The following is a 52,347-nucleotide window of genomic DNA, read 5'->3' as shown; positions in this document are numbered from 1 at the left end:
TCCTCGGGAATTTAAAGAGAAAACAGAAGAAAAAAGAGACTTAACTCTGGCTAATTACTCTTCTTATCTCTTAAATATTAATCGCCTTTTACTTTGGAAAAAACTTCCTGGTGGGGAAGAATACTTGAGCCGAGAAGAAATTAAGCACTTGCCTCTAGAAAAAAAAGGAGGGCTTCTTAGAGATTGGATTAAAGAAAATGGTAAAAACATCATGGCTTTAGATTTATCTAGAGTAGGCTTGACTTATTTACCCCAAGAAATATGCCAGTTATCTCAGCTGCTACAGCTTAACTTAAATCAAAACCAGCTCACCGCTCTGCCTGCAGAAATCGGGCAGCTGTCTGAGCTGCTACAGCTTAGCTTAAATCAAAACCAGCTCACCGCTCTGCCTGCAGAAATAGGTCAATTGCCTCAGCTGCTACAACTTAGCTTAAATCAAAACCAGCTCACCGCTCTGCCTACAGAAATTGGGCAACTGTCTCAGCTGCAAACGCTTGACTTAAATCAAAACCAGCTCACCAACCTGCCTGCAGAAATCGGTCAATTGTCTCAGCTGCGATGGCTTTACTTAAATCAAAACCAGCTCACCGCTCTGCCTGCAGAAATCGGGCAGCTATCTCAACTACAATGGCTTTACTTAAATCAAAACCAGCTCACCGCTCTGCCTGCAGAAATCGGGCAGCTGTCTGAGCTGCGAGAACTTGAATTAAATCAAAACCAGCTAACCAACCTTCCTAAAGAAATTGAGCAGCTGTCTAAGCTGCGAGTGCTTGAATTAGCGGAAAATCCTTTGAAAGATATCGACGAAAAAATAAGGCAGCGTTTTCAATTGTAGAATAGTAAGTACTTTTTAAATTTGGGTGGGCTAAAATGAAATAAGAAACTTTTAACCACCTTATGTTTAAAGAAATAACCCGCTTTTCTTCCGGCAACTAAGCAAGCTTAAACTGATCTACACATTTATAACGTCTAGAAGTTTCTCTTTTTTTCTGCAAAGTGTTATGGCTGGGAAAACAGAACTGACGAACTAAAATTTTGATGGCTGTGATAGTGCTACTTCATTAAATTTAAGGTGTATCAAAAAATATCCTTTTAGATGAGTTATGAATAGCTTGGCAAAAAGGGCAAATAGTAATGCAAAATAAGCTGTTAATCAATCTTCTTACTTGAGGTAGGCATGGAGGTTCTTTTATCTTTTGCCTGGTAGTCCAGTACGGTTAAGAAGCTATAAGCGATAAAACATAACATCAGATGATGATGAAGCTTTATCCATGGCTGTCCCTCAAAGTGATCTAATTCTAGCTCCTCTTTCATCTGCTAATAGCCTTGCTCAATTCTACATCTTTCATGACTCTATTCTACTATATGTATGAGAGAAGTATCTTTTGAGGCATTGGAAACCTAGCATTTATATTGATCGTTTCCTAACTTTTCCAGGATTAGCCATCTTTCAACCCCTGGTCTATAAGATGCCTCTGTGATGGTTTCTTTAACCCGTATAGTCATCACTTCACAATGTTTCTTCGATTGAAGGGTAGTTTTACCTTTTGCCACTTACCCCCTCCCTGTATCAATTTTTTTAACCACTTCTTGGCAGAAGGCGGCTTAAAGTTTTTATCCACAACTCCTAAGGTTTTTTCTTGGCCTATCTCTAATGTTTAGGGTAAAATTTAAATGAATATCTAGAGGCCAGAAGCTATGATTTTCAGAAATTCGAGCCACAAGGGTTAACTGTCTTTTATCGAACTCTCCCAATATAATCTTAAGATGTATAATCTGCATTAGTGGACTCTTTCTGTTCTTCCTAAGTGGGCTTTAAAAACATTGATCCATTCATTAAGTTGTTCACGAATGGAATTTAATTGATCTAGATCCATTGCCCTTTCCTTAATTAACAAACCTTGTCTATATTCATACTAGAAATTTACTTAACGAGGTAGTACTAGGTAGATTGGATTTTCAATGACCGTGTTGGTTCTGCTCCTATCATTATATGTGGTAAGTCTTTGATAAACTTCAAGCCCGCCTTGGTAACCTCTCAGCTATATATCTTCATACTTAACTGACCTCCACGAACGCTCTACATTATCTGTTGCCCTTCCTCTTCTATCCATGCTAAAAGCAATACTTTTTCCTCTAGAAAAAAATCTACAAACCTGGTGCTAGTAATACGAGTAAATGGGTGTTTTTTATTAGATCACACAATCAAAGAAGCGCCTAAAGCTTTATTAAGCCAATTCCACTCTATTCTTTGAGATAATTGTTTTTTATTTTCCTGTATCTATAGTGGTCGGCTAATAGCCGCCCTTTGTAATCAATAGATTTAAAAAAACAGTTTGGATATAGAACCATGCAGTAGACATGCTTGCTTATAATGAAAATGCATTGTATGTTAAAAGGAATGTTTAGAAGCTCAAAAGATAAGAAGTTTAACCTTATAAATAATTAGTGAGGAACAGTTGCTATGAGTGAATTAATATCAAAGCAAGAGGGGATTCTTCAAGAAGACTATGCCATTTGTAGAGAGCCTAATAGCCATACAAGAATTCGTGGCGTAGCAATTAATACTCTTCTGCACATTATTCATCTTTTAGCCATCGTCCAATGAGAAAAACCTCCAAACCTTTATTGATTCTTTTTGTCCTGCTTTTACTTACAATGAGTCTCCCCTTAACGACTTCTGAGTGGATGCGCGGAAGGGTTTTGGCTATTCTCTCTCCCATTTGGGAAGGCTTAAGCCATTTAAAAGGGCAAAAAAAGCAAGAATTAAAAAATCTAATGCCCACAGATTTACATGAAAATAGCATGCCTGAGATTCAAGAACCCTCTTACGAGGCAGTAGCAGCTCGTATTATCTTTCGTTCTCTAGGAACCTGGAATAGTTCTTTGTGGATTAACGTGGGAGAAGAAACGAATGAAGTCTATGAAAGTCCTTTGGTGGCTAAGAACAGTCCTGTATTGGTCGGTGATTCAGTGGTAGGCGTGATAGATTATATGGGAAAAAGGCAATCACGTGTGAGGCTGATTACAGATTCGGGACTTGTACCTTCGGTGCGCGTGGCCAGAGGGTATGAGCAGGGTAAAGCTATCGCAGAATATATTCCTGATTTACTTGCGTATATACATGCTCATGGAGAGTTGTTTGACAATGGGCGGGAAAAAATGCTAGCGGAAAATGTATTGCGCCATTTGCGTCTAAAGTTATTGGAAAAAAAGCATACCTGGTACTTAGCTAAAGGGGAAATTCGAGGACAAAGCCGTCCTATCTGGCGAACAGATGGCCATCTCCTTCGTGGGTCAGGTTTTAATTATGATTTCGAAGATGAGCAGGGGCCTGCACGCGATTTACGTTCTGGGGAGCCTATAGGTTCTTCACAAGAAAAAGCTATGCCTTTAATAAAAGTAAACGATCTTTTAGTAACTACAGGCATGGATGGAGTCTTTCCAGCTGGCCTTAAGGTGGCAATAGTGACAAAAGTAAATCTTTTAAGGGAAGGAGATTTCGCCTTCGAATTAGAGGCTAAACCCACGATAGGAAATTTAGATGACCTAACATGGGTGTATGTTATAGCCCCATCAGAATTTAATGAAAAAGATCAGCCTAATTTACGTTAATTTTTAATTTCCTTTTATCTTATCTTTTAAAATTACAATTTATACGCTTAAAAAAACTTAGTCTGCATATCCAACCCTATGAAACATGCCTTTCTACTTAACAAGAGAAATCGTATAGAGTACGGGGCTGCATAAGGATTCGCTTAAAAGTGTATCACATGTGATTAGAAGAAAAGAGGTGAGGATAAGCTTCTCTTATTTTAGATTTTTTTTAGATGGCTGATCACTTTTTTGCAGGTATTAGAATTTAAGACTTGTCCTTCTTAGCCAGCGTGGCTACATGGCTTGCTTGAATAAGTTTTCTTTATTTTTTTCATATTTTTTTTCAGTTCAATGACTTATAATTTTTCTTATCTCCTTCAATCAAAAAAATTATTTAGGTCTCTTATTTTTTATACATTATTTAATAAAATTTTTCTATACCATCTTGCTTTAGTAAATTATTAAAACACTAGGTGTATTATGCAAATAAATCTATCATCTAAAGCATGCCGATTTATTGATCATAAGGCCGATTACGTGCCTATCATAAGTACTGTGACTAATTTAGTTTGTATCTTTCAAAAAGTTTTTATCATACCCTTTAAGCAAGAAAAGAATATTTCTAAATGTCCTTACTATTCCTACCTTAACGGAAAAAGTTTTGGACGGTGTATAATTTTATTAATTCCTGTATTAGGAAATATCCTTGTAGGAATTGGGGACTTTGCTTGTAAAAGAGAGAATGATAAAGACGCTTTGCCAAAGCCGGCCAAGTACTATGGCGGCATATCTAAGTATGAGGGTCCACCTTCTAGAGACGATAAAAAAATATTTCCTCTTACTCTCAGAAAAGAGGCGGTAGAGCTGAAAAATTTTAAAGAAAAGCTTCAAATTAGTGCCCAGCAAAAAGTGAATACACTTAGGGATGCTAGTAAAGATCATCAAAACGATAGGGAAGGTGTCCTTGCGGCTATTCAGCATGATGACTTAGCAATGCAGCAGACTTGCCAAGATTTCCAGGATGCTAAAAAAGTTGTATTTGCTGCCGTTCAGCATGATGGCTTAGCCCTACAGCATGCTAGCCAAGCGCTGCAGAATAATAAAGAAATCGTTCTTGCAGCTGTTCAACATGCTGGCTTAGCCCTGCAGTATGCCAGCCAAGAGCTTCAAAATGATAAAGAAGTCGTTCTTGCAGCTGTCCAGCATGGTGGCTTAGCCCTGCAGTATGCTAACCACGCGCTGCAGAATAATAAAGAAGTCGTATTTGCAGCTGTTCAACATGCTGGCTTAGCCCTGCAATATGCCAGCCCAGAGCTTCGAAATAATAAAGAAATCGTTCTTGCAGCTGTTCAACATGCTGGCTTAGCCCTGCAGTATGCCAGCCCAGAGCTTCGAAATGATAAAGAAGTCGTTCTTGCAGCTGTTCAACATGCTGGTTTAGCCCTGCAGTATGCCAGCCAAGAGCTTCAAAATGATGAAGAAGTTGTTCTTGCAGCTGTTCAGCAAGACTGCTTGGCTCTTAGATACGCTAGCCAAGAGCTTCAAAATAATCGAGTAATCATTCTTGCCGCTGTCCAGCAAGCACCATGGGGGCTTAAGTATGTTAGCAAGGAACTCCAGAATGAGAGAGAAATCGTTCTAGCTGCCGTGCAGAAATTTGGTCTGTCGTTTAGGTATGCTAGTCAAGAGCTTCAAAATGATAGAGAAATCCTTCTTGCCGCCGTCCGGAGAAGAGGCTCTGTACTTATGTATGCTAGCAAAACTTTGAAGAACGATAGAGAAATTGTTCTTGCAGCTATCCAGCAAGATGGTTTGGCGCTTAGGTACGCTAGCGAAGAGCTGCAGAATAATCCTGAACTTGTTGACCTGAGTTTCGAGCTTTTTAGGCAGCAATCAAAAGGCTCGTTTCTTGGCTAGAAAACCTTAATGAGGGCTTTTTTGGCTGGCGGCAATAAGCTGCTACTCCTGCCAGCATATTGGCTAGAAAATTTGCTACGCTTCTTAATCTGAGTGTATAGGCAATGTAAGAAATGTTTTTTAGTTGCTCGTTTACAGTTTCGATTATAAATCTTTTTCTTAGTAAAATTTTGTCTTAAAAGGACATCAATTTTCGCTTTATATTCGATTGTATACATGTCAATAGCTCTAAAAAGCCGCGATTAATAAACTTTTGCCTTAGCTTAAAGGAAAGATAACCTTTATCGCTAGACAGCCTTCCCATCAGGTTTTTTGACAAAATGCCGACCATAAAAACATTGGAAATGTTCATAAAGTTGGGCTGAAAAAGTTAAAATCTGTCCCTTACCATTGATAATCAGGCGATGTTTAAGGCTCTGAAAGTCATCCTGAAGGGGCTTTTCCTCTTTTAGCTCCCCCTTTAAAAACCTTATTTCTTGTAATTCTTTGTTTATGACCAACGGCAATAGAGGTAGAGTCAATAAGGCAATCCTGGTGAGCTTTCTCTTTCTAGAAAAGCAATTTTTTGGAAGTTGTTATCCTTTTCTTTCTTTCCATTTAATTAAAAGCTTTCTGGGTAGGCATAATGCGATTTTGGATTAAGTTTAGTTGAGCTTCAGCTTTTCTAAAATCTTCTTGTATCATTAAATTCTTCAATTCTTCAAAACTGGCATGAATATCACATTTTAACTGATCAGATAAGTTAGGCAATAAGTCTAAATAAGTAGGAAGAGATTCATCAATAAAAGGCGTTAATTCTTTTTTCATCCAATGGTTAGAATGAAGGTTAAGGTGTTTTATAATCTCATGACAAGCAAATAAAAGATCGTGGACGTGCATGCTTGCTGTGAGCAAAATTGTTTGGTTAGAGGAAGATTCTGCAAATTTGGCTCTCCAAATATCAGGTACAAGGGCAGAATTTTTCTTCGGCTCCTTTAATATACAAGCTTGAAATGTAGCAATTCTTTTATCTAAGTAAGTAGTAAAGTCGCGTCGAACAATAGGAAATTTAGAATCTGTGCTATGGGTAATAGCTTGGCGTCGGGCATTTTCTAGCCACTTATAAACTACTGAAGATTTTAAACTCGTTTTCTTAAAATAACAATTGATTATGTCTAAATGATCGAGGTTGAACTCATCGTTTAGAGTGTTTTTCATTTTAGTTAATAAATTCAACTGGGATTGCAATGTGTTCATATTTTTTATAAGCCTTTAATTTTATTAATTAAATTAGTCGAAAAATATTTTTTTTTAGTTTGTATCAATTTTTTTACTACTTCTACTAAAATTAATATAGAGCCGAACGAAAATTGAGTTAATTCTGGAGGAAGGCTTAACATTTCTTTAGCCAAGACGCTTTCTTCCTCATTTGAAAATTTGTCTACCAATTGCTTGGCAGCATGGTAAACTCCTTGGCCTAGCCGGTTTACCATAAATTTTCTTTTTTCTTTAGTAAGAGCAGCTATATCTTCTCTAGATAAAACTTTGCGCATTTGGAAGTCATGTAATAAAACTTTAAGAGTTTTATCCATCGCTTCATTTTTGGAATTAAATAAAAATTCGAGATTGTCTTTAATCTTTCTTAAAAATACTTCCGATATAATTTGGTAATCATGATCAATTAGCATAATACATTCTTCTTCTAGCGGAAAAGTAAGCGTTGAAATGTTGTCTACTTTTCCATCATTTATTTTAAGAGACAGAAGAAGTTCAATTAGAACACATAAGATTAAAAATGAGAATGCTGTTTTCTTATCCCTTAAAGCTTTTTATCTACAACTTTGCCTCTAGCAGCTTAAAATAAATTAAGCAGGTAACGAGAGGGGAGCGTCAAGATTAGCAAGTAAAAGCTTTATGGTTAGCCTCTCACCAGATGGTAAGTTTCTAGAGCAATGATCAATAATGTGAATGCTAATAAGGCTAATAATAGAGGTTTACCACCTCTTACCTGTTCTTGGGAGGGTAGATAAAATTTATAACGACCGAGCCAGACCATGCCGATAGGAAGCAGTCCATTAAGGATTGCTTCCCCAAAGCCACCAGCAATTCCTAAAGCCTCTAAAAATATGCCTGGATAGCTGCCAGCAAAGATAGCGGGAGGGATAAAAACTATTAAGCAAAGAAGTATACGTGTCCATCCTTGGCTTTTTGCCGATATTCCATCGGCTAAAAAATCTACCATAGAAAGAGAGACTCCTAAAAAAGAGGTAATCAGAGCAAAATATCCAAAATAGGTAGCTAAAAAGCCAATCCAAGGGTGTCCTGTAATTGTATGGAGGAGTTGAGTAACGGGGATTCCTTCAGCGACCGCCTTAACTATTTGCGATTCAGGAATTGTTCCAATAATCATCCATTGCCATAAGGTGTAGATAATAAAGGGGAGGCTAGTGCCTATCACAATAGCCGTCCGTAGTTGTTGCACATTACGATGCATAAGGGTGGTTAAAGAAGGTATAATATTATGATAGCCATAAGCGCTAAAAAGGGTAGGCATTGCTAATAAAAATACATTCCAATTTCTTCGGGTAAGAAAGCTCATTTGTACTTCGGTACTTCCTAATCCTATGAGCAAAAAGTAAGAGAAAACAAGCGCTATCATAAGGATTAAATTTACCCGGTCTATTACTTGCGAGCCTAAGAAAACAATGAAACCAAAAAGACTAGCAAAGGCTAGGTAGCCTTTATAACCTGTGAGATGAAAGCCCAAGCTTTTGGCTTGGGAGATGAAAAGAGGAGTACCGCCAGCAATGTAAGAGACCTCTAAGCAATAATAAAGAAAGAGAAAAGCTGCTCCTGCTATCCACTTACCACAAGGTCCAAAAAAGCGTGCGGCCATGGATAACACGTTCGCCTCCTCTTTCATCCAGAGCGTGGCTTCCAAAAAAAGCAGGCCGGTGATTAGCATAAATATCCAACAGATAAGGTTGACTGCCATGGCTGGTAAGAATCCTGAGAAGCCAGTTACAACAGGTAGGGCAAGCATGCCTGCACCGATACAAGTGCCTGAAACAAGTAATATTCCACTAAGAGTGCTGAATTTGTTATTTATAGTAGGCATAGAAATTTAAGTACCCTAGGTTTTATATGCAGGAAAAGAGATGTTAAAAATTGCTTTAAGGCAGAAAATTATCAAAAAAATAGATAAAAACAAAATGTTTTTGCAAATTAGAGGGTTTTAAGCTTAAATTAGCATTTTTTAGGAAATAGAATGAAATTTGCTGAATTGAGGGTTAATGTGTCTTAAGCTATTTCTTTTTTTAGGTAATGATCGCCATGAAAGAGAGACAGAAGGCCAACAATTTTAACTCCTCGCACATTAAATGAATCTAAGTAAGGTAGTTCAAAGGTTATGAAATCAGTGGGCGTAGTCGTTCTAACATTAAATGCTGAGAAGCATCTGGTACGCTGTCTTAATCCTATCATGCAATCATCGTTAAGCCCAAAAATCCTTGTAGTAGATTCGTCATCGAGGGATCAAACCAGATCGCTTGCTTATTCATTAGGTGTAGAAGTTTTATCAATCCCACAAGCAACTTTCAACCATGGCAGGACCCGCGAGCTAGCAAGGAAACATCTAGGCACTGATTTGGTAGTCATGTTAACCCCTGATGCCTATGCGGTAAATCCGCAAGTTTTAGAAAAATTGGTTGAACCCATTATACAGGGCAAAGCATCGATCGCCTATGCAAGGCAAATTCCCCATGAAGGAGCCGACTTTTTTGAATCTTTTCCTCGGTATTACAATTATCCTGTTCGAAGTGAAATTCGAAGTATTGCTGATAGGCGCCGTTATGGCTCCTATACATTTTTTTGTTCAGATTCATGCGCTGCGTACTTAAACAGCGCTTTAGATGAAGTTAAAGGCTTTCGTTCTGTTCTTTTAGGAGAAGATACACTAGCGACTGCTCAACTTTTGAAAATAGGGCATAAAATTGCTTACGTAGCAGAGGCGGAAGTAAGACACTCTCATCGCTATAGTTTACGCCAAGAATTCTGTCGATATTTTGATACAGGATTGATGCGAAAAAAATATGAAAATATTTTAAATTGTGCGGAAGACGACCAATTGAGAGGGAACCACTATGCTACATGTATGCTTAAGCAGCTGTATCAAGAAAAACCTTTATTGCTCCCTTATGCTTTAATGCATATAGGTGCTAAATGGGCAGGATATCGCTTAGGGCAGGCTAGCATTAATGCTCCCTTGTGGTGGAAAAAAGCTTTAAGTAGCCAAAAGTATTACTGGAAAAAAATTACTACCTCTTAAAATGCAATAGGTTTAACATCATTACACTGCCTTGTTATTCCCTCCTAAACAGCGGATGTAGGTTCTACTATCTGCATTTAAAGCTGTAATACAATTTTAAGAGATATAAATAAGGTAGATTGAATTAAGAGAAGAAAGATCACTTTAATTCTATCAAGTTTAAAAATTCATTTTATTCAAAGAGGCTTATGACATGCCTTTAAGCGAGAAAAGAAAGAAAGTAAAAATTAATTTTTTGTTTTCGCCTTTTGTTTTACTAAATGTATCTCTCCTTATAATTTTCGCTTCTTGCTCAACTGCTAATTTTGACTATCCCATTATGGGACCTGACGAATTTGTGATAGACTCTTATCGCATACGTCAAGGAAAGCTAGCTATCTTAGAGCTAGAGGGAGTAGAGCTTGGAGAGCTAGCAGAAGAGGATATGTTAGAGTACCGTGATGTGATCGCTGAAGATGATATTTTAAACATTGCTGTTTATCATCCCACCCGTAAAGATTTAATGCAGTCTATTCAATTTATCAATGAGTCAACGGGTGGATTTAAAGTCTATCAAGGAAAAATAGATGTACCCGATTTACCTCCCCTGGCAGTCAAAGGGCTTACTTTAGAAGAAGCTCGTGAGGAATTACAAAGAGCTTTTAGGGACCAAATTCAGGATATAGAAGTTTATGTCAATTACCGTGATCGCCTACAACGTCGTGTGGAGTTAATAGGTTTAGTTTCTATTCCTACCGTACCGGTAGACGGAAAAATGCGTCTTTATGAAGTGCTTGCCAGATCTCATATTCCGCCAGGCGCTAACTTATTTAAAAGCTATGTAATGCGCGAGGGACGTCAATTGCCTATTGATTTGCATAGGTTAATCAATGAAGGGGATATGAAACAAAATATTGTAATGCGTGGAGGGGATAAAATCTTTATTGCTGCTCCCTCGGATGCTACAGTTATGGTGATGGGAGAGGTGCGGGCTCCTCGCCCCATCAATGTTCCTTACGGCTTTATTTCTCTACGTGAAGCTTTAGTGACGGCGGGGGGTATTCCTTTTACGGGTAATGGCAACTGCATCCATGTGATTCGTGGGAATATGCTTTGTCCTAAAGTCTACCTAGTCTCTTTAGATCACATCGTGCATTTGCCCAACGATAGCTTACTATTGATGCCTGGGGATACTGTATATGTAGCCGAAAAGCCTTTGACGCAATGGAATAGATTTATTGAGCAGTTGATTCCTAGCTTTACTGGCCTTCAAGCAGGATATGGAACATACCAGTTAATTAACGATTGATTGTAGTAGAGGTTTACCTTAATATGCCGCCGATAGATAAATATCCTTCAGAAAGTGTGATTACTATCACTGATCTTTTGCATATCTTAAAGATACATAAGGTCGCTATTATATCTGTTGCCTTATTTTGCTGCATCTTTGCTGCCTGCTTTGCTCTATCTCGGCCTGTTATTTACAATATCTCTGGCACTTTCAAAGACAAAGGTAAATCCAAGTCGGGTCTTTCTACATTAAGTCAGCTTCTTATTTCCGGTGCTAATGAGACTGAAGGTGAAGCTTTAGCTACCATCAAATCTCGCAAGCTTATGGAGAAGTTAATTTACCGACGCGGCTTGCAGGGCTTATTGATAAAAATGGAACCCCGCTTTGATTTACTGGGGTCCATACCGGAAAATATTTTAGTGGAATATGCTCATTTCATTTCCCTTAAAAAACCCATCTTACCCGATCATCCCCCAAGCTTATGGCTGCAAGATGTAGCTTACAATGATGAGATTTCTAAAGTTTTTACTCTTCATTTCATTAATGAAGAATTTTTTGAAGTTTATGATGAAAATAATAGAAAGATAGGTAAGCATGAATGGGGGCGAAAAGTAACAGGTAAGGATTATGCTTTTACCGTTATGAAGAAATCCTCTGAGCCTTTAGCGGGTACTCAATGGTATTTAGAGTTGATGCCCTTGCACAGAGTATCGGAAGATCTATTGGCCGCTTTATCCATCCAAGCGGATCAAAATGACCGCAATCTTCTTCATATTAAATTGCAACATAGTAATCGTCATGTAGGCACAGAAATTTTAAATTCTATGATGCTGATTTATCAGGAGCATATTCGCCAAGAGCAAAAGCGTATTTCTCAGGAGCAGATTGCTTACTTAGAAAAACGCCAGCAGGAAATGGGAGCTAAATTGCGTCAAATGATGGTTGCGCATGCAAAAAATATGTCATCGGACATTTCTACCAGTGGCTTTTTTAATTCGCTTAAAGCCATAGAGTTTTATTCTGCCAATCAAACGCATTACCAGCAGAAATTATATGATATAGAGTTAGCAATTAGGAGATTAAGTCACGCCCAGCAAGAAAACTGTGCTTTTTATGATCTACAAGGTGATCCCGGCGTTATCAATCAATCATTGGCAGAAATTAGAGCTTTAAAGCAGCAAAGCGATGCCTTAGATATTGCTTTAAAAAATGCTTATCCTTCTGGTAATCATCATTTTCATGATAGCTTTACTGAACAGTTATTAGATTTGGAACAAGCCAAGCGTCTATCTATAGAAGCTACTTGCTTGCTAAGAAGTCTAGAAAGTGGGCAAGGTCAGCCTACCATAGCTCTTTTAGTTAATGATTCAAAATTTGCTGTACAAGCTTGGCAAGATAAATTGCTAGTCGCCCAAAATGATATGGATAGCTGTTTTTCTGAAGAAGAAAGGACTGACAAGGCTTTAGCATTAAAAACAGCGAAAGAAAACTTTGTGTCTTACTTAAAAAATTTAATACATCTTTTTGATGTGCAAGAAAAAGTCATTCAAGAGCGTTTAGCCTTTCAACAAAGCCCTCAAAATGAATTTCAAGGGATTGATATTGTAACTTCTAAAGAATTGTATATCTCTTACACTCGCATGCTTAATGAAGTGCAAGGTTTGATCCGCCAACTGGATTTTATGATCGAGCAGCTGAAAAATCCTAATTTTGAAGTGACTTCAATGAGTGGAATTCAAAATGATTTTGTCACCAACGAGATGATCTCTAAAGCTTCACAAATTGTTCAGGCCATCAAAGATCAAAACAATCGCAGTGCTAAAGAAATGGAACGTTTGAAAGAACAATTAGATGTTCAAAAAGATTTCTTGCGCCAACACCTAAATCAAGCTGCTATGCTTCATAAGCTTAAAGAACAGCTGATTAAAGAAAAAATCGTTTCCCTGCAAAGTGTAACATTAGGCCTGTTACGTCAGCAAATTTCTATTTTAGATAAGCATATGCAGGAATATATGGCAATACGCTTAAATGATCTAAAGCAGGAGACTAACCTCATCGTTCAGCATCAAGAACAGCTGCGTAAAGAAATGAAGGATTTACCTAACAAATGGGTTGAAGAGCGTTTAATCGATCAGCAGCTGCTCATTAATCAAAAGATGGTGGAAGAAATTACAAGTTTAGTAGAATCAAAGAATTTGACGAGTAATTTAGAGATCTTGCAATCTTATCCTCAAGATTTTGCGGTGCCTCCTCTGCATCCAAAGTCTCCGCGTAGTTTGTTGTATGCTGCCTTCGGTGCGTTTACGGGGGCCTTTATAACTTTTACCTTCTTTATTATTAAATCCACCGTATCTGGCATTCGAGTCAGCCCCTCTAATCTTAAAGCTAACGATTTACACCTCTCTGGCCATCTAACTCCTAAAGCTTCTAATGATTCTAATGAAAATTTGATGGACCAAGATTTAGATGTTCTGCGTCGTATGATTGCTTATATGACCAATAGCTCACAGTCGCAGATAGGACAGTCCTTACTTCTCCTGAATGGAGCTGGAATTGATTATTCTTATCACTTAGCCAAGCTCTTAACCAAGCTTGGTCAAAAGGTTGTCTTAATACCTATCTGTTTTAAAGCGACTTCCCAAGGGTATGGGACAGGATTAATTCAATATCTGCAAGGAGAGATTGAAGAACCCATGATTACTTCCCAGGGCTCGTACGATTGCATTTACGAAGGAGGCGTCTCACGATTTGCAGTAGAATTAATCGGCTCCCACCGTTTCAAAAATTTATTAGAGCAGCTTGTGCAAAGATACGATTGGGTCTTAGTCGTTAGCGATGCTATGCCAGCTAGTGGACAAGCGGATCTCTTAACAAAGATATTTGATCATGTGGCTGTTAACTTGACTAATGAGTCTCTTTCAGATTTGAAAACTTATATGCCTTACAAAGAGCATTTAGCAGATAAGAAAAGAGTTACTTTTATCTTTAGCCCTGCAGAAAGTTAGAAGAGCAGTAAATGTTTTTGCTATCAGCTTCGCTGCCTCATTTTGAAAGCTAAGCTAAAGAAGTTTTTAGCCTCTCTAGGATAACAATAAGAGCAATTAAAAAGGTAGCCAGATATTAATGGCGCTGCATCAGTCCACACGAGCCACACGAGGAAAATAATCAGGAAATGTTTTTTATCCTCTCCTCTTAAAATTTTTTTCTGCTTTACGGATTTTCATCCTTGGCCTAATTATTGGCGATAATCCCGGATATTTCTCATGAAGCTTTCAAAATTTGAACGAAAGGGATTTAAATCTATGCCCCCTCGTCTGGTGTACCGGCCATAAATTGTCAGCTTATGACAGCGACAATATTTTTGCAAATCCATGAAAATACGTTCAATACAATGCTCTCCAAATTCATAGTGGCTGCGAAAGGAAATAATATATTTAAGAAGGGACTCTTTATTAATTTTAGGCCCTATATAATGAATGTAAAGACTTGCCCAATCAGGTTGTTTGGTAACAGGGCAGTTAGATTTTAAAAGATTAGAATAAAATTCTTCCTCCACAAGTTCTGCGGCATGTTCAAGAATGGAAGGATCGACCGCGTAAAGATTGGTTTCAATATCTAAATTGTCTAAGCAAAACCCAGGGAGATTTTTTAAGCAAAGGCTTGCATAATCTTTAGATTGAATAAGGTTAACTTTTACTGGCTGGCCCACACATTTTGCTAAATCTTTTTCTAAGATGGCCTGGACATCTTCTAGATTGGCAAAGGTTGTTTGATGGAAGGAGTTTAAATAAAGTTTAAAAGATTTAGATTCTACAATATAAGGGGATTGGCAAGGAAAGAAAAATTCTCCTATCGCTAGGAGAGGTTTGCCTTTTACGTTAAGCCATGACAGCTCATAAGCATTCCAAACATCATAGCCTTGAAAAGGTAAATTTACATCAGCAATCCCAATTGCTTGGCGTTGTTTATCTCTAGGTAAAGGGCATAGTAAGCTAGGATCATATACAGTATCATAAAAGGTCTGTTTTCCTAGTGGTGAATTGATAAGAGTTTCATCCTTCATAAAAGCCACTTTTCCGATAAAATAAAGTTTAATTTAAGCATCTACCATACTCTGCAAAATGATATTTTTTCAATGGTTAACTCTTAAGAGAGCTATCTTAAGCACCTCTCAAAAATAGAGCTATGCAAGGAAACAGAGCTTTTTTTGCAAAATAAAGAGAAGGCTAGCTTGTAAATCTGAGAGCAATGATGATAACAGCTAGGGTAAACTATGTCTGGAAACCTTTATTTCACCCTTTGCTTCAATAAGGGAAAATTATCAATTCCTTGATCGAATACAATTTTTTTTCGTAGTTTGGCTTATTGCCCTCAATTCTATCCCTCAACTCCCAATTAAAAAAACAGATAGCCATGCTTTCTTTTTTATCGCCCTTATAGGACTTAAGAAGCTTTAAAAAAAGCAATTATGTAAGCTAAATAGACACTTAAATCTTCTTGAGCTTCCCCTTTTAATTAAGAATAGTTTTTTTTTAAGCATATCGCTCTATAAAGAACCGCTTAAAAGCTTATAAATAAACAATTGGCTGTCTTAAGATGATTTTTTAAAGCAGGCTGCCATATAAGGATTTAAGCGGGCTTATTTGTTTAACTTACTAAGAGGGGAAGAGTATAAGCTTTTAAAGCAAAACTTTTTAAAGCTGAATGAAGTAAAATTTGGTTTAAAGCTTCTGGTAAAACATTTCGCCATTAGCGATGAGCTTCATGACGAGCTTTGATTTCTCGCCATTTTCGCACCATTTGAGCTCCTAAAGGAGCCGATTCTTTTCCCCAGGCGCCATATTTTAGGTAGACTACCACCACCAATTCAGGATTGCCCCAGCGATCTAGATACAGGAGAGCATGCGAATCGCTAGGTATTTTTTGATTAAAAGCAATGCCTCCGAACCAGACATGAGTATAAAGGTTTGTCCCATCGTAAAAGTCTAAGTCAATATTCTCCATGGATTCCGCTGTGCTGGTTTTTCCCACCATTTCGTCTTTGAGCTCGAGATAGTCGGCAATAGCTTCAGGATATTCACGGTAAAAGCGGGAAAGGCTAGTCAATCCCTCAGATAATTGTTTTAAAACTACTTTATGCATACCAATAAGCAGAATATTGCGAATAATATCAGGCATAAATAGGTTTCTTTGAACGAGGGTAGGAGCTTTTTTCACGATTTGGGAGTGATCAAGACAGGCAGCTTCAAGGGGTTGTTTACTCTGTGCTTGTGAACGGTACCCGGCTGTTAAAGAAACTATCTTGGGCTTCAAAACATGCCCTTTATTAGCTATAGCAGACAGCATAATGCTAGTCTGCAGGGGGGTAACAACTAAAGTATGTTGGCCATTAGCCATAGAATAAAGGCCGGTACGATTGGTTATAAGATCATTAGGAACTTTTCCTGCAATTTCACCAGGCAAGTCTATACCTGTGCGTGTGCCAAAAGAGAAATCTGAAGCCGCTTGAGAAAGGTCAGCCGGAGAGCTTAAATACTCTGCTGCTAGAATAGAAAAATAAGGATTACTAGAGGTTTCAATGGCACGAATCATATCAATTTTACCAATGTTTTTGGCATGGCTTTTAAGCATACGGCCTCCCTTGTAATATTGAGGAATAGGAGTGCCATCTTGGTGATAACCTACAAAAGTATCCTTACCTTTTTTAAAGATCTGGTCGACCATAATTAAAGGATTGATGCTGCTAGGAGAGAGTTTATCGTTGTTTAGATGCTGATAGCGTTGCTTTAATGCTTCATAAGAGGTAATCAACTTAAAAATAGAGCCCTGCGTTGCAGCTTGCCTATAGGCTTGGGAACGCCCATATCCGTATCCCCGTAGAGGATAAAAAGCGCGGGCAAGATCCTTTTCTATTTGCTTTCCATTAGTTTTGTTGAGGTAACGATAATATCCAAGTAAGGGTCTATCTAGATGATGAAAGCTGCGAAAAGTACGCAAGTAATCTTTAGTCATCTCTTCATCTAAGCCTTTCAAAACAAAAGATAAATTAAAAAAGGCATTTTTCCAAGGAAGTGCCGCATGAGCACCTGCTTGCAGTTCGTTATGCCAGGTTAAAAAGTGATTAAGATAAGGCCTAATTTCTGCTGATCCATGGTAGGGAAGGCGACCTGTCAAAAAGACTAAAAGTAAGTCCCATTGATGTTCATTCCAAAACAAATTAAACATCTCTTTTTCTTGCTTATCAAAATAGTCTATATAAGGCTTGGGGTATTGATGATGGGCTTTTTCTTCTGCCCGTTTTTCTTTTAAAAAAAGCTTTTCATTTTCTTGGCGCCAAGGTATGAAATGTTGTTCATGGAATAATTCTTTAGCCATTTTTTGCGCTGTTTCTTGTAAAGAAATATAGGCAGCGGAAGAATTTCTATAATCCTCAAGCGATTGCTGTCCTTTTACAGCAAGGAGCTGGGGAGAAAAGCGATCGTTACAGACGGCAAGGCGGCATAGATCAACAAGTAAGATCTTATCATAATGTAAAAATAAAGCAGAAAAATAGGGAGCTAATATTTTCTTTTGTTGTTCAACGCTGTCGGCGTGTGCTTTTAAATTATTCTCAATTGTCAGCTGTGTTGGAAGGGGAATTTTTTCTTTTCGCATTTGAGTTCCATCTTCACCATACAGTAGCTTTAACAGCGCATAGATGTTACAGGTGCCACTTAATTCAATTAACCTATCAATCGCTTGTTGGATAATCACTGCCTTTTGCACGCTATCTACCTCTTGGATAGCCTGCATGATTGGAGTATCGGCTTTCAGTATAAGTTTTAAATAATTATTCCAATCAACCATTAAGGTATCTTCATAAAATTCTTTAGTTTCCTCCTGATAAAGTTCTCTTTCTAGGGGGCGTTTTTGATCCCACATTTCAGCTATATAATTCTCACTTTCAAACCAGCGAATGATGTTGGCTATTTTCTTTTTTGCTGCCTCTGGATTAGCAGCGGGAATAAAATCATTAGGGTCTGTGCGTGGGTAAGAGGCTAAAGCAAGAACTTCCCCTGATTGGGGATCTAATGCTACTATAGCCCCTCCTTTAATCCATGGTTGCTTGGTAAGCTTGGAAGGATATTTTGATAAACGCGTTTCGCGAATACGTTCATTTTGAATAAGAAGTTGCTCTGCATATTCTTGCAGCTCAGCCGAAATCGTAAGAAGGATGCGCTGTCCTGCTACAGGCTCATGCGAGCCTGATAATTCTCTTAAGAAATTGCCGCGCGAATCAGAATAATAACTTTTCTTGCCATGATAGCCCCTTAGATTATTTTCAAAACTGCCCTCTACTCCGGCCTTCCCTACATAGTCATTAATCGTATAAGCGTGATCGAGAAGATCCTGAAGGCGCTGCCGGGCTTGAGTTAAATTATCAACACCTGAGGGAAGAGGTATTTCGTCCCCTGCATCACTACCTTGAATATATGCTTCCAACATTTTGATCTCCCGCATGATTTTATCATATTCCTGACGGTTAATCGCCCCCATATATCCAATGATATCTGCAGCTACACGTCCTTTAGGATAGTGGCGCTTAGGTACTTTCTGCACATGAAGGCCTAACCAATCCTTTTCAAGCATTTTCAAGCGATAATATTCTTTTTCGGTAAGATCTTCTTTAATTACGAAAGGTATCTGTCCATAAAATGAGCTTTTAGCATGAATAAGATCCTCCAGCCTTAGAGGATCTAAGTGAAGCTCTTCTCCTAGCAGCTGCGACAGCTGCGTAATATACTCTTTACGTTTAAATTTCTTTTTTTTATTTCCTTGAGCATCCTTTTCCCATCTAATCGAAGGAATGTGGCGCAGCTGAGAGTAGATGATAGCAGCCCGATAAGAAATTTTATTCAGAGCTAAGGGATAGTTGAAGCGGTCGCGAATAGTAGCTCTTTTAGAGGGTTCAATGACAGTCTTTCGTTGAGGTTTAAGCGCCTCCTCTAATTTGACCTCATATTGGATAACAGCCAGGTACCAAATGCGCAGGATAATTACAACCAGGGCGATAAAAATCAGATTAAGGATTTTATTAGCCTTTTCTGGTATATTAAGATTGCTTTTTGCTCTGCGAGAAGAAGAATGTATATGTCGTGCCATGATTTTTATTGTCCGGCTTTGAGAATATACGATTTTGAATTCTAAAGCAAAATAGGATTGCAAAAATTGAATTGATGTTGCAAAAGAATTACCACATCAGGCATAATTTAACTCGCAATCATTAAATGCGCCTGTAGTTCAATGGTAGAACAGTAGCCTTCCAAGCTACGAGTGTCAGTTCGATTCTGATCAGGCGCTCAATTTACAAATTCTAATATCAACCAAGACCGAAATTCTATCTTAAGTAGAATGCCGTCGTCAAAATAAAGGGACAAGGCTTGGCAACACAACAACAAGTTAATGTTACTATTAAAGATCTACTAGAGGCTGGTGCTCATTTTGGTCACCAAACCCGTCGATGGAATCCAAAAATGAAACGTTTCATTTTTGAAGCGCGCAATGGATTATACATCATAGATTTAGCTAAAACTCTTCAACAGATAAGATTGGCTACAGAAGTAGTTAAAGAGGTGGTCGCAAAACATCGTTCTATCTTATTTGTAGGGACAAAAAAACAAGCGAAAGTAGTCGTGCGTGAGCTAGCTGAGCAAGCGGGAGAATTTTATGTTTGCGAAAGGTGGCTAGGTGGTATGCTAACTAATATGTCAACAATCCGCCAATCCATTAAAAAGCTTGAACGTATTGAAAAACGTATTACTTCAGGCGGAGAAGGATTAACAAAGAAAGAGCTTTCTTTATTAAATAAAGATTACACGAAACTCAATAGCAATCTTTCAGGAATAAGAGGGATGCGTAAGCTACCAGGCCTGGTGATCGTAGTAGATCCAAGTAAAGAACATATCGCTGTAGCTGAAGCTAACAAATTAGGTATTCCTGTGATGGGCTTAGTGGATACAAACTGTAATCCTGACCCTATCGAATATGTCATTGCCTGTAACGACGATGCTCTTAAGAGCGTTAAACTTATCATCCAAGCATTAGCTCATGCTATTATAGAAAAGAAAAACGAAATGCAAATTGCATTTGGCAAAGGCGATGTAAAAGAAGATGAGGAAAACGAAGAAGGTGTAAGCGGCAAATATGATGAAAAAGATGAGGCCGATGAAAAAGCTTCTGCAATTTCGGAGGTTTAATTTATGTCAAAGATGCCTATTACTGCTACAATGATTAAAGAACTACGCGAGAGAACCGGCGTAGGGATGGGAAAATGTAAGGAAGCTTTGGAAGAGGCTAATGGAGATATGGAGCTTGCTATTTCAAATCTCCGTAAGGCAGGCATTGCTTCTGCTGTTAAAAAAGAAGGCCGTACCACTAACGAAGGGATGATTGGCTTTTTTGAAAATGACAAGACTGCTGCTATTGTTGAAGTTAACTCAGAGACGGACTTTGTAGCTAAAAATGAACGTTTTAAAGAGTTCTTGGAAAACATTGCTGCAGAGATTGCTAAAACCCATCCTACCTCTTTAGAAGCATTTCTTGCGCAGCCTTATTCTAAAGATACTTCCATATCTATTGACCAATATCGTGCAACAGTTATTCAAACGATTGGCGAAAATATCCAGATTAAACGCTTGTTTACAGCTGCAAAGTCTCCATCTAAATCGATTGGTATTTATTCTCACCTTGGTGGTAAAGTCGTTACAATGGTTGAGATAGAAGGCTCTGATGCAGAACAATCTTTAGCTAAAGATATCGCTATGCATGTAGCGGCTGCTCATCCAGAATTTCTTTCTCCTGAAAAAGTTCCCGCAGAGCTTATAAATAATGAGAAAGAGATTGCCAAAAGCCAGATCAAAAATAAGCCAGAGAATTTCATTGATAAGATTGTGGAAGGTAAGCTCAATGCCTACTATGAAAGTGTATGCTTAACCAAGCAAAAATTCATTAGGAACGATAGCAAATCGATTGCCCAGATCGTTGAAGAGCGCGCCAAGCAAAGCGGCAAGCCCCTTCAACTAACTAACTTCTTGCGTTGGACTGTGGGTCAATAGTTAAAGCTCTACTTTCTATAGATTTAAAACGGGAGAAAAAACACTCCCGTTTTTTCATTTGCGGTTATTTCCTTGTTATAGGTATCATGAATATTAACAATTATTCTTTAGTTTAATATGACACCTATTAAGCGATCTCTTTTAATACTAGCTCTCACATTGATGTGGAGCCCTTGTTTTCTCTTGATAAAACTTGCTTTGGTTGATTTTAATCCTGCCACGATTGTTTTTCTGCGAGTCAGCTTAGCTAGTCTAATATTTTGGATAGCTTTACGCTTACAGGGAGGATCTTTACCAAAAAGCTTTACTTTTTGGAAACATTCAGCTTTTATGGCTATATTTTCTTCGGGGCTTCCTTCCTTCTTATTTTGTTATGCTGAAACCTCTATAGAAAGCGCTCTTGCAGCCATACTAAATGGCTGCTCACCCATGTTTACAGCCATTTTGGCTCATTTGTTTTTGCCAAATGATAGAATGTCTATTCATAAGCTCATAGGCATTTTAATAAGCTTTTTTGGAATTTTATTACTATTTTCCCCCAACATTGCTCAAGGCATGGATGGAGATTTTATAGGTATGTCTGCGGCGTTAGTAGGGGCTTTTTGTTATGCTATTAGCCATGTATATGCTAAAAAGTTTATTGCTGGGCAAGCCCGTTTTGTAGCTCCAACGGCCCAATTATTCATGACAGCATTGATGATGTTACCTTTTGTCTTAGGTTCCCTAGAGACAAAATCTAGTTTTACCTTTCCCTCATTAACCAGTATGCTAGCTATTTTAGGGTTGACATTGCTAGGTACATATTTAGCTTTTTTGATTTATTACTATCTTTTAGAGCATTGCGGTCCTACAGCTCTATCAATGGTTTCTTGTTTTTTTCCTGCGGTAGGTATGTTATTAGGCTATTTATTTCTCGATGAAGCTTTAACTGCAGGCGGCATTTTCTCAGCGGGTTTAATCCTTTTAGGGATGTTGATTGTAAATGAAGTCATTAGCTTTAAATGGCGGCGTCTAAGATTCTTTCAGCAAGAAGCTTAAATAAGCTAAGCCCTGAGCTCATCTATTGGATAAGCAGAAAGATTTTTTCTTAAGGTGTGTGTGTGTATTAAGAAGTTCTAGAGATTTTTTTTGTTGTATGCTTTGTTTATTTATAAGGGTTTAAGCTAACGCTCTTGCCCAAGGCCTTTAGACTAAAATTCCTTTCTAGCTCCGCAAAGCTACAAATAGACCACCTTGCAAACATGCGGGTCATCTTGAGATTTCTTAAAATTTACAAGGGCTAATTCAGCATATTTATTGTTAAGTTTATCAAGCATGAGCTCGAGAGCTTCCTGGATGCGAGAGGGATAGTGTGTCTTGTAATATTCTAAATCATCAGCTTCTAGATAATAAGGATTATGATTATGGGCTTTAGAAGTTGAAATTTGAATAGATAAAAGCACATAAAAAGAATCATTCTTGAGATTAAATCCTCGTCCTTCATAACCTTCATCCGATAGAGAGTGACCATAATACACATTCTTCAACTTTCCTTCAGAATTAAACTCTAATTCAGCTAGGCTACATTCTTGAGTTTTAGCATATTTAAGGGAGTGATCAAAATCAATTGACAAGATAGCTGAGGAAAGAGATTTTTTTAAAATTTTCAAGTTATTGTCGGTCAATTTATTTAATGGGTGATTTTCATAATATTTTTCCCATTGAAGTTTGTTTTTAAAAGAACATAATATTTCCTTAGAAACAAATATAATCGTATTAACGAGAGGCACACAATAGATTAAAGCTGTGAATAAGCAAACGATTTTCTTGCTAGTCGATAGAGGCTTTAGCTGGTCTGGGCAGCAAGCCTTATTACAAAAAGTTATGCTAAAATTTTTATAAGCTTGCTTAAAAGGTTCTTGGAATATTGTTTTAGTCGATAGATGAAAATCTCGTTGATTCCTCAAAAGAGCTATTTGCATGCCTAGATCGTCTCCTTGGTATAAGTGTCCTCAAAAATTTATTATATACCTTTTTTCGTACAATTACATCAATAGGCAATTTGGTCCCTCAATTTTTATTACATCTTTATGGCCGAAGGCATGGGCTAGGTCAAAATAATATTGAGCCAATTTTGCGTCTTTCTCCGTCCCTATTCCACTTTCATAACACTGGAATAAATGGTAAGCTGCATTTTTATAGCCATTCTCGAAAGACTTTTTAAAACATTCAAAAGCTTTCCTTAAATCTCTTCTCGTACCTAGTGCTCTTTCATAGCATATGCCTAAATTACATAAGGCTTCTTGATGATCCTCTATAGCAGCTTGGCTTAAATACTTAAAAGCTTTTGCTTTAACCGAGCAGATCCATGCTTCATCCTCCTGGTCGGAAATACAAATGCTAAGATAGAAATTTAGGTAATGTGCTCCTATTTCACTTAACTCAGCAGTCTCTAGATTTTTATTCTGCTTTTTTAACTTCAATTTTTTTAAATGAATTCTTACAAAAGACATGCCATGGGTAGTTTGGCATAAATGGGTGCGGTTCGTGGGGTTAGGTCTTAACTGCTTAGCAGGAAGATTCATTTTTGTGCTGGCTTCATAGCCAGATGGTGTAGTCCAGGGTTTATTACTTACATTTCCTGCAAAAAGGATGCTTACCACTTCAAGATTTTCGTCGATTACAGGAGAGCCTGAATTTCCATGAAAAGAGTCTAAGTTTGTTTCGATATGTTGTTCACTACATTCTTTTTTTACGGACGCCCCTAGATGAATTTTCAAGGGTAAACCTCGCGGATGTCCTAACATAAAGATTTTTTTATTTAATAAAGACTTTTTTATAAAATTAACTGCTAAAGGTTGACGCCCGATCACTTTTCTATCTAACTTTATTAGAGCCCAATCAATTAGGTAATCCGGCGCACATGTATAATTAAAAAAAACCACTCTTTTAAAACTGTAAATATCTGATTCACAAAATTCATAATCCTCAGTCCTCATTTTTTGACTTTTCATCTGAAAGCCAAATACGAATTTAATACGTTCTAATTCGCTTTGCGCTTTTAGACTTGTTCGGACAATAACGCCTCTTGCTTTTTTGGGTTTTAATTTCGTATAGGGATTTGAACGTGTAATACAGTGCGCGACAGTAAGAACATGTTGAGGCGATACTAAGAAGGCTGTACTTAATCCAGGAGTAGGCTCGTGGAGAAAAGAATCGGTATGGCCTAAAGGGATTCCTTTAGCTTTTTTAGAGATACGTTCGCCTAATGTTCTCACCCTCTCTGTATCAAATTTATAAGTAATAAAGCCGTAATTATTGATTCTATTTAACTTATGGTCTGGCATCATGCATGCCACGCTGTCGGCTTGCTCCTGAATAGTTTTTTCTAAAGACTCGCCTAAATTGAGTTCATTGAGTTTATAAAGATTTTCAATGCAAAAATCTTGAGAGTAAAGTTGTGAATTAACGCTTTGCCCAATAGCCATGTTATTTCCTTTCTACAAAAACTATTAATAAGCTTTATTTTTGACCCCTAATTCTTAGATCCGCGGGTTTTATTTCTCTTCCCTATAGAGCAGGCCCTACATAGAAAGAATAGTCGCAATGATAGCAATTCTACTATCGAACAATCAAACGACTAAAAAAATAAATAATGAACACTTCCTACCATGCCAAAAAAGTAATTTTGCTAAAAGTTAAAAATCTAATTCTTATTTCTTTAAGGGTATAAATTTTACTTTTAAAAATTTATCTATATAATTGTTGTTTAGGTTAATTCCTTTTTTAAAAAGGCTTTTCTTTTTTGAAGAAGGTCTGCCTGGCTATCCTGTGTGGGAGAAATTCTGAAAGGTTAGAGCTCTCCTCCTTCTCTTTAATTATTAATAGCCAGACATCATCCAGCCACTGGTAAAATTTTTTATCTTTTAGCTTATTAGCGTTTTTATCTGTTTTATTATTTGCTGGTTTTAGTGCCCTTTAACCAAAATTTAACTTTATATAAAAGAGTTTCGTGCTTAATGAATTTTTTTTCAAGCCTCGTATCAGGGGGGCTTTTATATTACTTCTATTTTTTGAGAAAAAAGCGTGTTAGCTTAAAAGTTGGGGGTAAAAATACTAGGCTTATCCCTACGGGCTATAGCAGAAAAAGAAACGTTTAAAGATGATTTTCTACATGTTTGCTAAATAATGAAATCATAACTTTTTTAGCGTTTTAGTTTATGCTTAAACAGGTTTTTTTATGAGAAGGAAATATAAGAAGGATGAGAAAATAAGAGCGGATTTTAGGTAAACTCCTTCTTTAGAATTTCCTATACTGGAATAAGATTAATTGACCCAACCGCCTCCAAAGGAAGAAGGTAGATAAATTTTTTATATTAATTACCTGTCTAGACTTGTCTCGGGTAGATTTGCTACCGGATAAAAAGGCATGTTATTTTTATTCTTCTTTATTAATTTTTTTTAGAGTAGAAAAAATTAATATTCAAAGGTTATAGAGAATATTCTAAGGGAAAATATTTGCCTTTCGCTTAAGGAAGCCAAATGATAGAAAAGATTTACTAAAATTAAAGGAATTAAGGAGGATAAATAACGATTTTCCCCATTTAAATGATGAGATGCAGGTAAAAAAGCTTTAATTGGCTTTCTTAACGCCTAATGGAAAGGTGATTGTAAATTATTAGAGCTATATTCTATGATGCCTGAGCTAAGAAAGATCAAAGGTGCTCTAAAGAGGATGAAGCAATAATGGCAAATGCACTGCAATGGATTGATTCGCATGCTCATTTAACAGATTCTACTTTTACGGCTGTTGATTCACTTTTACAACGCGCGCAGCATGCAGGAGTGCGCTCGGTTATAAATATTTGCACAAGTATTAGCACCTTAAACGCAGGTCTAGAATTAGCTAAAAATTATCCATGGATTTATAATGCGGCCGCTACACCTCCTCATGATGTAGAAAAAGAAGGCGAAATCGTTTTTGCTGTGATTGCTAGGCATGCACGTAAAGGCCATTTAGTCGCCATAGGTGAGACGGGACTAGACTACCATTATTATGCTTCTTCGTCTGCTATTCAAAAAGATTTCTTGCGGCGTTATTTTCACTTAGCCTTAGAATGTAAGTTGCCCGTAGTGATTCACTGTAGAAATGCTTTTAAAGATTTCTTTGAAATTTTAGATAAAGAATATAAGAGTAGCAATGGTAAACATCATCCCGGAGTTTTGCATTGTTTTACGGGCACTATAGAGGAGGCTGAACAGGTCATAGAGCGAGGATGGTACTTATCAATAAGTGGGATATTGACCTTTAAAAATAGCGAAGAGCTGCGCCAGATTGTAAAGAGGATACCTCTAGAAAAGTTGTTGATAGAAACAGATGCGCCTTATTTAGCACCGCAGTCTCGACGGGGAAAAATAAACGAGCCTGCTTATATAGTAGAAACAGCTCAAACTATTGCTCAGCTAAAAGATATCTCTTTGAAAGAATTAGCAGACCAAACAGTAAGAAATGCTTGTGAATTATTTAAAATAAAAATTTGATAAAACTTTTAAAAATTGTAAGATTAAGTTAATATCATGCACAATCACACGTTTATATGGTTAATGTATGGCGAATAATATTATGCGCATTTGCAGCTTAGGGGATCATTTTTGGTATCCTGAAATAAATAAACAGATTAATTTGCTTATAAAGCATCCTAGGCACCATATAGAAGTGGATTGTAGAACTCTTTATAAAAAGCATTCAAAAACGCTTAGCGCTCGGATTACTGTAATTGCTTCTAAAATTTTTCATAGTCTGAAATTGTTTTTTCTTTCTCAATACCGACTAGCTTTTGACCGCGCCGTTAAAACTCTTATTTACTCAGAAGAAATAAAAACCAAAGTAGTCAGCAAGCCCTCCATTGCTTCGGAGCCTGAGTCTCTTAAGTCTTTATCAGAAGATGATTCTTTTAAACCTTTAACGGATGTACTGACGGCTGAAAAGATTGCAAAAAGAGAGCAGCTAGCTTTATTCAATAAAAAAAATCAGGCAGCCATAGCTATTCAGAGATTTTATCGCAAAATGAAGTTTATTGATAAAAAAATAGAAGAAGAAAAAGCTTCCAGAATCCATGTTCTAAATGCTTTTTACGCTTTAATGCAATATAGTGTTCATAAAGAGAACCTTAAAAGATTGGATGAAAATCTTAATTCTCAATGGCATATAGTAAGGTTTTTTAAGAGCGAGAGCGATCTTGATCAGCATATACGCCTGACAGCTTTAGAGCAAATGAAGACTTTACGAGAAAAGTTAGTAGAAAACACTAGAATTTCTTCTACTTTAAAAATAAAAATCGATGATGAGAATCTGGCTCCGGAGATCGTTTTAAAAGAAATTAACCGCGAGATCAGCATTCAAGAAACAAACTTGGCAAAAATTGATAAACGTATTATAGAGTTGAGAAGTCAAAAAATAGCTAAGTAGCAATAAAATAAAAATCATTTAAGCATTTGTTTATAAAAAGTCTAGTGGCTGCCTTTTTTCTCTTATGAAAAGACTTTAAGCTTTTTACTAAAGAGGCTGTTGTTTTAAATGGCTTATAAGCCTTACCAGGAAATGCAAAGTGGCTGAAAGCACATAGACAGATTAAGCAGGTAAGACAAATAGGTAGAAAGCTTAGATTTTTTTAAACTCTCTACTTGATAGGCTAACTCGGCTCCTAACAAAAATCTCTTCCCTCCTTATTAGAAAAATTTAGGAAATCATGAAATATATACTTTTTTTAATAGCTACCTTGAGTTGTTTAAATCGTTTAGTTGCTGCTGAACCTCTTTATAATTTGAAGGAAACAGAACCTAGCGTAGTAGTAAAAAATGAACTTAAACGTTTAGATCAACTCATCTTTGTCACTGAAATGAATTTAGAACAGCAAAAAGCTTTGCGGGAACTTTTTCTTTATTACCAGGATCGACAATCTTCCTATTTACAAAATCCTCAGGATAAAGAATCTACTTTACATATGGTAAGAGCTGCTTATCAATTGTTAGAAGCTATAAAAGCCAACCATCTGCTCCAGACTTTTGATACAGAGTTTATTAGTCAATTGACTTTCTTTTCACAATTTGCCACTAAACAGGGAATCCCCAGTCCTTAAGAGCCATGGATATTATTTACTATCTTGATCGAAAAAATGGCAAGCGTGAAATAGAAAAAGTGTATGGGGCCAGAGCCCTTAAGCTTTTATATGGTCACGATTGGATCAGCAAACTAGTAGGGCCTGTGCTTTTACATAGTTTAGTAAAATATTCTTTTTTCTCAGCCTGGTATGGTAAATGGCAAGCTTCGGTTAAGTCTAAGAATAAAATAGAGCCTTTCATTCGTGAATTTGGCTTAGACCCGCTAGAATTTTTAGAAGAAGTTTCTTATTTTAAGTCTTTTAATGATTTCTTTATTCGCAAGCTTAAACCTACAGCTCGCCCTCTTGCTTTGGGAGAGGATGTGGCTATTATTCCTGCTGATGGACGTTACTTATTCTACTCCGATCTATCCCAAGTAGATGGCTTTATCGTCAAGGGAGAGAAATTTGATTTAACAAGTTTATTAGACGATGCTGATTTAGCCGCGCACTATGCTAAGGGAGCGATGGCCATCGCTCGGCTTTGTCCTACCGATTACCATCGTTACCATTTTCCCTGTGATTGCGTGGCTGGCAAAACAAAAATCATTAATGGTTGGCTTTACTCTGTCAATCCTGCGGCCTTAAAAAAAGATATTCATATTTTTACTAAGAACAAGAGGACTCTTTGTAAATTAGCTACATCCTCCTTTGGTTGTATCTTGTTTTTAGAAATCGGAGCGACTAATGTAGGTAGTATTCACGAAACCTATCAGCCTGATGTGCTGCAAAAAAAAGGAGATGAAAAAGGCTATTTTTCATTTGGCGGTTCTTCCTTAATCTTATTATTTGAGCCTGGTAAGATTCAATTTGATCAAGATTTGCTAGCTGCTAGCCGGCAAGGTTTAGAAATTAAATGTTTAATGGGCCAGAGTATGGGAAAAGCACTTAGCTAACATGGGCAAATCTCAGATGGCTCTCAGCCCTCAATTTTTAATGAATTTTTTAAAAGCTTATAGAGCTTATACGCTTTTGAAGTACTTCTTATGCAGCTCCGTACTTTATAAAAGTCCTTTCCTTAAGGAGAGAGATAGCTTGCAGAGGGTTAGATATATAGACTAAGTTTTTTTTAAGCGTATTATCCTTTCCTGCGCTTTAGGTAAACCTTCTTCCTTACCTTATTGTATGTCTAATTCTTAATCCAAAGTCTCCCAAAGCAACAAACTTTCCCTAGATTCTGTTGCATGCATGAAAGGGAGGCTGAATGTTTATCTAAATAATCTATTTTTTCTTTTAAAGGATACCTTAAAAAAGGAACACTTAAGCCTGCATTTTAAAAAGAAAAAGTTTCCCTTTAACGATTTTCTAACTTCTTAAAGGTTTGGTTTTTTCAATGGATGATCGCGTAAGAAGCTTCCTAAAAGCGCATAAGCAAAGAAAAAGCTTTTGAGGCTTATTTCTAGAGTTTATGCACGTTGCTTGTATTAAAAGCAATTTTTAAGTATTCTTATCTTCTTAAATGCCTAAAAAAGTTGAGATATCATGTTTGGATTTTTAAAAAAAATTTTTGGTTCGGCTCAGGATCGTCTAAGACGAAAATATTTTAAAATAGCACAAGAAGTTAATGAGTATGATGCTAAGTTTCAAAATTTAAGTGATGAGGCACTACGGGCAAAAACGCAAGAGTTTCAGGAACGATACAAAAAAGGTGAAACATTAGAGCTTTTACTTCCGGAAGCCTATGCCGTGGTAAAAAACGCTTGTAGGCGCTTAGCAGGCACAGAAATTCACGTTTCAGGTTATCATCAGAAATGGGATATGGTCCCTTATGATGTACAGATAGTAGGGGCTATTGCTTTACATCATGGCTCAATTGCCGAAATGCAAACTGGCGAAGGTAAAACTCTAACGGCAGTAATGCCTCTTTATCTAAATGCTCTTACTAAAAAACCTGTTCATTTGGTTACTGTTAACGATTATCTAGCTCAGCGTGACTGTGAATGGGTAGGAACTGTTTTTCGTTGGTTGGGATTAACCACAGGTTCTTTAACAAATGATACGCCAATGGAGGAACGTAAAAAAGTCTATCTTAGCGATATTGTTTATGGAACTGCCTCTGAATTTGGCTTCGACTATTTACGCGATAATTCCATGGCTTCTAGTAAAGAAGAGCAAGTTCAACGCGGCTATTACTATGCTATTATTGATGAAGTGGACTCCATCTTAATCGATGAAGCTAGAACTCCCTTGATTATCTCAGGGCCTGTACCTGTTAGCAGACAAATGTATGATGAGCTTAAACAAAGCGTAGCAGATATGGTACGCTTCCAACGCGACTTATGTAATCGTCTTGCTTCTGAAGCTAAAAAAACTTTAGATGTTTTAAAGCCTAATGAAGGTTTTTCTGCAAAAGCAAAGCGCGATAAAAAGGAAGAAGAACAAGAAAAAGAGGCTTATCGCAAGCTGTGGTTAGTAGGTAAGGGCACGCCTAACAATAAAATCTTAAAACGTTTGAAAGAGGATCCAGATGTTCGAGCGGCTATTGATAAATGGGATTTATACTATTATTCAGATCCTAATAAAGAAGAAAAGCATACAGCTTTAGCAGAACTTTATATTCTCATCGATGAAAAAAGCAATGAGTATGAATTAACGGACAAAGGGATTAATCTCTGGAAAGAGGTCGTAGGCAGTGAGCATGGCGATGACTTTATCATGCTAGATATTAGCCATGAATACTTGCAAATCGATGAAGATACCTCTTTAGATGAAACGGCTCGAGTGCAAAAAAAGTTAGAAGTGCAAGAAGAGGATGCTAAGCGGAAAGAACGAGCGCATAATCTTCGCCAGTTATTGCGTGCGCATCTACTGATGGAAAAAGATGTCGATTACATTGTCCAGGATGATAAAATTATTATCATTGATGAAAATACCGGACGCCCTCAGCCTGGTAGGCGTTTTTCTGATGGCCTGCATCAGGCTATAGAAGCAAAAGAAGCCGTTTCCATCCAAAAGGAGACGCAAACGTATGCGACTATTACTTTACAAAACTTTTTCCGTATGTATGAAAAGATAGCAGGGATGAGCGGAACTGCGGTAACAGAAGCTAATGAATTTAAGCAAATTTATAAATTAGACGTCCTGGAAATACCTACTCATAAACCTTGCTTGCGCAAAGATTTCAATGATGAAATTTATATGACTGAACGTGAGAAATACAGCGCAATTTTAAAAGACGTTCGTGAGGTGCATGAAGCTGGCCGTCCTCTTTTAATTGGAACAGAATCGGTTGAGGTTTCAGAGAAACTTTCCCGTATTTTTAAACAAAACAAATTAGAGCACACGGTTTTAAACGCTAAGAATCACGCCAGAGAAGCGGAAATTATAGCGAGTGCGGGTAGACGTGGAGCTATTACTATTGCCACTAATATGGCAGGCCGAGGAACAGATATTAAACTTGAAGCTGGTGTCGCTGGGATAGGGGGCCTTTATGTCATGGGGACCACTCGTCATCAATCACGTCGTATTGATCGCCAATTGCGGGGCCGATGTGCTCGTTTAGGAGATCCTGGTTCATCTAAATTCTATGTTTCTTTTGAAGACTCTTTATTGCGCTTATTTGCTTCTCCTCGCTTGACAGCTGTGTTACAGAAATTTCGTCCTCCTGAAGGGGAGCCGATTTCTGCTTCCATGCTTAATAAATCTATCGAAACTGCTCAAAAACGTATCGAGCAACGTAACTATACAATTCGTAAGCATACACTAGAGTATGATGATGTGATGAATAAGCAACGAAAAGAAATTTACTCTTTCCGCAATGATATTTTACATGCGCTAGATATTAAACCCCTTGCTATTGAAGTTTTAGAGTCTGTCTGCCAAGCAGCCGCGGAGAAGTATTTTAAAAATCGCGGAGAGGAGAACGGATGGAATCCAGAGGGTTATCGTCATTGGCTAATTAGCCACTTTCCTGTAAGCTTTCCTGAAGGGCACTTCGATGATGAACACGCCGATATGATAGATCTTGAGAAAAAAGCGATTGATCAAATCGTAAAAGCCTTTAATGAAAAATATGAACGTGAAGATCTAAAAGCTCCTGCCCAAGCTGGCCAAGGGGAAAAGCTAGTGCCTGCTACCAGACCTGTTAACGAAGCTATTCGTAATCTAATGATTCGTAAGCTAGATCAACGCTGGCAAGAACATCTATTAGCTATGGATCATTTGCGCTCGGATGTTAACTTGCGCACGTTTGGTCAGCGCGATCCTTTGATGGAGTTTAAGCAAGAAGCTTTTATTCTTTTTGATGAATTAGGTAATTTATTAAGAGGCGAGATTGCCCAAGGACTCTTTCGTTTTGAAATCTTAACGCAGGATCATCCTGCTATCCAACAATTATTAAGCCAGATGCGCCTTGAGACCCAACGCTCGTTGGTCGCCGACTTAGATGGGGACTCTCTACCTGCTCTTTCCACGAATAATAATGAAGAAGCAAGGGAAAGCAATGCTCCTGCTGTTCGCTTACAACCCTTGGTTGTCGAGCCTAAGGCAGGACGCAATGAAAGTTGTCCTTGTGGCAGTGGTAAAAAATATAAAAAATGCTGTGGCCTTCAACAAGAAGTGGGAGAGCAAGTTTCTTAAAAGCATGGATTAGGAGCTCTTCTCAGCAAAAGGGCTCCTTTTTTTCCTTGTATCTTTTAAGGTTTCGGATTAAGCAAAAAATTTTAGGCAAATCTTTTAGAGTTTATGAGACCAAACAGCAGGCAGTCACTCTCATTCTCACCTGGATTATCTTTAGTTTATTTTATCATTTTAAGAAAGAAGGGGAGTTGCTTAATCTTTTAAAGATCTTATTTCTCATCCTAGGTGCTTTGTTGAGGAAAAGCAGCTTAAAGGCGCTCATTTTCTGGACAGAAGAAGGCTTAAAGTTAAGGAAAAGAAAGGTGAACGAAGAAAACCTTATAAGGTAACTCAAAGGTTTCTTGTGTAACTAATCAGCACTCCTACCCCTTAAATCTCTTAAAAGTAGCTCTACCTGCTAATCCAAAGAGCGCATCGCTCGCCAGCTTAAAAAGATTAAAAGCCCAGCAGTACCTAGATATAAAAACCAATAATTAGCATTCCATTGCAGAGTTAGGATGCCTTCTTGAGAAAAACTGAATAAAATGATCCCAAAAATAAGAAAAACAGAGCCTGTGAGCAATAAAACAAAAGGTAGCAAAAAGCTTGTTGGATAATTAGCAGAAGAAGTGGCTGCTTCTGAGTCTTCTTCTTCCTCAGAAGCTTCTTCGTCTACTTTATTGATATCATAAGTTGCAGAGGAATCTTGACGATAAGAAGGAAAAGGAGCAATATGGGTCAAGCTTTTATCATGTTGGGTAAGAAGAGAAGAAGAGCTTAGATACACACCACAATAAGGGCAGTTCTCATCAGAAAATGCGACACGACCTTCGCAATTCCAGCATAACTTCTTTTTGGGTAGGGCGCTCATAACTGGCTCTGTGTTAAAAGGGTTAAAAACAATTTCATGGCCTTATTTATAATTTCTTGCAAGAAATAAATCAACTGATGTTAAGGAGTTTACTTGTCTAACTACTTTGCCAGAAGCTACTTTTTCTATCTACCATTGTGTGTAATGATTGGATTATTTTATGGCTGTGCTGCTTACAAGTATCCTACAGAGTGTTATTATGTTGAGCCTCCACTCCTTTTAGAACAGGAAGAGAGGCTTTTATATGATACTTATCATTTTCAAGCTTCTTCTCATTGGCTTTATTACCTAATTCCTCGACACCGAAGCCAAATCTATTGGTATGATGTAGGCCATTGGTGCACATGGGCTCTTTTTGGAAATGATGATCATGGACTTTTTGCTGAAGCCCAACTGCCCTTGTTTAAACCTTGCAGGCCTACTAGCTTTCTTAAGGCTTTTACATGGATGGTGCGCAATCCTTTACATAACTTCTGTCATTACGTGATAGGGAATGCTGGATGTGTAAATGACGAATTTACCCTTCTAAAAATCAATAAAAAACATTTTTCTTGCTTGCATTATGAGTCAGTAGCGCGCACAGTTTTTGCTGGTCGTTATACATCTTTTTACTTAGGGTTACATGGAGGAAAGCCATTCATCTCTTTACGTTTATCCTACGGGCCTAAATGGAAAAGTGATTTTTATATTGGATGGCGTGAGAGGGGAAATTTTGGAATAAAATTTTTGCCCTTAACTAAAAACTCTTTAGTCGTCTGGGAGAATCTTCCTTATGAAGATGCAGAATAAGGGTCTCACCCTTGATAAAGCTCTTTTATTCTAGCCTTTCTATACCTATAGCTTAAGCTTAACGTTCATTCTTTACCCCTCACCTGTAGGGGTGTAGTACTCGGAACAGTTGATAAAGCAAGAGAAAAGAAGATGGAAAATAGTTCAAATCATCTTGAAGGGGTAGCTATAGGGGAAGGATCAGCATGTGATCCGGCTGCTATTCACACGACGCAAGGTGGCAAATCTATAGTGCTGATGGATGCAAAGAAATAAGAAGGTGCCTACTTAAAGATGGATTCTTTCTAAAGCTTTAATTGGCTTGCTTGGAAATTTACACTTACACTCAAGAGGCTGAAGAGTTCGGCATCAAGCTTGAAAAGCTAGGTTTTGATTATGCGCGCATGGTAAAAAGAGGGGATCTTGGCAAGATGATGAAAAATCTAGAAGGATTAATAGCTTCCCAACTTATTAAACTTATAGGGGGAATTGGAAAATTCATTTCTCTAGAAACCCAAGCAATGCGAGAAGACAAATGAGTGCTTAGCTTGAGAAAAAAAATTATTGCCACTTAAGAAATGTTGCATTGTCTTTTGCCGCTAGAAAGTAAGGAGGTTTTTACGGTCCTTACTAAAGCTTTTTGAAAAGTTAACATCATAATAGACACAAAGGAATAAAGGTAGAAGGGATTGACAAAACTTCAGAAGGTGCAGCAGGCGGAAGGAAAGAGTAATACAGCGAAGATGCTATGGGTAGTTTTAGGCCACTTTATGAATACCTCTAAGGTTTGTTTAGAAAAAGGTGAAGTCAGTTTTAATGAAAAGGATTTGATTTCTGTAAATGTTAGTATGGAAACAAATGTTCCCGGCATTTATGCTGTGGGTGAAATCGCTTCTAACTGGTGTTTACCTCATGGGGCTACACAGCAAGGTTGCGTAGCTGGTCGCCATGCGGCTGGAAAAGAAGCCTATACGCAGTATGAGGCGACCCCTCATGTGGCTTTTGCATGCCCGGACATTGCTCCAGCTGGAGTGTCCTTACAGGGGGCTTTAGAAAGGGCATCAAGCAGCGGTAGAAGCTTTTCCCTTGCATGCTTTAGACAAGTCTCAGGCTACGTATCAAAGGGAAGGATTTACACAAATAATAAAAGATAAATTTATAGGGAAAAATCTAGGTGCTCCAAGCTGTGGGCACAACGCTTCTATTATAATAGTGCAAATGAGCTGGACGATGGCGAATAACTTGACTATCGAGCCAATTAAAAAGATTATTCTATTTAATGGGGGGACAGAGGCTTGGCTAGAAGCTACCTTTATAGTAGCTGATGCACCTTTACATTTTCCTTCTAAAATATAAAAAAAGCAGGCTTAATTCTTATGAATTCCTTAGAACTGTTTGATAATACGCCCAGGATAAAAAAGAAAAAATTAAACATTCTTCCTGTTAATCCTGACGTGGCCCACCAGGATAAAGCTGTTGGCCTTGGACGTTTCCCTTCTTGGTTACATCGTAAGCTCCCTCCCGGAAGCAACGTATGGAAAACAGGAAATATCTTTAACCAAAATCGCTTGCACACAGTTTGCGAGGAAGCCAAATGCCCTAATCTAATGGAATGCTGGTCTAAAAAGACAGCGACCTTCTTGGTGATGGGTAAAGAGTGCACCAGAGCTTGCGGTTTTTGCGATATTGATTTCTCAAAAGCTCCTCAAGCATTAGAAGCTGATGAGCCCCAGCGTGTAGCTGAATCGGTATTAGCGCTGGGCTTAAAGCATGTGGTGATTACTATGGTGGCTAGGGATGATTTGCTTGATGGAGGTGCCGAGCATTTATCTAAGGTGATTGAGGAAATTAGGCGACAAGCTGGTGAGGTTACCATTGAGGTCTTAACCTCTGATTTTGCCGGTGAACATGCCTCCTTAGATGTTATCCTAAAAGCCTGCCCTGAAATTTTTAATCACAACTTAGAAACGGTGCGGGCCTTGACCCCTCGCGTACGTCATCGAGCAACTTATGATAACACGTTGAAGGTGTTAAGCTATGTAAGGAAACAAGGACCCCAAGGCCTACTTCTTAAGTCAGGAATAATGGTAGGCTTAGGGGAAAGTGAAGCGGAAGTTTTTGAAACGCTTAAAGATTTAAAAACCGTAGGCTGTGATATTATTACCCTGGGGCAATATCTACAACCCCAAAAGAACAAGTTGTTAGTTAAAGAATTTATTACTCCTCAACAATTTAAAAAATATGAAGAATATGGATATTCCTTGGGAATCAAAAATATGTATTGCGGACCTTTTATTCGCTCTAGCTATAATGCTGAAGCGGTTTGGAAGCAGACGTGTAAAGGAGAAAAACAATGAGAGATGAAGAGGCAGCTATCGAAGGTTTACCTTTGGCTAATGCATTAGATCATGCGATTCTTATGCACCGAGAGGTGCATTTCGGAGGAAAGTTTGATGTCATGCTGGATTATTATCTTAATGAAGGAAAAGGGGTAAACCCTGAGTTTGAATTAGAAAGCATTCATACGTTAGCCAAAATAGAAAAGCAAATGAAAACAGATTTGGCTCCTTTAATGCTTGCAGGGACGGAGGCAGAAAAAATTGCAGAAGCTAAGACAGCTTACAAAAAACTTAGAAGCTTATATGAAAAGCCTAAGCCGACCATGAAAAACATGCTTTTAGTGGCTGATTTAATTTTATCTGAAGATTTAGAGGCTGCCCAAGAAATTGAAGCGATTGTTCAGGAGAAAGGAGCTATTGTACCTGCTTTAATAGAATTGCTCAAAGCAGAGGAATTTTACGATCCACTTTTTCCAGGATATGGTTTAGCGCCTTCATTAGCTGCCAAATGCTTAGGAATGATAGGCGATAAACGTGCTATTATTGCCTTATTCGAATCCTTAAGCCAAGGAGATTTTTTTGAAGAAGATATTGTGTTGGCAGCTTTACGTGCCATAGGAAAGCCAGCCAAAGAGTTCTTGTTAAAAGTTGTGCATGGTCGTCCTATTAACGAGGACAATGAAAGAGCAGCTATTGCTTTGATTGCTTTTAAAGAAGAGGAAGATGCGGCCAAAGCATGTTTAGAAATGTTAAAGGATTCTCAAGTTCGTAAGGATATTCCTTTGGCAACCTATTTGATTTTAGCTTGTGAAGGCTTAAAAAGCTTAGAGGACCGTACAGCTTTTCAACTTCTTGCACAAGAAAGTGGAATGTCAAAGATGCTTATGCAAGATATTCATGCCGTTGCTAGCCTATGGGAAACAAGCCCCAGGGGACTTTAACGAAAGATGGGTGAATTTACCTTTTCTTTCACAGGCTAGGGGTTATACACTAATACTTAGGAGGGTATAATGAAGAAAATAAGCTTTAAAATACTTTCTTGCAGGTTTTAAAGGAGCGGAGAGAATATTTGGCCTTCTACCTATAGATAGATCTAAAGGCACGTTGTTCCCTGCTAAAGCAAGAAGAATGCTAGGTGCGTTTCATGTATGTTTTTCTAGTGTTTTGAGTTTAAAGTAGAGTGTAAAGAGCTGTTTTTTGATATTTTCTTGTATGCCTTGTTTCTTTTTTTTTACCTATGGTTTAAAAACGCTTGATAATAGACATCAGTTTTAATAAGGAAGCCGTATAATGAATCCTAGCTCTTCTATCACTATCGCGCATTTACCTAATGAAATACTAGCCCCTATCTTAAAGGATTGTGCTAGCCCCTCGTTATTTAGCGTTTGTACAAGATGGAGACGACTGTTAGCTACTGAAGTCATGCCCTCTCTTTATAAGCAAATAGGTAAAATACATTTTCCTCAAGGGGATATTTGCAAGCAGGCTTTTATTTTAGATAAAATTTATAAGCTAGAGGATAGGCTTTCTGAAGGAGAAAAAGCCAAAGCAATCTTCAAGCAAACCTTTGCTCTAGCTAGATCTCTTGCTCCTGCGGAGCTAGAATTTAAATGGAGAACCGAGGAAAAGAGATGTTTTACGCTGGCTAACTATGCCTCTTATCTTATGAATATTAATCGTCTATTAATGTGGAAAGCATTGCCTGGTGGACGGGAATACTTAAGCCAAGAAAAAATTAAGTATTTGCCTTTAGAAAAACAAGGAGAGCTGTTTGGGAAGTGGATTGAAAACTATGGCAAGGAGATTACGATAGTAAACTTAAGAGGAATCGGCTTGACTCTTTTACCTCCAGAAATATGCCAGTTATCTCAGCTTCAAGAGCTTAACTTAAGCCAAAACCAGCTGACCACTCTTCCTGCAGAGATTGGGCAATTCTCTCAGCTGGAAGCTCTTTATTTAAGCAGCAACCAGCTCACCACTCTTCCTGCAGAAATAGGACAGCTCTCACAGCTTAAAGCGCTTATTTTAAGCACTAACCAGATTGCCTCCCTTCCGACAAAATTGGGACAGCTCTTGCAATTGCTATGGCTTTACTTAAATCAAAACCAGATCACCGCTCTGCCTGCAGAAATTGGGCAGTTATCTCAGCTGCAAGAGCTTAACTTAAGCCAAAACCAGCTGACCACTCTTCCTGCAGAGATTGGGCAATTCTCTCAGCTGCTAAGCCTTTGCTTGGACTGCAACCAGTTTGCTTCCCTTCCGACAAAGATAGGACAGCTTTCGCAGCTGCGGACGCTTAGCTTAAATTACAACCAGCTTACCTCTCTTCCTGTCGAGATAGGGCAGCTTTCGCAGCTACGAAGGCTTTACTTAGAGAACAACCAGCTTACCACCCTTCCTGCAGAGATGGGGCAGCTAGCTGAACGGCTAAATCTTAAGCTAGACGGAAATCCGCTGAAAACTATTCCTAATGAACTAGAAAAACGCTTTGGGTCGTAGCTGAAAAGGTATCTATCTTCATCATTTATAACATTAAAAGGGCAAATTGGCAGGCTCAGAAGCTTTAAAGATATAAAAAGCCTTTGGTTTAATATAAAGGCATAGGATCTAAAGCTCTGTTTTTTTGCTAAAGTTCAGGAAGAATTTCTTCCAGCTTTTTATACTCTTTCACATTCAACACTTAAATATTGAAAATTGATTTCTACCATTTTTTTGCTTATTTTGTTTTTTTCATGTATAGACGATACTTCTACAAAGCGACTAAAAACATGTACACATCTTAAAGAGGCTATACTATGAATCCTAGCTCTTCTATCACCATCGAGCATTTGCCTAATGAAATGCTAGTCCCTATCTTAAAGGTTTGTGCTAGCCCCTCGTTATTTAGCGTTTGCACAAGATGGCGACATCTGTTGAGCACAGAGGTAATGCCCTCTCTTTATAAGCAAATAGGTAAAATGCACTTTCCTCAAGGAGATATTAGCAAGCAGGCTTTTATTTTAGATAAAATTTATAAGCTAGAGGATAGGCTTTGTGAAGGAGAAAAAGCCAAGGCAATTTTTAAGCAAATCTTTGCTTTAGCTAGCTCACATTCTTCTATGGAGCTAGAATTTAAATGGAGAACCAAGGAAAAGAAATGTTTTACGCTGGCTAACTATACCTCTTATCTTATAAATATTAATCGTCTATTAATGTGGAAAGCACTGCCTGGTGGACGGGAATACTTAAGCCAAGAAAAAATCAAGTATTTGCCTTTAGTAAAAAAAGGGAGGTTTTTCAGAGAGTGGATTGAAAACCATGGCAAAGGGATCACAACAGTTAATTTAAGTAGGATCGGCTTGACCTTTTTACCTGCGGAGATAGGGAAGCTTTCTCAACTGACAGACCTTGACTTAAGTGGCAACCAACTCACCAGCCTCCCTGCAGAGATAGGGCAGCTTTCCCAGCTGCTAAACCTTGTCTTAAACCACAATAAACTCACCAGCCTTTCTGCAGAGATTGGGCAGCTTTCCCAGCTGCAAATTCTTCACTTACAATATAACCAGCTTACCAACCTTCCGGCAGAGATAAGGCAGCTTGCCGAGCTGCTAAAACTTGTTTTAGACAACAACCAACTCACCAGCCTCCCTGCAGAGATAGGGCAGCTTTCCCAGCTGCAAAGCCTTTACTTAAGCGACAACCGCCTCTCGTCTCTTCCTGCAGAGATAGGGCAGCTTTCCCAGCTGCAAAGCCTTTACTTAAGCGGCAACCGCCTCTCGTCTCTTCCTGCAGAGATTAATCACCTTTCTAAGCTGCGCTTACTTGACTTAAGCGGCAACCAGCTTACCAGCCTTCCAGCAGAGATAGGGCAGCTCTCTAATCTACAAGAGCTTTACTTAAGCAATATCAAGCTTACCAGCCTTCCAGCAGAGATAGGGCAGCTTTTCCAGCTGCTACATCTTCACTTAGACTTTAATCAGCTTACCAGCCTTCCAGCAGAGATAGGGCAGCTTTTCCAGCTGCTACATCTTCGCTTAGACTTTAATCAGCTTACTAACCTTCCAGAAGAGATAGGGCAGCTTTCCCAGCTACAAACACTTAACTTAAGGAGCAACCAGCTTGCTTCTCTTCTGGTAGGGATAGGCCAGCTTTCCCAGCTACAGAGACTTTACTTAGACTATAACCAGCTGACCTCTGTTCCTGCACAGATAAGGCAACTTACCCAGCTACAAGTACTTCACTTAAGGGGCAACCAGCTAAATTCCTTTCCTACAGAAGTAACGCAGCTTTCACAGCTACAAAATCTTTACTTGCAGGTCAACCAGCTGACCTCCCTTCCGGCACAGATAAGGCGGCTGTCTCAGCTACAAGGCCTTTTCTTAGGCAGCAACCAGCTTGCTTCCCTTCCTGCGGAGATAGGACAGCTATCGAAACTTCAAGAGCTCCACTTAAGCGGCAACCAGCTTACCGCTCTTCCTGCAGAGATGGGGTGCCTTTCTGAACTGCAAAAGCTTGATTTATGCGATAACCAACTTACCTCTCTTCCTGTAGAGATAGAGCAGCTACCTAAACGGTTAAATCTTAAGTTAGATGGAAATCCGCTGAAAAGTATTCCTAGTGAACTAAAACAGCACTTTAGATTGTAAACTTTGTTTGTCTTGTAAGTTAATTAAGGATAAAGAAATAGAAAAAGTTATGCTTGAAGGAGTAAGGAAGGATTTGTTAGCTTTTTGTTGGCTGTTCTGCCTATAAGACAGGCTTTTCTAGGATAATAGACTTGCTTTTCCATAGGCCAGAGGCATAGCGCCAATAGTAGATGATCACTGATCCTATACTAAAGAGAAGCCAGAAATAGAGCGCCACTTCTACGGAAGCTTGAATTTTTACTACAAAGAAGTAAACAGGAACAACCATCAGTATCCATACGCTTAAGGATCCTGCAATTAATAAAAATGTAGTATCGCCAGCTGCTGTTAAAATTCCTGATAGCAACCAGCGAATGCCTTCGAAGAATACATAAATGAGAGTAGCATATAGACAATTCATAAGTTTTATTTCAATAAAAGCCCTATATTCAGGTGTAGCATAAGGGAGAAATTGGTCGATAAGCAGAGGGTGAAAATAGACAAACAGGGTAGAAATAACCAATAAAAAAAGTAGATGAATACGTATACCGGCCTTTAATACATGAGAAATAAACCAGGTGCGTTTAGCACCAATAAGGTTTCCGCAGATAGTGGTAGCAGCTTTACTCACTCCTTCTGCAAAAAAAAGCAGCAGCATAAATAGACTTTGGCAAATTCCTGCTATAGTAATATGTACTTCGCTCAACCTTGTCATCATCTGATAAAAAGCTGCCCAACCCATGATTTCTATTAATGCAAACATTGCTCCTGGAGAACCAATTTTAAAACATTGCCAAAAAGCTAAAGGGCGAAAGTAAAAATTTCCTGTTCCCTTTTTTTCTCTATTTTCTTTTTTAAGGAAAAAGTAAAAGAGGACAAGCATCTGAAATAAAGATCCTAGGCTTGTGGCAATAGCTGCCCCCAGGATGCCCATTGAAGGCACCACTCCCTCGATGCCAAAAATAAGAGAGATATCTAAGAAGACATTAATAATATTGGCACCAATCGCTAAAAGAGTAATCAATTTAGTTTGGCCTTGCCCTACAAAGAAGCCACTGAGGGCGGCATAAGCAGCAAAAGTGGGGCCAAATAATAGCATCCAGCGCATATAAGTTCTTTCCATGGCTGTTTCTGGGGAAGAACCGTAAAACCATTCGCTTCCCCATATAGCCATAGGAATAAAGAAAAGGAAAGAAAAGAGGGAAAGCCAGATCATTTGCCAAACAGGCTCACCCATACGGTTAAGCTGTTGAGCACCGTGATATTGAGCAACAAAAACTTCAGTAATGTTGGTTAGCACCACCCATCCAAAGAGTAATCCCCACCCTAAAGTAGAAGCATTGACAGCAGAATTGAGGGCGGCTGTAGAATAATGGGCTAACAGTAACCTATCGACAAAAAGCATGAGCATCATGGAAAAAGAGGAAAGCATGAGCGGCAAAGAGATAGAAAAAAGCTCTCGAAAGCTGCCTTCTTGATATTTAGTAAGTGCCATAGGACCTTATGAAAGCAAAGGTATTTTAAATTTTATGTAAAATTAAAAATGGTCATAAAGAAAGAGATTACATCAGTAAAAAGGCTTCTTGGCAGATACCATAACAAATGAGCAGGGGATTGTAAACAATTTTTATTGAGAAAAGTCTCCTTGTTTTTTAAAAGGTAGGAAGAAAGCTTTTAATGAAAAAGATAGAGGAAGGTAGATAGGTTAAATAAATTATTTAAATTCCTTGGTAAGCTTTAAAGAGGAAATAGGTGTTTTTTTCCTTAGCCTTCAATTGAGCAGCAAGTAAGAGGGGGTTTTTAGGATAAAAACAAGAAAAATAGAAAAAGCTTCTTGCTTTCTTTAAATCTATCACTTTTAGTGATAAGCTTGTTGACTTAAGAATATTTAAATAACCTTGTCGTGTCGAAAATTGGAAAAATGCTAGAAGGACACTCCAAATTTTATATGAAGACAATAAGGTTGTAATTGCCTAGGGTTTTTAATCAAAGTAAGCCTAGCTTGATAAAGCTCTATCTTAAGGAGAGGCTTGATTTCATTTTTTGCAAGAAAGAAAGTATAGCAAAAATATATCAATATGCTAGGATGCATTTAATAACAAAATTGAGATATAAACATGTATAACCTCATTACTTTAGCTTCCCATCAAATGTTACGCTTTTTTGCCTATTCACTTCTCATCGCTTCTTCCTTTCTATTCACTAGTTGCGAGTCGCAAAAGACAATTGTCAATAGTTTAGATGAAAGAGAAGCTAATGAAATTCTTGTGTTTCTAGAAAGCAAAGGAATCAATGCCAATAAGATGCAATCTACAGGGGGAGGAACGGGTGCTTCTAAAATAGTTTTATGGGATGTAAGCGTAAATGAAAAAGATGCTATTCAAGCCATGGCCTTGCTAAACCAAGCTGGCTTACCAAGGAAGCGTAGTCAAAATCTACTTTCCATTTTTTCTAATGTAGGGTTAGTGCCTTCTGAAAGACAGGATAAAATCCGTTATGAGGCTGGACTAGCCGAGCAGATTGCTAGCGTTATACGTAAGATAGATGGTGTTTTAGATGCAGAGGTTCAGCTTTCTTTTCCTGAGGAAGACCCTTTAAGCCCAGGGAAAACTAAGGGCAAAATCACAGCTTCTGTATATGTAAAACATAATGGGGTGTTAGATGATCCTAATAGTCATTTAATTACCAAAATCAAACGTTTAGTGGCCGCAAGTATAACAGGGTTAAATTTCAATGATGTAACGGTCATTTCTGATAGAGCACGTGGAAGCGATCTATCTACCTCATTCTTATCGGGCGAGCATGAAGAGAAATCTTATGTGAGCATTTGGACAATTGTTTTAGCCAAGGAGTCGGTGACACGTTTTCGAGTAGTGTTCTTTACTTTTTCTTTTCTTCTTTTACTTATGGCTGTGTGTTTAATTTGGTTAACCTGGAAGATTTATCCTTTATTAAAAAGGCATGGGGGTTTTAAAGAACTGTTTCATCTTCAACCATTAAAAATTGGGCTTCCTGAAGAAGAGAAAACCCAGGACACTGAAGAACCTGCGGAAGATAAAAATTCCTCGGAAGATAAAGGTTTGGTTGATAAAGATGTTGATGAGACATAAGGCTCTTTACTATGCATACCAAAACCCAAATTCTCATACGTATTTTGCTAAATCGCTTTCATCCTAAGACATCTCAAGAATTTCTTAAGGGGTTGCCAGAAAATGAAGCAAAGCAAATTATTGAACATCAAATAATTACGGCAGATGTAGATCCTATCTTTGTTAAGCCGCATGAATTTCTTAAAGAAATCCATTATTCTTGGGTAGCCCCTTATGTCCAAAAGTTCCCTACTCATCTTCAAAACCTTATGGTCTCAGCATTGCCTAATCCTTTGGCCGCTAGCTTAAAAAAATATTTAAATATTAGTGACCCTTCTGTGTTCATGCCTAAGCCTGCGAGGGCATTTTTTATTAGGAAGCTATACGATCAGGTTAAGCAAACTGAAATTCTTTCGCCCGCTTTTTTGCCCAAGCAAGATTTATCCATATTGCTAGCTTTATCGCGTAGGGAAATTATTTACTTAATTGATTTTTTAGGTTTATATGATTTAGCGGAAGAATTGCGTCATGTGGTAGACAAGAAAAGCTTACAAAAAGTCTATGCATGTTTAGACAGTAAAAAAATACAGTTTGTTCGTCTCTGCTTACATCAAAAAAGTAGGTTCATTGCTGCTAAAATGGATCTGCAGAAATGGAAAGGAGAGAGCACTGAGCTACAACGAAAGATTCACCAGCGAGGCCTTTACCGCTTAGGAAAAGCTTTAAGCGGCACTCACTCTCATTTTATGTGGTACTTGCTAAGGAAATTGGATATAGGGCGTAGCGCTATTATAGAAAAACACTATAAACTACCGAGTAGCCCTGCTGTAACTTCGGTGCTTATCCAACAAGTGATAAATGTTATGAACTTTTTAAAACCGAAGAGTGAAATGTGAAAAAGAAATTTTTTTCCCTGATCCATGGCAATGGCGTTCATGTAGCTCCAGAAACACGTGTTATTCCTGCTGAAGAGTTTTCGCAAGCATTGGAAGCTTACCAACTCATGGAAGAAGTAAAAAAAGATGCCCTCAAGTATAAGCAAGGAGTAGCTGAAGAAATCGAAAAACTTAAGGAGCAGGCGCAAAAAGAAGGATTTGAGGAAGGTTTTAAGAAATGGGTAGAACAAATAGCTAAAGTGGAAGAAGAGATTATAAATGTACGTCATGAAACAGAAAAAGTAGCTTTACCCATTGCATTAAAAGCTGCTAAGAAGATTGTCGGCCGAGAGCTGGAGCTATCCGAGACTGCGGTTGTAGATATTGTTAGCAATAGCTTAAAAGCGGTAGTAACACACAAAAAAATCACCATTTACGTAAACAAAAAAGATCTTGAAGCATTAGAGAAAAATCGCCAGCAAGTTAAAGATCTCTTCGAAAGTCTTGAAACGTTGATAATTCGAGAACGTGCAGATATTGAATCGGGCGGATGTATTATTGAGACGGAAGGGGGTATTATCAATGCCCAGCTTGAAAATCAATGGCGTATTATTGAAAATGCTTTTGATAGAATGATGAAACAACATGAGAAGGCGGCACAGGGGCATGGCTAAAACTAAAGCAATTATTAAACGTTTATTTTCTTTAAACTGTCTGTCATGGATGTTAGTACTAGCTCTATTATGTATGATCTCTCCTGAATGTTGGGCCCAAAGTTCTCCTCCTCGGAGTACCACTTCGATAGAAGCTGGAAAAGCTGTAGTAAGGCCCGGCGAGAAAACCCCTGCAGAAAAAGAGCTGGATATACGGTTTGATAATTTTAGAAAACCTTCCTTGATTACTCAGGCGGCGGTATTATCTCTTTTGGCTATGCTGCCCTTTATAGTGATGATTTTATCTTCATTTATGAAAATCGTCGTCGTCTTGTCGCTTTTGCGTAGTGCGCTTGGTGTCCAACAATCGCCTCCCAATCAAGTGATCAACGGGGTTGCTTTCATGCTGAGTATCTATGTGATGTATCCTACGGCTTTAAAGATGTATGATGCCTCGATGCAGGTGGTTAACCAGCAAGCTGCTCCAGAATCCCTTATTTCTGCAGGATCTTCTGCATATATAATGGCTTTAGTGGAAGCAGGGAGAGAGCCTTTGCGTGATTTTTTGAAAAGAAACTCTTCTGTTAAGCATCATGCCTTGTTTTACCGTATGGCTTATCGCGTTTTACCGGATAATTATCGACCCACGCTAAAGCCTGATGATTTTATGATTGTAGTGCCAGCTTATATTACTAGCCAGCTTAAAGATGCATTTGAGATAGGAGTGCTCATTTACATTCCCTTCTTTGTCATAGACCTAGTCGTATCGAACGTTTTATTAGCGATGGGTATGATGATGCTATCTCCCGTAACCATATCTATGCCTTTAAAATTATTTTTACTTGTAATGCTAGATGGATGGACGATGTTAATTGAAGGCTTGGTAAACACTTTCCGCTAAGGATCAGATTATGTTTCAAACACAGGTTATACAGCTTGCTTATCATGCTCTTTTGCTGATTCTTATCCTTTCAGCACCACCCATTTTGGTGAGTATGTTTTTTGGGGTGATCGTAGCGATCTTTCAGGCAGCCACACAAATTCAAGAACAGACTTTATCATTTACTATAAAATTGGTGGCGGTAACGCTTACTTTGATGATTTTAGGTGGATGGTTGGGAGCTCAAATCATGGAGTTTGCAGGGGATATATTTTCCCACTTTGCACAGTGGAGTTTAGCTTCTCAAGGGTGATAAACAACTTGTAAACACAATTGCACTTTCCCGTGGTTTTATTTAGCCTCTAAAGATTACTCGTTAAGATAGAGACAAAAAATATAAGAATTTCATAATGGCTGAAGCTACTGACAGTTTTATAGCGTTATTTTTAAATAGCGCCTTCAATACCGAAGGGGGATTGCTCTCTTTTGTTGCGCTTTTCTTTTTATTCCTCTCACGCTTTTTCCCTATTCTTGTGCAATCACCTTTTTTTGGAGCAAGGGTGATGCCTCAGCCTGCAAAGGTGGCTCTAGGGATTGGTCTCTTTATCATCTTTTTACCGCAACTGCTATTAGTTACCCATAAAATTGATTTCAACCTAAAGCTAGTTTTTTTAATATTTAAAGAGCTGTTTGTAGGGACAATCATAGGCTTCCTCATTAGCTTGCCTTTTGTTATTGTGCAAAGCGCTGGCATTATTATTGATCACCAGCGGGGGGGAGCCAGTTTAATGGTTAATGATCCGACCATTCAAAATCAATCTTCACCTCTAGGAACGTTGTTCAACTACGTGATGATTTGGATATTTTTTATGATCGATGGTCCTTTTTTATTCATGGAGGCTATCCTTACTTCTTATGAAGTGATTCCTGCTGATCAAATTATCAATTCCAAATTTTTTGAACGATCCTCAGTATTCTGGGCGAACGAGATTGCCCTGCTAAATAAAATAATGGTCATCAGTATTCGTTTGGCATCACCTGCTTTAATCATGATTATGATGACAGACTTCTTTTTAGGAATTGCTAACCGCCTAGCCCCGCAAGTTCAAATTACTTTTTTAGGCATGCCTTTAAAATCATTATTAGCCCTATTAATTGTATGTGTAGGCTGGAAAATGCTGAATGAAGAAATGGCTAAGCAAGGCTATGTATGGATAAATGAAGTGATCAACATGCTAAGAACGATTAAAGGGAGCGTGAGTGGATTTAATGAGGTGGGAGCAATAGTATCATGACTTTTCGCCTGAAAATCCCGGTTTCAAAAACAGGTGAGCGGTTAATACATAGCCTGGCAGAGAACTCTTGAGTATAAAAGGCTTTTAAAGCGTTTATTTTCATTGGGTAAGGTTATGCTAAGAAAGCCATCTACTTAATAAAGAACACATTTATCGTAGAATACCAAATGCTCTTTTAACTTTATAGGTTATGAAGACAGCAGCCTTTTCAATTACAGCTTAAAACGTTGCTTTACTTTCATTGAAATATTTTCTAGGAAGTTTCCCTCTAAGTTAATAGTTAGCCATTCTGGTAGCTGCCCTATATCTGTGGACACGGAGGTAAGCTGTTTGTCGTTTAAGTAAAGGTATTTCAGCTGAGATAGCTGCTCTACCTCTTTAGGGATAATGGTTAGCTGGTTGATGCTTAAGTCAAAGCTTTGCAGCTGCGATAATTGACTCCTCTCTATAGGAATGATGGCAAGGAGGTTGTCGCTTAAGTGGAGTCTTTGCAGCTTTGATAGCTGCCCAATCTCTGTAGGAAGGAAGGTAAGTTGGTTGTTCTACAAGAAGAGCAATTGCAGTTGGGATAGCTGGCTTATCTCTATAGGAAGAATGATAATCTAGTTGCTGTTTAAATGAAGGTGTTTAACCTGAGATAGCCGACCTATCTCTATAGGAAGGGTGGTAACCAGGTTGTCACTTAAGTGAAGCTTTTGCAACTTGGATGGCCGCCCGATTTTTGCAGGCAGACTGATGAGCTGGTTTTGATCTAAGTGCAGATTATTTCTTTAAAGATAAGATGGCTAAAAGTTTGCTATTCATTTTAGTCTACTCCAATTTAAAAAGTACTTACAATCATTCTACAATTGAAAACGCTGCCTTATTTTTTCGGCGATATCCTTTAAAGGATTTTCTGCTAATTCAAGCGTTTGCAGCTGAGACAGTTGCCCGATTTCTGCAGGAAGACTGGTGAGCTGGTTCTGGTTTAATTGAAGCCGTGTCAGCTTAGACAGCTGCCCGATTTCTGCAGGCAGAGCGGTGAGCTGGTTTTGATTTAATTGAAGCCATCGTAGCTTAGACAGCTGTCCGATTTCTGTAGGCAGAGCGGTGAGCTGGTTTTGATTTAAGTAAAGCCCTTTCAGCTGAGACAATCGCCCTATTTCTGTAGGCAGAGCGGTGAGCTGGTTTTGATTTAAGATAAGCTGTAGCAACTGAGACAGTTGGCCTATCTCCGAGGGTAAATAAGTCAAGCCTGCTTTAGATAAATCTAAAACCATGATGTTTTTACAATTTTCTTCAATCCAATCTCTAAGAAGCTCTCCTTTTTTCTCTAGAGGCAAGTGCTTAATTTCTTCTCGGCTCAAGTATTCTTCCCCACCAGGAAGTTTTTTCCAAAGTAAAAGGCGATTAATATTTAAGAGATAAGAAGAGTAATTAGCCAGCGTTAAGCCTCTTTTTTCTTCCGTTTTCTCTTTAAATTCCAAAGGAGAAAAAGACTTGGCTAAAGTAAAGATTTGCTTAAAGATTGCATTTACCTTTGCTGCTTCAGAAAGCTTTTCTTCTAGCTTATAAATCCTATCTACAATAAGAGCCTGCTCCTTAACATTTCCTTGGGGAACATGCACTTTACCTATTTGTCTATAAAGAGGGGGCATGACTTCAGAAGCTAGCAGATGATGCCATCTTTTACAGACGCTAAATAAGGAAGGAACTACGCAAGCCTCTAAGATAGGGAGCAGCAATTCATTGGGCAAGCTTTCAATAGAGGCCGAAGAGATAGGATGCATTTTATTTCCTTGGGTAGGGATGACCTTTTATTATTTTTGTTTTTAAAAGACAATATAAAAAATTAAAAAAGCAAGTCAAATGAATTCGTGCTCTTATCAATGAAAAGCAACTCATAAATGATCTACCACGCTTTACTTTTAGACAGATTTAAGGAAAGGGGGGAGACCTTCCAAGCATTTAGGAGCAGCCACGGGTTTTGGGGATTAAGTGATGCGGCAGTCTTGGCTTGGCTAAAAGAATGAGATTGATTCTTTGCCTTGTTTGAGAAAAACGGCTCTTTTTGGTGTCTTGTTTTAATTCTTATACCGCGCAGGACCTCTTTAAGGTTTATACAAATTTTTAGTCGTTAAGAAAATGTGAACGAGAATGAGACATGAAAAAAAATGTTAAGCATCGTTTTTAAAATTTTACCTACTTTTTGCCTCTAAACATACAATGAAAATATACCCAAATCTGCTCAAAATTCTCTTGCCCTACTGTAAGTGAAAACCTATCTTTAGCTGCTAGGCCCCTATAAGGGGCCACATGTTCTTTATATCTTTAAAATCTTCTAATCTTATCACTATCTTCCTTTTAACAAGCTAAGTGATCCAGATACAAACTTTTCAAGTTATAGGCCAAGCCATTACCTTATATCCTCAGGAATACTTTTTAATGGATTTCCCTTTAGATCAAGATCTAATTCCTTTGATATCTGCCCCTATCTCTATCGGAACAAAGATAAGCTGATTATTTTTTAAGTCAAGCACTTGCAGCTGCAATAGCTGTCCTATCTCTGCAGGAAGAGTAGTAAGCTGTTTGTCGTGTAAGTCAAGTTCTTGCAGCTGAGAAAGCTGCCTTATCTCTGTAGGAAAGGTGGTAAGTTGGTTCTTGCTTAAGTCCAGGTATTGTAGCTTGGATAGCTGCCCTACCTCTTTAGGGATAATGGTTAGCTGGTTGATGCTTAAGTCAAAGCTTTGCAGCTGCGATAATTGACTCATCTCTATGGGAATGATGGAAGGCAGGTTGTTGCTTAAGTGGAGTTGTTGCAGCTTTGATAGTTGCCCAATCCTTTATAGGAAGGGAGCCAAGCTGATTATTATCTAAGTTAAGGTGTTTAACCTGGAATAGCTGACCTATCTCTATAGGGAGGGTGTTAACCAGGTTGTCACTTAAGTGAAGCTTTTGCAACTTGGATGGCTGCCCGATTTTTGTAGGCAGACTGGTGAGCTGGTTGTGATTTATGTGCTGATTACTTGTTTAAAGATAAGATGGCTAAGAGTTTTTTATTTCATTTTAGCCCACCCCGATTTAAAAGTACTTATGGCCATTCTACAATTGAAAACGCTGCCTTATTTTTTCGGCGATATCCTTTAAAGGGTTTTCCGCTAATTCAAGCTTTTGCAGCTGAGACAATTGACCCACTTCTGCAGGCAGGCTGGTGAGCTGGTTTTGATTTAAGTGCGGATTACTTCTTTAAAGATAAGGTGGTTAAAAGTTTCTTATTTCATTTTAGCCCACCCCAATTTAAAAAGTACTTGCTATTCTACAATTGAAAGCGCTGCCTTATTTTTTCGGCGATATCCTTCAAAGGATTTTCCGCTAATTTAAGTATGATAAGCTGAGACAATTGCCCAATTTCTGCAGGAAGACTGGTGAGCTGGTTGTGATTTAAGTCAAGCCATCGCAGTTGAGGCAGCTGCCCAATTTCTGTAGGCAGAGTGGTGAGCTGGTTTTGATTTAAGTAAAGCCATTGCAACTGAGACAGCTGCCCGATTTCTGTAGGCAGGCTGGTGAGCTGGTTTTGATTTAATTCAAGCGTTTGCAGCTGAGACAGTAGCCCGACTTCTATAGGCAGAGCGGTGAGCTGATTTTCGCTTAAGTAAAGCTTTTGCAGCCGAGACAATTGCCCAATTTCTACAGGCAGACTGGTGAGTTGGTTTTGATTTAAGAAAAGATATTGCAGCTGAGACAATTGACCTATTTCTGCAGGTAGGCTGGTGAGCTGGTTTTGATTTAAGTTAACCCCTTGCAGCTGAGATAGCTGCCCGATTTCTGCAGGCAGAGCGGCGAGCTGGTTCTGGCTTAAGTTAAGCCGTGTCAGCTCAGACAACTGCCCGATTTCTGTAGGCAGACTGGTGAGCTGGTTTTGATTTAATTCAAGCGTTTGCAGCTGAGACAATTGGCCTATTTCTGAGGGTAAATAAGTCAAGCCTGCTCTAGATAAATCCAAAGCCGTGATGCTTTTACAATTTTCTTCAATCCAATCTCTAAAAAGCTCTCCTTTCTTTCCTAGAGGCAAGTGCTTGATTTCTTCTCGGCTTAAGTATTCTTCCCCACCAGG

General features: G+C 38.2%; 46 protein-coding genes, 1 tRNA gene and 1 pseudogene. 31 read left to right on the top strand and 17 right to left on the bottom strand.

Annotated features, from left to right (window positions below; all coding sequences use genetic code 11):
• The coding region (locus DB42_RS01805; RefSeq protein WP_202965061.1) for a leucine-rich repeat domain-containing protein at window positions 1-835 on the top strand (835 nt) is incomplete at its 5' end.
• A gap of 314 nt (window positions 836-1,149) precedes the next feature.
• Here the strand turns inward: DB42_RS01805 and DB42_RS11130 are convergent.
• Window positions 1,150-1,314 (bottom strand): hypothetical protein, encoded by a 165-nt coding sequence (locus tag DB42_RS11130; protein ID WP_155117376.1) that lies wholly within the window; start codon window positions 1,312-1,314, stop codon window positions 1,150-1,152.
• Between the two features lie 87 nt (window positions 1,315-1,401).
• Window positions 1,402-1,554 carry a hypothetical protein gene (locus tag DB42_RS11125; protein WP_155117375.1) on the bottom strand — a complete coding sequence of 51 codons (153 nt, stop codon included), beginning with the start codon at window positions 1,552-1,554 and terminating at the stop codon, window positions 1,402-1,404.
• 910 nt (window positions 1,555-2,464) lie between these two features.
• Here DB42_RS11125 and DB42_RS11120 point away from each other — a divergent pair.
• The 3 genes from DB42_RS11120 (at window position 2,465) to DB42_RS01795 (ending at window position 5,514) form a co-directional block, all read left to right on the top strand.
• Complete coding sequence (locus tag DB42_RS11120; RefSeq protein ID WP_155117374.1) at window positions 2,465-2,608, top strand: hypothetical protein; 144 nt, start codon at window positions 2,465-2,467, stop codon at window positions 2,606-2,608.
• A complete protein-coding gene (locus DB42_RS01800) occupies window positions 2,605-3,615 on the top strand; it encodes a rod shape-determining protein MreC (protein WP_052435904.1) in 1,011 nt (336 codons plus the stop codon). Before DB42_RS11120 ends, DB42_RS01800 begins: the two co-directional genes overlap by 4 nt.
• Before the next feature lie 462 nt (window positions 3,616-4,077).
• Window positions 4,078-5,514, top strand: coding sequence for a DUF4116 domain-containing protein (locus tag DB42_RS01795; RefSeq protein WP_044881467.1), 1,437 nt, complete (start codon window positions 4,078-4,080; stop codon window positions 5,512-5,514).
• Here the strand turns inward: DB42_RS01795 and DB42_RS11795 are convergent.
• The 5 genes and pseudogenes from DB42_RS11795 to DB42_RS01775 form a co-directional block, all read right to left on the bottom strand.
• Window positions 5,480-5,866, bottom strand: a pseudogene (locus tag DB42_RS11795) (transposase). The gene DB42_RS01795 and the pseudogene DB42_RS11795 sit on opposite strands and share 35 nt — an antisense overlap.
• A 71-nt stretch (window positions 5,867-5,937) precedes the next feature.
• On the bottom strand, window positions 5,938-6,036 hold the full coding sequence (locus DB42_RS11790; RefSeq protein WP_080502673.1) for a transposase: 99 nt from the start codon (window positions 6,034-6,036) through the stop codon (window positions 5,938-5,940).
• Between the two features lie 75 nt (window positions 6,037-6,111).
• Window positions 6,112-6,750 (bottom strand): hypothetical protein, encoded by a 639-nt coding sequence (locus tag DB42_RS01785; protein ID WP_044881465.1) that lies wholly within the window; start codon window positions 6,748-6,750, stop codon window positions 6,112-6,114.
• A 5-nt stretch (window positions 6,751-6,755) separates the two neighbouring features.
• Window positions 6,756-7,181, bottom strand: a complete 426-nt coding sequence (locus tag DB42_RS01780) for a hypothetical protein (protein WP_044881464.1) — start codon at window positions 7,179-7,181, stop codon at window positions 6,756-6,758.
• A gap of 230 nt (window positions 7,182-7,411) precedes the next feature.
• On the bottom strand, window positions 7,412-8,611 hold the full coding sequence (locus tag DB42_RS01775) for an amino acid permease (protein ID WP_044881463.1): 1,200 nt from the start codon (window positions 8,609-8,611) through the stop codon (window positions 7,412-7,414).
• Between the two features lie 291 nt (window positions 8,612-8,902).
• Between DB42_RS01775 and DB42_RS01770 the strand changes: the two genes are divergently transcribed.
• The 3 genes from DB42_RS01770 (at window position 8,903) to DB42_RS01760 (ending at window position 14,095) form a co-directional block, all read left to right on the top strand.
• Window positions 8,903-9,820, top strand: a complete 918-nt coding sequence (locus tag DB42_RS01770) for a glycosyltransferase family 2 protein (RefSeq protein WP_044881462.1) — start codon at window positions 8,903-8,905, stop codon at window positions 9,818-9,820.
• 319 nt (window positions 9,821-10,139) lie between these two features.
• Complete coding sequence (locus DB42_RS01765; RefSeq protein ID WP_232044355.1) at window positions 10,140-11,108, top strand: polysaccharide biosynthesis/export family protein; 969 nt, start codon at window positions 10,140-10,142, stop codon at window positions 11,106-11,108.
• A 23-nt stretch (window positions 11,109-11,131) separates the two neighbouring features.
• The gene (locus tag DB42_RS01760) at window positions 11,132-14,095 is read left to right on the top strand and encodes a hypothetical protein (protein WP_155117373.1); all 2,964 of its coding nucleotides are present in this window, start codon (window positions 11,132-11,134) and stop codon (window positions 14,093-14,095) included.
• A gap of 230 nt (window positions 14,096-14,325) precedes the next feature.
• On the opposite strand, the gene queF is transcribed toward DB42_RS01760, so the two are convergent.
• Window positions 14,326-15,153, bottom strand: a complete 828-nt coding sequence (queF, locus tag DB42_RS01755; RefSeq protein WP_044881460.1) for an NADPH-dependent 7-cyano-7-deazaguanine reductase QueF — start codon at window positions 15,151-15,153, stop codon at window positions 14,326-14,328.
• Window positions 15,154-15,839: 686 nt separating this feature from the next.
• Entirely contained in the window at window positions 15,840-19,232 is a 3,393-nt protein-coding gene (locus tag DB42_RS01750) for a penicillin-binding transpeptidase domain-containing protein (RefSeq protein ID WP_044881459.1), read from the bottom strand.
• Between the two features lie 127 nt (window positions 19,233-19,359).
• Here DB42_RS01750 and DB42_RS01745 point away from each other — a divergent pair.
• The 4 genes from DB42_RS01745 to DB42_RS01730 all read left to right on the top strand — a co-directional run bounded on the left by DB42_RS01745 (window position 19,360) and on the right by DB42_RS01730 (window position 22,222).
• Window positions 19,360-19,430, top strand: a tRNA-Gly gene (locus DB42_RS01745).
• A gap of 80 nt (window positions 19,431-19,510) precedes the next feature.
• Complete coding sequence (rpsB, locus tag DB42_RS01740) at window positions 19,511-20,326, top strand: 30S ribosomal protein S2 (protein WP_039386639.1); 816 nt, start codon at window positions 19,511-19,513, stop codon at window positions 20,324-20,326.
• Between the two features lie 3 nt (window positions 20,327-20,329).
• Complete coding sequence (tsf, locus tag DB42_RS01735) at window positions 20,330-21,184, top strand: translation elongation factor Ts (protein ID WP_044881458.1); 855 nt, start codon at window positions 20,330-20,332, stop codon at window positions 21,182-21,184.
• A 117-nt stretch (window positions 21,185-21,301) separates the two neighbouring features.
• Window positions 21,302-22,222: a DMT family transporter gene (locus tag DB42_RS01730; protein ID WP_042239517.1), complete on the top strand. Its 921-nt coding sequence runs from the start codon at window positions 21,302-21,304 to the stop codon at window positions 22,220-22,222.
• A 179-nt stretch (window positions 22,223-22,401) separates the two neighbouring features.
• On the opposite strand, the gene DB42_RS01725 is transcribed toward DB42_RS01730, so the two are convergent.
• Entirely contained in the window at window positions 22,402-23,145 is a 744-nt protein-coding gene (locus DB42_RS01725) for a hypothetical protein (protein WP_044881457.1), read from the bottom strand.
• 63 nt (window positions 23,146-23,208) lie between these two features.
• Window positions 23,209-24,651 carry a trypsin-like peptidase domain-containing protein gene (locus DB42_RS10230; RefSeq protein WP_052435902.1) on the bottom strand — a complete coding sequence of 481 codons (1,443 nt, stop codon included), beginning with the start codon at window positions 24,649-24,651 and terminating at the stop codon, window positions 23,209-23,211.
• 1,258 nt (window positions 24,652-25,909) lie between these two features.
• On the opposite strand from DB42_RS10230, the gene DB42_RS01715 reads away from it, so the two are divergent.
• From DB42_RS01715 to secA, 5 genes are all read left to right on the top strand, one after another.
• Window positions 25,910-26,704, top strand: a complete 795-nt coding sequence (locus tag DB42_RS01715; RefSeq protein ID WP_044881456.1) for a TatD family hydrolase — start codon at window positions 25,910-25,912, stop codon at window positions 26,702-26,704.
• 67 nt (window positions 26,705-26,771) lie between these two features.
• Window positions 26,772-27,632, top strand: coding sequence for a hypothetical protein (locus DB42_RS01710; protein WP_044881455.1), 861 nt, complete (start codon window positions 26,772-26,774; stop codon window positions 27,630-27,632).
• 280 nt (window positions 27,633-27,912) lie between these two features.
• The gene (locus DB42_RS01705) at window positions 27,913-28,302 is read left to right on the top strand and encodes a hypothetical protein (RefSeq protein ID WP_044881454.1); all 390 of its coding nucleotides are present in this window, start codon (window positions 27,913-27,915) and stop codon (window positions 28,300-28,302) included.
• A 5-nt stretch (window positions 28,303-28,307) separates the two neighbouring features.
• Window positions 28,308-29,219: an archaetidylserine decarboxylase gene (gene asd / locus DB42_RS01700; protein WP_044881453.1), complete on the top strand. Its 912-nt coding sequence runs from the start codon at window positions 28,308-28,310 to the stop codon at window positions 29,217-29,219.
• A gap of 586 nt (window positions 29,220-29,805) precedes the next feature.
• On the top strand, window positions 29,806-32,901 hold the full coding sequence (gene secA, locus DB42_RS01695; protein WP_044881452.1) for a preprotein translocase subunit SecA: 3,096 nt from the start codon (window positions 29,806-29,808) through the stop codon (window positions 32,899-32,901).
• 397 nt (window positions 32,902-33,298) lie between these two features.
• Here the strand turns inward: secA and DB42_RS01685 are convergent, their stop codons facing one another.
• Window positions 33,299-33,751 carry a hypothetical protein gene (locus tag DB42_RS01685; RefSeq protein ID WP_044881450.1) on the bottom strand — a complete coding sequence of 151 codons (453 nt, stop codon included), beginning with the start codon at window positions 33,749-33,751 and terminating at the stop codon, window positions 33,299-33,301.
• Between the two features lie 93 nt (window positions 33,752-33,844).
• Here DB42_RS01685 and DB42_RS01680 point away from each other — a divergent pair, with 93 nt between their 5' ends.
• The 9 genes from DB42_RS01680 to DB42_RS01650 all read left to right on the top strand — a co-directional run bounded on the left by DB42_RS01680 (window position 33,845) and on the right by DB42_RS01650 (window position 41,483).
• Entirely contained in the window at window positions 33,845-34,540 is a 696-nt protein-coding gene (locus DB42_RS01680; protein ID WP_130589659.1) for a hypothetical protein, read from the top strand.
• A gap of 132 nt (window positions 34,541-34,672) precedes the next feature.
• A complete protein-coding gene (locus DB42_RS11675; RefSeq protein ID WP_255359350.1) occupies window positions 34,673-34,795 on the top strand; it encodes a hypothetical protein in 123 nt (40 codons plus the stop codon).
• A 50-nt stretch (window positions 34,796-34,845) separates the two neighbouring features.
• Window positions 34,846-35,058: a hypothetical protein gene (locus DB42_RS01675; RefSeq protein ID WP_155117372.1), complete on the top strand. Its 213-nt coding sequence runs from the start codon at window positions 34,846-34,848 to the stop codon at window positions 35,056-35,058.
• Between the two features lie 150 nt (window positions 35,059-35,208).
• Window positions 35,209-35,673 carry an FAD-dependent oxidoreductase gene (locus DB42_RS01670; RefSeq protein ID WP_044881448.1) on the top strand — a complete coding sequence of 155 codons (465 nt, stop codon included), beginning with the start codon at window positions 35,209-35,211 and terminating at the stop codon, window positions 35,671-35,673.
• Entirely contained in the window at window positions 35,606-35,875 is a 270-nt protein-coding gene (locus tag DB42_RS11785) for a hypothetical protein (RefSeq protein ID WP_155117371.1), read from the top strand. The genes DB42_RS01670 and DB42_RS11785 overlap by 68 nt, the downstream gene beginning before the upstream one ends.
• Before the next feature lie 20 nt (window positions 35,876-35,895).
• The gene (gene lipA / locus DB42_RS01665; protein ID WP_080502671.1) at window positions 35,896-36,876 is read left to right on the top strand and encodes a lipoyl synthase; all 981 of its coding nucleotides are present in this window, start codon (window positions 35,896-35,898) and stop codon (window positions 36,874-36,876) included.
• Window positions 36,873-37,799 (top strand): hypothetical protein, encoded by a 927-nt coding sequence (locus DB42_RS01660; protein WP_044881447.1) that lies wholly within the window; start codon window positions 36,873-36,875, stop codon window positions 37,797-37,799. The genes lipA and DB42_RS01660 overlap by 4 nt, the downstream gene beginning before the upstream one ends.
• Window positions 37,800-38,148: 349 nt before the next feature.
• Window positions 38,149-39,357, top strand: coding sequence for a leucine-rich repeat domain-containing protein (locus tag DB42_RS10225; protein ID WP_052435901.1), 1,209 nt, complete (start codon window positions 38,149-38,151; stop codon window positions 39,355-39,357).
• 296 nt (window positions 39,358-39,653) lie between these two features.
• Window positions 39,654-41,483, top strand: coding sequence for a leucine-rich repeat domain-containing protein (locus tag DB42_RS01650; RefSeq protein WP_052435900.1), 1,830 nt, complete (start codon window positions 39,654-39,656; stop codon window positions 41,481-41,483).
• A 100-nt stretch (window positions 41,484-41,583) separates the two neighbouring features.
• Here the strand turns inward: DB42_RS01650 and DB42_RS01645 are convergent, their stop codons facing one another.
• Window positions 41,584-42,957 (bottom strand): MATE family efflux transporter, encoded by a 1,374-nt coding sequence (locus DB42_RS01645; RefSeq protein WP_044881446.1) that lies wholly within the window; start codon window positions 42,955-42,957, stop codon window positions 41,584-41,586.
• Window positions 42,958-43,579: 622 nt separating this feature from the next.
• Between DB42_RS01645 and sctJ the strand changes: the two genes are divergently transcribed.
• The 6 genes from sctJ (at window position 43,580) to DB42_RS01615 (ending at window position 48,254) form a co-directional block, all read left to right on the top strand.
• Window positions 43,580-44,572, top strand: a complete 993-nt coding sequence (sctJ, locus tag DB42_RS01640; protein WP_080502670.1) for a type III secretion system inner membrane ring lipoprotein SctJ — start codon at window positions 43,580-43,582, stop codon at window positions 44,570-44,572.
• A gap of 11 nt (window positions 44,573-44,583) precedes the next feature.
• On the top strand, window positions 44,584-45,447 hold the full coding sequence (locus DB42_RS01635) for a hypothetical protein (RefSeq protein WP_044881445.1): 864 nt from the start codon (window positions 44,584-44,586) through the stop codon (window positions 45,445-45,447).
• Window positions 45,444-46,100 carry an HrpE/YscL family type III secretion apparatus protein gene (locus DB42_RS01630; RefSeq protein WP_042241705.1) on the top strand — a complete coding sequence of 219 codons (657 nt, stop codon included), beginning with the start codon at window positions 45,444-45,446 and terminating at the stop codon, window positions 46,098-46,100. Before DB42_RS01635 ends, DB42_RS01630 begins: the two co-directional genes overlap by 4 nt.
• A complete protein-coding gene (sctR, locus tag DB42_RS01625; protein ID WP_232044353.1) occupies window positions 46,093-46,980 on the top strand; it encodes a type III secretion system export apparatus subunit SctR in 888 nt (295 codons plus the stop codon). Before DB42_RS01630 ends, sctR begins: the two co-directional genes overlap by 8 nt.
• A 10-nt stretch (window positions 46,981-46,990) precedes the next feature.
• A complete protein-coding gene (gene sctS, locus DB42_RS01620) occupies window positions 46,991-47,272 on the top strand; it encodes a type III secretion system export apparatus subunit SctS (protein WP_042241710.1) in 282 nt (93 codons plus the stop codon).
• Between the two features lie 97 nt (window positions 47,273-47,369).
• Window positions 47,370-48,254, top strand: coding sequence for an EscT/YscT/HrcT family type III secretion system export apparatus protein (locus DB42_RS01615; RefSeq protein WP_044881444.1), 885 nt, complete (start codon window positions 47,370-47,372; stop codon window positions 48,252-48,254).
• Window positions 48,255-48,856: 602 nt separating this feature from the next.
• Here the strand turns inward: DB42_RS01615 and DB42_RS11105 are convergent.
• The 4 genes from DB42_RS11105 to DB42_RS10210 form a co-directional block, all read right to left on the bottom strand.
• Window positions 48,857-49,015: a hypothetical protein gene (locus tag DB42_RS11105; protein ID WP_130589658.1), complete on the bottom strand. Its 159-nt coding sequence runs from the start codon at window positions 49,013-49,015 to the stop codon at window positions 48,857-48,859.
• A gap of 81 nt (window positions 49,016-49,096) precedes the next feature.
• A complete protein-coding gene (locus tag DB42_RS10220; RefSeq protein ID WP_052435899.1) occupies window positions 49,097-50,023 on the bottom strand; it encodes a leucine-rich repeat domain-containing protein in 927 nt (308 codons plus the stop codon).
• A 672-nt stretch (window positions 50,024-50,695) separates the two neighbouring features.
• On the bottom strand, window positions 50,696-51,004 hold the full coding sequence (locus tag DB42_RS10215; RefSeq protein ID WP_052354543.1) for a leucine-rich repeat domain-containing protein: 309 nt from the start codon (window positions 51,002-51,004) through the stop codon (window positions 50,696-50,698).
• On the bottom strand, window positions 50,973-51,248 hold the full coding sequence (locus DB42_RS10210) for a hypothetical protein (protein ID WP_130589656.1): 276 nt from the start codon (window positions 51,246-51,248) through the stop codon (window positions 50,973-50,975). The genes DB42_RS10215 and DB42_RS10210 overlap by 32 nt, the downstream gene beginning before the upstream one ends.
• Between the last annotated feature and the right edge of the window lie 1,099 nt (window positions 51,249-52,347).

The sequence above is a fragment of the Neochlamydia sp. EPS4 genome, from assembly GCF_000813665.1.
GTDB lineage: Bacteria > Chlamydiota > Chlamydiia > Chlamydiales > Parachlamydiaceae > Neochlamydia.
Note: the sequence above shows the minus strand (reverse complement) of the source record. Positions and strands in the feature narration are given on the sequence as shown.

Excerpts from the sequence above, each read along its gene's own strand:
- DB42_RS11130 (WP_155117376.1), bottom strand. The coding sequence starts at position 1,314 with ATGAAAGAGGAGCTAGAATTAGATCACTTTGAGGGACAGCCATGGATA.
- DB42_RS11120 (WP_155117374.1), top strand. The coding sequence starts at position 2,465 with ATGAGTGAATTAATATCAAAGCAAGAGGGGATTCTTCAAGAAGACTAT.
- DB42_RS01800 (WP_052435904.1), top strand. The coding sequence starts at position 2,605 with ATGAGAAAAACCTCCAAACCTTTATTGATTCTTTTTGTCCTGCTTTTA.
- DB42_RS01795 (WP_044881467.1), top strand. The coding sequence starts at position 4,078 with ATGCAAATAAATCTATCATCTAAAGCATGCCGATTTATTGATCATAAG.
- DB42_RS01785 (WP_044881465.1), bottom strand. The coding sequence starts at position 6,750 with ATGAACACATTGCAATCCCAGTTGAATTTATTAACTAAAATGAAAAAC.
- DB42_RS01780 (WP_044881464.1), bottom strand. The coding sequence starts at position 7,181 with ATGCTAATTGATCATGATTACCAAATTATATCGGAAGTATTTTTAAGA.
- DB42_RS01775 (WP_044881463.1), bottom strand. The coding sequence starts at position 8,611 with ATGCCTACTATAAATAACAAATTCAGCACTCTTAGTGGAATATTACTT.
- DB42_RS01770 (WP_044881462.1), top strand. The coding sequence starts at position 8,903 with ATGAAATCAGTGGGCGTAGTCGTTCTAACATTAAATGCTGAGAAGCAT.
- DB42_RS01765 (WP_232044355.1), top strand. The coding sequence starts at position 10,140 with ATGGGACCTGACGAATTTGTGATAGACTCTTATCGCATACGTCAAGGA.
- DB42_RS01760 (WP_155117373.1), top strand. The coding sequence starts at position 11,132 with ATGCCGCCGATAGATAAATATCCTTCAGAAAGTGTGATTACTATCACT.
- queF (WP_044881460.1), bottom strand. The coding sequence starts at position 15,153 with ATGAAGGATGAAACTCTTATCAATTCACCACTAGGAAAACAGACCTTT.
- DB42_RS01750 (WP_044881459.1), bottom strand. The coding sequence starts at position 19,232 with ATGGCACGACATATACATTCTTCTTCTCGCAGAGCAAAAAGCAATCTT.
- tsf (WP_044881458.1), top strand. The coding sequence starts at position 20,330 with ATGTCAAAGATGCCTATTACTGCTACAATGATTAAAGAACTACGCGAG.
- DB42_RS01730 (WP_042239517.1), top strand. The coding sequence starts at position 21,302 with ATGACACCTATTAAGCGATCTCTTTTAATACTAGCTCTCACATTGATG.
- DB42_RS01725 (WP_044881457.1), bottom strand. The coding sequence starts at position 23,145 with ATGCAAATAGCTCTTTTGAGGAATCAACGAGATTTTCATCTATCGACT.
- DB42_RS10230 (WP_052435902.1), bottom strand. The coding sequence starts at position 24,651 with ATGGCTATTGGGCAAAGCGTTAATTCACAACTTTACTCTCAAGATTTT.
- DB42_RS01715 (WP_044881456.1), top strand. The coding sequence starts at position 25,910 with ATGGCAAATGCACTGCAATGGATTGATTCGCATGCTCATTTAACAGAT.
- DB42_RS01710 (WP_044881455.1), top strand. The coding sequence starts at position 26,772 with ATGGCGAATAATATTATGCGCATTTGCAGCTTAGGGGATCATTTTTGG.
- DB42_RS01705 (WP_044881454.1), top strand. The coding sequence starts at position 27,913 with ATGAAATATATACTTTTTTTAATAGCTACCTTGAGTTGTTTAAATCGT.
- asd (WP_044881453.1), top strand. The coding sequence starts at position 28,308 with ATGGATATTATTTACTATCTTGATCGAAAAAATGGCAAGCGTGAAATA.
- secA (WP_044881452.1), top strand. The coding sequence starts at position 29,806 with ATGTTTGGATTTTTAAAAAAAATTTTTGGTTCGGCTCAGGATCGTCTA.
- DB42_RS01685 (WP_044881450.1), bottom strand. The coding sequence starts at position 33,751 with ATGAGCGCCCTACCCAAAAAGAAGTTATGCTGGAATTGCGAAGGTCGT.
- DB42_RS11675 (WP_255359350.1), top strand. The coding sequence starts at position 34,673 with ATGGAAAATAGTTCAAATCATCTTGAAGGGGTAGCTATAGGGGAAGGA.
- lipA (WP_080502671.1), top strand. The coding sequence starts at position 35,896 with ATGAATTCCTTAGAACTGTTTGATAATACGCCCAGGATAAAAAAGAAA.
- DB42_RS01660 (WP_044881447.1), top strand. The coding sequence starts at position 36,873 with ATGAGAGATGAAGAGGCAGCTATCGAAGGTTTACCTTTGGCTAATGCA.
- DB42_RS10225 (WP_052435901.1), top strand. The coding sequence starts at position 38,149 with ATGAATCCTAGCTCTTCTATCACTATCGCGCATTTACCTAATGAAATA.
- DB42_RS01650 (WP_052435900.1), top strand. The coding sequence starts at position 39,654 with ATGAATCCTAGCTCTTCTATCACCATCGAGCATTTGCCTAATGAAATG.
- DB42_RS01645 (WP_044881446.1), bottom strand. The coding sequence starts at position 42,957 with ATGGCACTTACTAAATATCAAGAAGGCAGCTTTCGAGAGCTTTTTTCT.
- sctJ (WP_080502670.1), top strand. The coding sequence starts at position 43,580 with ATGTATAACCTCATTACTTTAGCTTCCCATCAAATGTTACGCTTTTTT.
- DB42_RS01635 (WP_044881445.1), top strand. The coding sequence starts at position 44,584 with ATGCATACCAAAACCCAAATTCTCATACGTATTTTGCTAAATCGCTTT.
- sctR (WP_232044353.1), top strand. The coding sequence starts at position 46,093 with ATGGCTAAAACTAAAGCAATTATTAAACGTTTATTTTCTTTAAACTGT.
- sctS (WP_042241710.1), top strand. The coding sequence starts at position 46,991 with ATGTTTCAAACACAGGTTATACAGCTTGCTTATCATGCTCTTTTGCTG.
- DB42_RS01615 (WP_044881444.1), top strand. The coding sequence starts at position 47,370 with ATGGCTGAAGCTACTGACAGTTTTATAGCGTTATTTTTAAATAGCGCC.
- DB42_RS10220 (WP_052435899.1), bottom strand. The coding sequence starts at position 50,023 with ATGCATCCTATCTCTTCGGCCTCTATTGAAAGCTTGCCCAATGAATTG.
- DB42_RS10215 (WP_052354543.1), bottom strand. The coding sequence starts at position 51,004 with ATGAGTCAATTATCGCAGCTGCAAAGCTTTGACTTAAGCATCAACCAG.